At 42.1% G+C, this 57,671-nt stretch carries 40 protein-coding genes, 1 other RNA gene, 1 pseudogene and 1 riboswitch (1 of these 43 running past the window's edge); of the genes and pseudogenes, 34 read left to right on the forward strand and 8 right to left on the reverse strand.

Annotated elements, in window-relative coordinates:
* The 8 genes and pseudogenes from HMPREF9965_RS04625 to rfbB form a co-directional block, all read left to right on the forward strand.
* A partial coding sequence (locus tag HMPREF9965_RS04625) for an O-antigen ligase family protein (protein ID WP_000518810.1) occupies positions 1-870 on the forward strand: 870 nt, incomplete at its 5' end.
* Positions 871-999: 129 nt separating this feature from the next.
* On the forward strand, positions 1,000-2,157 hold the full coding sequence (locus HMPREF9965_RS04630; protein ID WP_000167409.1) for a glycosyltransferase: 1,158 nt from the start codon (positions 1,000-1,002) through the stop codon (positions 2,155-2,157).
* Positions 2,154-3,572, forward strand: coding sequence for a lipopolysaccharide biosynthesis protein (locus tag HMPREF9965_RS04635; protein WP_000091275.1), 1,419 nt, complete (start codon positions 2,154-2,156; stop codon positions 3,570-3,572). Before HMPREF9965_RS04630 ends, HMPREF9965_RS04635 begins: the two co-directional genes overlap by 4 nt.
* 25 nt (positions 3,573-3,597) lie before the next feature.
* Positions 3,598-4,836, forward strand: coding sequence for a nucleotide sugar dehydrogenase (locus HMPREF9965_RS04640; protein WP_000685094.1), 1,239 nt, complete (start codon positions 3,598-3,600; stop codon positions 4,834-4,836).
* A 43-nt stretch (positions 4,837-4,879) separates the two neighbouring features.
* Positions 4,880-5,519: pseudogene (locus HMPREF9965_RS04645) on the forward strand (UDP-galactopyranose mutase); the annotation flags it as partial.
* 27 nt (positions 5,520-5,546) lie between these two features.
* Positions 5,547-6,416 (forward strand): glucose-1-phosphate thymidylyltransferase RfbA, encoded by an 870-nt coding sequence (rfbA, locus tag HMPREF9965_RS04650; protein ID WP_000676132.1) that lies wholly within the window; start codon positions 5,547-5,549, stop codon positions 6,414-6,416.
* The gene (locus HMPREF9965_RS04655) at positions 6,417-7,013 is read left to right on the forward strand and encodes a dTDP-4-dehydrorhamnose 3,5-epimerase family protein (protein ID WP_000131448.1); all 597 of its coding nucleotides are present in this window, start codon (positions 6,417-6,419) and stop codon (positions 7,011-7,013) included.
* A 9-nt stretch (positions 7,014-7,022) separates the two neighbouring features.
* On the forward strand, positions 7,023-8,069 hold the full coding sequence (rfbB, locus tag HMPREF9965_RS04660) for a dTDP-glucose 4,6-dehydratase (RefSeq protein ID WP_000170497.1): 1,047 nt from the start codon (positions 7,023-7,025) through the stop codon (positions 8,067-8,069).
* A 61-nt stretch (positions 8,070-8,130) separates the two neighbouring features.
* Here the strand turns inward: rfbB and rfbD are convergent, their stop codons facing one another.
* On the reverse strand, positions 8,131-8,985 hold the full coding sequence (gene rfbD, locus HMPREF9965_RS04665; protein WP_000600919.1) for a dTDP-4-dehydrorhamnose reductase: 855 nt from the start codon (positions 8,983-8,985) through the stop codon (positions 8,131-8,133).
* A 245-nt stretch (positions 8,986-9,230) separates the two neighbouring features.
* On the opposite strand from rfbD, the gene HMPREF9965_RS04670 reads away from it, so the two are divergent.
* The 3 genes from HMPREF9965_RS04670 to HMPREF9965_RS04680 all read left to right on the forward strand — a co-directional run bounded on the left by HMPREF9965_RS04670 (position 9,231) and on the right by HMPREF9965_RS04680 (position 26,479).
* Positions 9,231-11,213 carry a peptide ABC transporter substrate-binding protein gene (locus HMPREF9965_RS04670; protein ID WP_000842565.1) on the forward strand — a complete coding sequence of 661 codons (1,983 nt, stop codon included), beginning with the start codon at positions 9,231-9,233 and terminating at the stop codon, positions 11,211-11,213.
* Between the two features lie 281 nt (positions 11,214-11,494).
* Entirely contained in the window at positions 11,495-17,986 is a 6,492-nt protein-coding gene (locus HMPREF9965_RS04675; protein ID WP_000361140.1) for a SpGH101 family endo-alpha-N-acetylgalactosaminidase, read from the forward strand.
* Between the two features lie 168 nt (positions 17,987-18,154).
* On the forward strand, positions 18,155-26,479 hold the full coding sequence (locus HMPREF9965_RS04680) for an SIALI-17 repeat-containing surface protein (RefSeq protein ID WP_000357564.1): 8,325 nt from the start codon (positions 18,155-18,157) through the stop codon (positions 26,477-26,479).
* 173 nt (positions 26,480-26,652) lie between these two features.
* On the opposite strand, the gene pbp1a is transcribed toward HMPREF9965_RS04680, so the two are convergent.
* Both pbp1a and recU read right to left on the reverse strand, forming a co-directional pair.
* Positions 26,653-28,800 carry a penicillin-binding protein PBP1A gene (pbp1a, locus tag HMPREF9965_RS04685; protein WP_001041844.1) on the reverse strand — a complete coding sequence of 716 codons (2,148 nt, stop codon included), beginning with the start codon at positions 28,798-28,800 and terminating at the stop codon, positions 26,653-26,655.
* Positions 28,797-29,393 carry a Holliday junction resolvase RecU gene (recU, locus tag HMPREF9965_RS04690; RefSeq protein ID WP_000248771.1) on the reverse strand — a complete coding sequence of 199 codons (597 nt, stop codon included), beginning with the start codon at positions 29,391-29,393 and terminating at the stop codon, positions 28,797-28,799. Before recU ends, pbp1a begins: the two co-directional genes overlap by 4 nt.
* 66 nt (positions 29,394-29,459) lie before the next feature.
* On the opposite strand from recU, the gene HMPREF9965_RS04695 reads away from it, so the two are divergent.
* The 17 genes from HMPREF9965_RS04695 (at position 29,460) to tig (ending at position 45,212) form a co-directional block, all read left to right on the forward strand.
* Positions 29,460-29,987, forward strand: coding sequence for a DUF1273 domain-containing protein (locus tag HMPREF9965_RS04695; protein WP_000205312.1), 528 nt, complete (start codon positions 29,460-29,462; stop codon positions 29,985-29,987).
* Positions 29,988-30,056: 69 nt separating this feature from the next.
* The gene (gene gpsB, locus HMPREF9965_RS04700) at positions 30,057-30,386 is read left to right on the forward strand and encodes a cell division regulator GpsB (RefSeq protein WP_000146526.1); all 330 of its coding nucleotides are present in this window, start codon (positions 30,057-30,059) and stop codon (positions 30,384-30,386) included.
* Positions 30,387-30,406: 20 nt separating this feature from the next.
* Positions 30,407-30,788: RNase P RNA component class B (rnpB, locus tag HMPREF9965_RS12700), an RNA gene on the forward strand.
* Positions 30,789-30,872: 84 nt separating this feature from the next.
* On the forward strand, positions 30,873-32,030 hold the full coding sequence (locus HMPREF9965_RS04705) for a THUMP domain-containing class I SAM-dependent RNA methyltransferase (RefSeq protein ID WP_000711361.1): 1,158 nt from the start codon (positions 30,873-30,875) through the stop codon (positions 32,028-32,030).
* A gap of 12 nt (positions 32,031-32,042) precedes the next feature.
* Positions 32,043-33,488: a cell division site-positioning protein MapZ gene (gene mapZ / locus HMPREF9965_RS04710; RefSeq protein ID WP_000039116.1), complete on the forward strand. Its 1,446-nt coding sequence runs from the start codon at positions 32,043-32,045 to the stop codon at positions 33,486-33,488.
* 75 nt (positions 33,489-33,563) lie between these two features.
* Positions 33,564-34,988: an NADP-dependent phosphogluconate dehydrogenase gene (gene gndA / locus HMPREF9965_RS04715; RefSeq protein ID WP_000158802.1), complete on the forward strand. Its 1,425-nt coding sequence runs from the start codon at positions 33,564-33,566 to the stop codon at positions 34,986-34,988.
* 11 nt (positions 34,989-34,999) lie between these two features.
* Positions 35,000-35,689: a response regulator transcription factor gene (locus tag HMPREF9965_RS04720; protein ID WP_000518002.1), complete on the forward strand. Its 690-nt coding sequence runs from the start codon at positions 35,000-35,002 to the stop codon at positions 35,687-35,689.
* Between the two features lie 99 nt (positions 35,690-35,788).
* A complete protein-coding gene (locus HMPREF9965_RS04725) occupies positions 35,789-36,766 on the forward strand; it encodes an N-acetylmuramoyl-L-alanine amidase family protein (RefSeq protein ID WP_000713622.1) in 978 nt (325 codons plus the stop codon).
* A 117-nt stretch (positions 36,767-36,883) separates the two neighbouring features.
* Complete coding sequence (gene mvk, locus HMPREF9965_RS04730) at positions 36,884-37,762, forward strand: mevalonate kinase (protein WP_000163301.1); 879 nt, start codon at positions 36,884-36,886, stop codon at positions 37,760-37,762.
* Positions 37,744-38,697, forward strand: coding sequence for a diphosphomevalonate decarboxylase (gene mvaD, locus HMPREF9965_RS04735; protein WP_000375366.1), 954 nt, complete (start codon positions 37,744-37,746; stop codon positions 38,695-38,697). Before mvk ends, mvaD begins: the two co-directional genes overlap by 19 nt.
* On the forward strand, positions 38,684-39,691 hold the full coding sequence (locus HMPREF9965_RS04740; RefSeq protein ID WP_000562394.1) for a phosphomevalonate kinase: 1,008 nt from the start codon (positions 38,684-38,686) through the stop codon (positions 39,689-39,691). The genes mvaD and HMPREF9965_RS04740 overlap by 14 nt, the downstream gene beginning before the upstream one ends.
* The gene (gene fni, locus HMPREF9965_RS04745) at positions 39,675-40,676 is read left to right on the forward strand and encodes a type 2 isopentenyl-diphosphate Delta-isomerase (protein ID WP_000154657.1); all 1,002 of its coding nucleotides are present in this window, start codon (positions 39,675-39,677) and stop codon (positions 40,674-40,676) included. Before HMPREF9965_RS04740 ends, fni begins: the two co-directional genes overlap by 17 nt.
* 166 nt (positions 40,677-40,842) lie before the next feature.
* Positions 40,843-41,541, forward strand: coding sequence for a cell wall-active antibiotics response protein LiaF (gene liaF, locus HMPREF9965_RS04750; protein ID WP_000714493.1), 699 nt, complete (start codon positions 40,843-40,845; stop codon positions 41,539-41,541).
* On the forward strand, positions 41,538-42,536 hold the full coding sequence (locus HMPREF9965_RS04755; RefSeq protein ID WP_000744940.1) for a sensor histidine kinase: 999 nt from the start codon (positions 41,538-41,540) through the stop codon (positions 42,534-42,536). The genes liaF and HMPREF9965_RS04755 overlap by 4 nt, the downstream gene beginning before the upstream one ends.
* A 10-nt stretch (positions 42,537-42,546) precedes the next feature.
* Positions 42,547-43,179 (forward strand): response regulator transcription factor, encoded by a 633-nt coding sequence (locus tag HMPREF9965_RS04760; RefSeq protein ID WP_000698405.1) that lies wholly within the window; start codon positions 42,547-42,549, stop codon positions 43,177-43,179.
* On the forward strand, positions 43,180-43,836 hold the full coding sequence (locus HMPREF9965_RS04765; RefSeq protein ID WP_000060523.1) for a DNA alkylation repair protein: 657 nt from the start codon (positions 43,180-43,182) through the stop codon (positions 43,834-43,836). It begins immediately after the preceding gene.
* Between the two features lie 92 nt (positions 43,837-43,928).
* On the forward strand, positions 43,929-45,212 hold the full coding sequence (gene tig / locus HMPREF9965_RS04770) for a trigger factor (RefSeq protein WP_000116501.1): 1,284 nt from the start codon (positions 43,929-43,931) through the stop codon (positions 45,210-45,212).
* A gap of 47 nt (positions 45,213-45,259) precedes the next feature.
* Here tig and HMPREF9965_RS04775 read toward each other — a convergent pair whose 3' ends face one another.
* The 3 genes from HMPREF9965_RS04775 to rnhC all read right to left on the reverse strand — a co-directional run bounded on the left by HMPREF9965_RS04775 (position 45,260) and on the right by rnhC (position 49,282).
* Positions 45,260-47,626, reverse strand: a complete 2,367-nt coding sequence (locus HMPREF9965_RS04775; protein WP_000454460.1) for an ATP-dependent RecD-like DNA helicase — start codon at positions 47,624-47,626, stop codon at positions 45,260-45,262.
* A 156-nt stretch (positions 47,627-47,782) separates the two neighbouring features.
* The gene (lepB, locus tag HMPREF9965_RS04780) at positions 47,783-48,397 is read right to left on the reverse strand and encodes a signal peptidase I (RefSeq protein ID WP_001105832.1); all 615 of its coding nucleotides are present in this window, start codon (positions 48,395-48,397) and stop codon (positions 47,783-47,785) included.
* Positions 48,398-48,400: 3 nt separating this feature from the next.
* Complete coding sequence (gene rnhC, locus HMPREF9965_RS04785) at positions 48,401-49,282, reverse strand: ribonuclease HIII (protein ID WP_000146845.1); 882 nt, start codon at positions 49,280-49,282, stop codon at positions 48,401-48,403.
* 86 nt (positions 49,283-49,368) lie between these two features.
* Here rnhC and zapA point away from each other — a divergent pair, with 86 nt between their 5' ends.
* From zapA to HMPREF9965_RS04815, 6 genes are all read left to right on the forward strand, one after another.
* Entirely contained in the window at positions 49,369-49,671 is a 303-nt protein-coding gene (zapA, locus tag HMPREF9965_RS04790) for a cell division protein ZapA (RefSeq protein ID WP_000002027.1), read from the forward strand.
* Positions 49,668-50,216 carry a CvpA family protein gene (locus HMPREF9965_RS04795; protein ID WP_000623529.1) on the forward strand — a complete coding sequence of 183 codons (549 nt, stop codon included), beginning with the start codon at positions 49,668-49,670 and terminating at the stop codon, positions 50,214-50,216. Before zapA ends, HMPREF9965_RS04795 begins: the two co-directional genes overlap by 4 nt.
* 113 nt (positions 50,217-50,329) lie before the next feature.
* Positions 50,330-52,666 (forward strand): endonuclease MutS2, encoded by a 2,337-nt coding sequence (locus HMPREF9965_RS04800; protein WP_001092916.1) that lies wholly within the window; start codon positions 50,330-50,332, stop codon positions 52,664-52,666.
* 168 nt (positions 52,667-52,834) lie between these two features.
* Positions 52,835-52,923: riboswitch (glycine riboswitch) on the forward strand.
* A gap of 90 nt (positions 52,924-53,013) precedes the next feature.
* Positions 53,014-54,336, forward strand: a complete 1,323-nt coding sequence (locus HMPREF9965_RS04805; RefSeq protein WP_000891442.1) for an alanine/glycine:cation symporter family protein — start codon at positions 53,014-53,016, stop codon at positions 54,334-54,336.
* A 130-nt stretch (positions 54,337-54,466) separates the two neighbouring features.
* Positions 54,467-55,015 (forward strand): carboxymuconolactone decarboxylase family protein, encoded by a 549-nt coding sequence (locus tag HMPREF9965_RS04810; RefSeq protein WP_000206774.1) that lies wholly within the window; start codon positions 54,467-54,469, stop codon positions 55,013-55,015.
* A 108-nt stretch (positions 55,016-55,123) separates the two neighbouring features.
* Positions 55,124-56,023: a TDT family transporter gene (locus HMPREF9965_RS04815; protein ID WP_000735937.1), complete on the forward strand. Its 900-nt coding sequence runs from the start codon at positions 55,124-55,126 to the stop codon at positions 56,021-56,023.
* 25 nt (positions 56,024-56,048) lie between these two features.
* Here the strand turns inward: HMPREF9965_RS04815 and serS are convergent, their stop codons facing one another.
* Positions 56,049-57,323: a serine--tRNA ligase gene (serS, locus tag HMPREF9965_RS04820; protein ID WP_000884209.1), complete on the reverse strand. Its 1,275-nt coding sequence runs from the start codon at positions 57,321-57,323 to the stop codon at positions 56,049-56,051.
* Between the two features lie 213 nt (positions 57,324-57,536).
* A protein-coding gene (locus HMPREF9965_RS04825; protein WP_000079372.1) for a DUF956 family protein crosses the window boundary here: on the reverse strand, positions 57,537-57,671 show its 3' end. The gene runs 237 nt beyond the window's last position; only the last 135 of its 372 coding nucleotides appear in the window; its start codon lies off the right edge, out of view; its stop codon occupies positions 57,537-57,539.

Consider the following 57,671-nt stretch of genomic DNA (forward strand, 5'->3'; position numbering starts at 1 on the left):
GCTATTTTTGGATTATATGAATATATGCAACATTTCAATCTTATGGTGAATTTTGTAAAAATAGATGCAGTTAAATGGATACAAACGATGAATTTGAATAGTTTGTATTATCCCAGTTCAATATTTCTCCACTACACCTATTTTGCATATGTTTTGTTGCTAGCTTTTATTTTGGTAATTGTTATCCCATATAAGAACCAAGTGTTAAATTTAGTTTATAAAACACTTATTGCAATTTCAATTTTTTTGACCCAATCTCGTATAGTTTGGATAGCTTTTGGGGTAATTTTAATTCTTTCGTTTATACTAAATAGACATGGGATATTGACATATAGAAAGTTGAGTGTTATAGTACTTATTTTAATTATAGTAGTCTCTCTCTGCCTATATTTTGATGTGTTTGCGTTTATTTCTAATTATATAGGTTTAAGATTTTCTTCACTTTATCGTTATGGAATGGCTGACGGTTCTCTAGGTCAACGTATTGGAACTCTTAGAAATTGGGGAAATTATTTAGACTCTGATACTATAAAGGCTATTATTGGGTCAGGATTTGGTGGTGTCAATAATTACTTGAGTACTTATTCATTTTTTAATGGCTATTCTACAGCTGATTCAACAGTGACAAGTTTCCTTATTGATACTGGAGTTATTGGCTTATTTATCTTTTTATTATCTATGTTTCAGATATTAGTAATAGTGGTAAAAGGAAAAGGAATTTTTAGAGAATTGGCGTTATATACTATTGTAGCTTCTTCTATAGTTAGTTTAACAATTGATTTTTGGGCAAATTATGTTATTCTTCATATATTTTACGTGGTTATTATCTGTGCATTTATAGGAATGAGATTGACTAAGCAAGAAAAATAAAATTGGATGGGGAAATTCAAGGTTGTATGATAATGTGCAGAAGGCATATGGAATAGTTGTTTTTTAGATTTTTAATTTATTTTTTAATAAATAATTTTCTGTTTTTATCTAAAATTAAAGAAGGACAATATGACAAAAAGTATCTTATATTTTTTATCTACATCTGATATATCATCGGGAGCTACCCGGTCATTGTTACGATTAGTTTCGATAGTTGAGGATTCAGACTTTAGGGTTATTATCATTTTACCAGAACATGGAAATGTGGAAGATGAGCTTGTAAACAAAGGAATTAAATACTATGTTGTAAAACAATATATTTGGAATTATTGGATAAAATATCTCAGTCATACTAAAAATATTTTTTACTATTTGAAATTGCCGTTAAAGTATTTATTAAACAGAATATCGCTTCACAAAATCAACAGAATTATAAAAAAAGAAAAAGTTGATATTATTCATATGAATACGTTGACTTCTTTTTTAGGAGCTCAGGCAGCAATCGAACAGAGAAAAATATTAATATGGCATATAAGGGAGTTTATGGAAGAGGACTTAGGAATTGAATTTTGTAATAGAAAAAAAGCAATTGATTTAATAAATAAATCAACATGTGTAATTTCTATATCTGATTCAATTTCTAAAAAGTTTTCCAACGAAGTTTTGGTTTATAAAAAAGTCATTCATAATGGTTTATCAATTGATGACTATTTTATAGATAAAGTCGCATTTCAGAACCAAAAGATTAACATTTTATCTTCAGGTAGAATTACGCCTGGAAAAGGGCAGGTTGATTTAGTTAGAGCGATAGCTAATCTTCCTGAGAGATATAAACAGATGTTTAAAGTTGATATTATAGGAATAGTTGAAAGCGAAGAATATTTTAAAGAAATAAAAGAAGTTATTTCAAATTATAAACTTGACGGTATTGAGTTTCATGGTTTTCAATCTGATCCAACTGATTTTTTCAGAAAATGTGATATCGTATGTGTGTGTTCCAAAAAAGAAGCTTTCGGTCGTATTACAGTTGAGGGAATGTTGTCTGGAGCGTTAGTTATTGGGACAAATTCAGGTGGTACAAAAGAGATAATTTCTACAGGAGAAACAGGATATCTGTATGAACCAGGAGATTATATGCAGCTTAGTGAAATTTTAAAAACTATAATAAACAATAGGAGTTCCATCTTGGAAATTGCTTTGAGAGGACAAGAGAAGGCTACATTACGTTTTTCAGATAAAAATAATGCCATGCAGATCATGCAACTATATAAGGAACTAGAAAATTGAGTAGAAGATATAATTACTTACTAAAAAATATTGGATTACTAACTTTAAGCAACTTTGGTTCTAAAATTTTAGTCTTTTTAATGGTTCCGTTATATACAAGCGTACTATCTACATCTGATTATGGAACATATGACTTATTTAATACGACAATCTCATTGCTAATTCCAATTATTTCAATTAATATTTCTGAAGGGGTTCTTCGATTTGCATTAGATGAAAAAAATGACAGTAGTATAGTATATTCAATTGGCTGGAATATTATAATAAAAGGTTTCTTAGTTGTAGTATTAGGAATTATTTTCAATAATATCTTTAATATATTCCCATTACTTAAAGAAAATTCCATAACTTTTTTATTACTTTATTTATCAACTATTGTTTACCAATTTCTTTCTTCATTTATTAGAGGTATAGATAAAGTTTCTATATTATCAATTGCTGCTATTCTCAATACAATTTCTATATTGGGGTTTAACATTCTATTTCTTATAATTATACCTCTAGGTTTGGCTGGATATTTTTGGTCTAATATATTGGGTTTGGTGCTACCTAGTTTATACTTGATATATAAGATATCTCAATATAACATTAAGTACACTAGCCTTCAGAATAAAAAGTTACAGCAAAGACTTGTTAGTTACAGTATTCCCTTAATCTTAAATTCATTAGGTTGGTGGATTAATAATGCAATAGATAGATACGTAGTTATTGCATTTTGTGGTGTAGCGGTGAATGGCATTTATTCAGTTGGTTATAAAATCCCATCAATTTTAAATATTTTTGCAAATATATTTAACCAAGCGTGGATATTATCATCTGTAAAGTCTTATCGTGATGAAGATAGCGAATATTTCTTTTCTCAAGTTTATAATAAGTATAACATGATTATGGTATTAATTTCCGGGCTACTAATTTCTTGTAGTAAAATACTTGCTAAGTTTCTATATATGAATGAATTTTATGATGCTTGGAAGTTTGTTCCGTTTTTACTAATTGCAAATGTTTTTGGAGCTATTTCAGGATTTGCTGGTGGAATTTTTTCCGCGGTTAAAGATTCAAAAATATATAGTCAGTCAACCTTAGTAGGAGCGATAGTGAATATTATTTTCACATTTGTTTTTGTATATTATTATGGAGCTATAGGTGCTGCTATTGCCACTATGATATCTTACTTTGTTGTTTGGATAATACGTGTTCATACAATGAGAAAATATATAAAGTTAAAAATTTTTATTAGAAGAGATGTATTTTCCTATGTATTGCTTATTTTTCAGTCAATAGTCTTATGGTTGGAAAATAGTTATGTTCTTTATCCTATACAAGTTGTGCTATTCTTACTATTAGTTATGTTATTTTATAAAGAAATAAAGAGTATTATTGGTGAATTAAAAAAGTTTCTAACACAAGAACCATAAGTACGAGTATTGAAAGGAGAAAAATGTGAAAATAGCAGTAGCAGGTACGGGATATGTTGGTCTATCCATTGCGGTTTTATTGTCTCAGCAACATCAAGTAATGGCGGTGGACATTATTCCTGAGAAGGTCGAATTAATTAATCAAAGAAAGTCACCTATTCAAGATGACTACATAGAGAAATATCTGGCAGAAAAAGAGTTAAACTTAGTTGCTACACTAAATGCAGAAGAAGCTTATCAGGATGCAGATTTTGTTGTGATTGCAGCTCCAACTAATTATGATCCGAAAAAGAATTTCTTTGATACATCTGCCGTAGAGTCTGTTATTGAAACAGTACTGAGATATAATCCTGAGGCAATCATGGTGATTAAAAGTACGGTTCCGGTGGGCTATACAGAGTCAGTACGAAAGAAATTTCAGACTGAAAATATCTTGTTTAGCCCTGAGTTTTTGCGGGAGTCGAAAGCGCTTTATGACAATTTGTATCCGAGTCGAATTATTTTAGGAACAGATAAAAATAATGAGCGCTTGGTAAGTGCTGCCGAAACTTTCGCAGGACTTCTTCAAGAAGGAGCTTTACAAGAAAATATTGATACATTGTATATGGGCTTTACAGAAGCTGAAGCAGTAAAGCTTTTTGCGAATACTTATCTTGCTCTGCGTGTTTCTTATTTTAATGAGCTGGATACTTATTCTGAGATGAAGGGGCTAGATACTCAAGCTATTATTGAAGGGGTTTGCTTAGATCCACGGATTGGTTCTCACTATAACAATCCTTCCTTCGGCTACGGCGGTTATTGTCTTCCTAAAGACACCAAGCAACTTCTTGCCAACTATGAAGATATACCAGAAGAACTTATAGGAGCCATAGTACGGAGCAATTCGACACGTAAGGACTTTATTGCTGATCAGGTTCTTAAGATGGTAGATTATTATGATTATTCAGTCCATAATATTTTCGATGAGAGAGTAGAAAAAGATATTATTATTGGCATCTATAGATTGACCATGAAGAGTAATAGCGATAATTTTCGTCAAAGCTCTATTCAAGGTATTATGAAACGTATAAAAGCTAAGGGAGTAAGAGTAGTTATTTATGAACCCACTTTAGAAAGCGGGAGTACATTTTTTGGAAGTTCCGTTATCAATGATTTAGATGAATTCAAACGACTGAGTAGTGCCATTGTTGCTAATCGCTATGATAACTCATTAGAAGATGTCAAGGAAAAAGTCTATACACGTGATATTTTTGAAAGAGATTAATTTAGTATAATAAAAATGGAAAAAATAATTGTTAGAAGCGGTCCATACTGAGAAGCAATGGGGACGCTCAGCGACAAAACTTCCTCCATTTATCATTAAACGCCTTCCAGTTCGTTTAACCTTTGATAATAATTATTTTAACGACCGTTATCAAGTGATTCCTATTGTGGATACAATGTGATTACTGAAAATATACTTAAAGACGTAGAAGTTGAGCTAGGAGTGGATTGCTTTGACTATCGTGAAGAGCTGGAAGCATCTGCTAACAAAGTTGCTTTTACAGGAATGATTGACCAGTATTTTGATTATAAGCATGGTGAGCTAGAGTATCGCAGTTTACGTTTTAAGCACGAAGTGCTTGATGAGGAAAATCACCAAGGAAATGCTGTAGTGAACTATACAGATCGTGAGATTCCTTATACTCGTATCATTGAGCATAAAAAATTTGAGTATGGTCTGCAGCCTAAGACAGTCATCACGTGTGAATATCCAGCTGACTGGAAACGTGGAGATGAACCATATTATCCAATTAATGATGAGAAAAATAATGCTATCTTTTCTAAATACCACGAAGAAGCTTCACAGAATGATAAGGTTATCTTCTGTGGACGTTTAGCAGATTATAAATATTAGTGGTGATTGAACGGATACTTAGTGTAGTAGAGGAAGAATTTAGTAATTAAAAAACAACGAAGAAAGGTTATTCCATTATGAAAGGTATTATTCTTGCAGGTGGCTCAGGTACTCGACTGTACCCTCTTACACGAGCTGCATCAAAACAGCTGATGCCGGTTTATGATAAACCCATGATTTACTATCCTTTGTCAACTTTAATGTTGGCTGGGATTAAGGACATTTTAATTATCTCAACACCACAGGATTTGCCCCGTTTTAAGGACCTGCTCTTGGATGGTTCCGAATTTGGGATTAAGCTTTCCTATGCGGAACAGCCTAGTCCAGATGGACTTGCCCAGGCCTTTCTTATCGGTGAAGAATTTATCGGTGACAATAGCGTTGCCTTGATTTTAGGCGACAATATCTACCATGGTCCTGGTTTGAGCACAATGCTTCAAAAAGCAGCTAAGAAAGAAAAAGGTGCTACTGTTTTTGGTTACCAAGTGAAGGACCCAGAGCGTTTTGGTGTAGTCGAGTTTGATGAAGACTTGAATGCCATTTCCATAGAAGAAAAACCGGAGCATCCTCGCTCCAACTATGCTGTGACAGGTCTTTATTTCTATGACAATGACGTTGTGGAGATTGCCAAACAGATCAAACCCAGTGCTCGTGGAGAGTTGGAAATCACAGATGTCAACAATGCTTATTTGAAGCGTGGGGATTTGTCTGTTGAGGTTATGGGGCGTGGTTTTGCCTGGTTGGATACAGGAACACATGAGAGCTTGTTAGAGGCCTCACAATATATCGAAACGGTTCAACGGATGCAAAATGTTCAGGTTGCCAATCTGGAAGAAATTGCTTATCGAATGGGTTATATCAGCCGTGAAGATGTACTGAAGTTGGCGCAACCTCTTAAGAAAAATGAATACGGACAGTACTTGCTCCGTTTGATTGGAGAAATCTAGATGACAGATAATTTTTTCGGAAAAATACTTGCGGTGCGTAAAATTGATACCATTCCAGGTATGTTAGAGTTTGATATTCCAGTTCATGGTGACAATCGTGGCTGGTTTAAGGAAAATTTCCAGAAGGAAAAGATGGTGCCACTTGGCTTTCCTGAAAGCTTCTTTGCTGAAGGGAAACTGCAAAATAACGTCAGCTTTTCTCGCAAAAATGTTCTTCGAGGCCTCCATGCTGAGCCTTGGGACAAGTATATCTCTGTTGCAGATAATGGGAAGGTTCTAGGATCATGGGTTGATTTGCGTGAGGGTGAAACTTTTGGGAATGTTTACCAGACAGAGATTGACGCTAGTAAGGGAATCTTTGTTCCTCGTGGCGTAGCCAATGGATTTCAAGTCCTATCTGATACAGTTTCTTATAGCTATCTGGTTAATGACTATTGGGCGCTTGAACTCAAACCTAAGTATGCCTTTGTTAACTACTCTGACCCAGAATTAGGAATTGAGTGGGAAAATCTGGAAGAAGCAGAGGTATCTGAAGCGGACAAACATCATCCCCTACTTAAGGACGTGAAGCCTTTGAAAAAAGAAGATTTGGAATAAGGAAATAATATGACTAAATATAAAAACATCATCGTGACAGGTGGGGCTGGTTTTATTGGCTCTAACTTTGTCCACTATGTTCACAATAACTTTCCAGATGTGCATGTGACAGTGCTGGACAAGCTGACTTACGCGGGTAATCGTGCCAATATTGAAGAGATTTTAGGCGATCGTGTTGAGTTAGTTGTTGGAGATATTGCTGATGCTGAGTTGGTGGACAAGCTGGCATCTGAATCTGATGCTATCGTTCACTATGCGGCAGAAAGCCACAATGATAATTCGCTCAATGATCCGAGTCCATTTATCCACACCAACTTCATCGGAACTTACACACTTTTAGAAGCGGCTCGTAAATATGACATTCGTTTCCACCATGTATCGACTGACGAAGTCTATGGTGACCTGCCTCTGCGTGAAGATTTGCCAGGTCATGGGGAAGGTCCAGGTGAGAAATTTACCGCTGAAACCAAGTACAATCCAAGCTCGCCTTACTCATCAACCAAGGCAGCTTCAGACTTGATTGTCAAAGCTTGGGTACGCTCATTTGGCGTTAAAGCGACTATTTCTAACTGTTCAAACAACTACGGACCTTACCAGCATATTGAAAAATTTATCCCACGTCAGATTACTAATATCCTGAGTGGCATTAAGCCAAAACTCTATGGTGAAGGCAAGAACGTCCGTGACTGGATTCATACTAATGACCATTCATCAGGCGTTTGGACGATTCTGACCAAGGGTCAAATCGGTGAAACTTACTTGATCGGTGCGGACGGTGAGAAGAACAATAAGGAAGTGTTGGAACTCATCCTCAAGGAGATGGGGCAACCTGCTGACGCTTATGACCATGTGACCGATCGAGTTGGTCACGACCTTCGTTATGCCATCGATGCTAGCAAGCTCCGTGATGAACTAGGATGGAAGCCAGAGTTTACCAACTTTGAAGCAGGTCTCAAAGAGACCATCAAGTGGTACACAGATAACCAAGACTGGTGGAAATCTGAAAAAGAAGCAGTAGAGGCTAACTATGCTAAAACGCAACAAGTGATTAAATAATCAGATACTAAAAAAGCAAGAGAACTCGAGGTCTCTTGCTTTTTATGTATGTAGTAAGCTTTTATTTTCTTACTTCTTGTTTATAAAACTCTTTAAGGGCATCTTGCCAGGTTGGGATGACGAAACCTGTCGCCTTGGCTTTGGATAGGCTCATGGTTGAGTTGAGGGGGCGTTTAGCTTTAGCAGGGAACTTGCTAGAGTCTACTGGCACTACTTCAACATCACTGTCCTTAAGAATCTCGACAGCAAAGTCATACCAAGTGGTGTCCTCGGCTGCGTCATTTGATAAGTGGTAGTAGCCATACTCTTTTTGATTTTCAGTCAAGTAGGTCATGAATTCGGCCAGTGTACGTGTCCAAGTTGGGCGACCGTGTTGGTCGTTGACAACGGTGAGAGTTTTATGTGTTTTGGCTAGGCTTTGCATGGTAAAGACAAAGTTTTTTCCATAATTTCCAAAAACCCAAGCAGTACGAATGATGTAATGCTGTGACGTAAGGGTTTCAACAAGTTCTTCTCCCATTCGCTTGGTACGTCCGTATTCTGTCTGTGGATCAGGTAGGTCATCGACTTCCCACTCTTGTCCGATAGGTTTCTTTCCATCAAAGACGTAGTCTGTTGAGATGTAGACGAGAGTAGCTCCGTATTTCTCAGAGGCCTTGGCTACATTTTCAGTTCCAGTTACGTTGATGGCAAAATCCAGTTCTTTCCCCTCATCTTCGGCTGCATCAACAGCAGTGTAGGCTGCACAATGATAGACTAGAGTTGGCTTAACCTCAGCAAATACTTTTTCAACCATTTCAGAATTAGTGATATCCATTTCGGCCACATCCACTGCAACATAGTCTACATTTCGTTCATCTAGCAGATAACGTAGTTCTGTGCCGAGTTGACCATTGGCACCTGTAATTAAGATCATATCTTTCTCCTTGATTGTTCTTATACTTAATTATATCAAAAATATAGAAAAATCGGTTTTTAGTGAAACCTTTTTCGGTATAAACTTTGTTAGTGATGCGCAAGAGAGACGAATAGTTATTACTTTAGAATATCCTTAAAAGTATTTTTCAGAATATACCAAACTAACACAAAAATTCTGAAAATTCTGTTGACATCTTTCTGAAAAGGTTCTATAATAGATAGAAAGTTTTAAAGGAGAAAATGATGAAAAGTTCAAAACTATTTGCTCTTGCGGGCGTGACATTATTGGCGGCGACTACTTTAGCTGCATGCTCTGGATCAGGTTCGAGCGCTAAAGGAGAGAAGACATTCTCATATATCTATGAAACAGACCCAGATAATCTCAACTACTTAACAACTGGTAAGGCTGCAACTGCTGACATTACTAGTAATGTGATTGATGGATTGCTTGAAAATGACCGCTATGGTAACTTTGTGCCATCTATGGCTGAGGATTGGTCTGTATCCAAGGATGGATTGACTTACACTTATACTATCCGTAAGGATGCAAAATGGTATACTTCTGAAGGTGAAGAATACGCGGCAGTCAAAGCTCAAGACTTTGTAACAGGACTTAAATATGCTGCTGATAAAAAATCTGATGGTCTTTATTTAGTTCAAGAATCGATCAAAGGATTGGACGCCTATGTAAAAGGGGAAATCAAAGATTTCTCACAAGTAGGAATTAAGGCTCTGGATGATCAGACAGTTCAGTACACTTTGAACAAACCAGAAAGCTTCTGGAATTCTAAGACAACGATGGGTGTAATGGCACCAGTTAATGAAGAGTTCTTAAACTCTAAAGGGGATGATTTCGCTAAAGGAACAGATCCAAGTAGCATCCTATACAATGGACCATTCTTGCTCAAATCTATCGTAGCTAAATCTTCTGTTGAGTTTGAAAAAAATCCAAACTACTGGGATAAGGACAATGTTCATCTTGATAAGGTTAAATTATCATTCTGGGATGGTCAAGATACCAACAAACCGACTGAAGCCTTCAAGGATGGAAGTTTCACTATGGCCCGTCTCTTCCCAACAAGCGCTAGCTACCCAGAGACTGAAAAAGCATTTAAAGATAATATTGTTTACACACAACAAGATTCTACTACTTATTTAGTAGGTACTAATATTGATCGCCAGTCTTATAAGTATACTTCTAAGACAACGGATGAAGAAAAAACATCAACCAAGAAAGCTCTTCTAAACAAAGATTTCCGTCAAGCTCTTGCCTTTGGTTTTGATAGAACCGCCTATGCCTCTCAAGTAAACGGTGCAAGTGGTGCGACTAAACTGCTTCGTAACTTGTTTGTCCCACCTACATTTGTTCAAGCAGATGGCAAAAACTTTGGTGAGTTGGTCAAAGAAAAATTGGTGACTTATGGAGACGAGTGGAAGGATGTAAATTTAGCTGATGCCCAAGATGGACTCTATAACGCAGATAAGGCCAAAGCAGAATTTGCCAAAGCTAAGACAGCTCTTCAAGCAGAAGGTGTGAAATTCCCAATCCACTTGGATATGCCAGTAGACCAAACAAACACGACGAAAGTCCAACGTGTTCAATCCTTCAAACAATCGCTTGAAGCTACTCTAGGGTCAGAGAACGTCGTTGTCGATATCCAACAACTTCAAAAAGATGATGTCTTGAATATCACTTACTTTGCTGAAACTGCAGCTGGAGAAGACTGGGATATCTCAGATAACGTGGGATGGTCTCCAGACTTTGCAGACCCATCTACTTACCTTGATATCATCAAGCCATCTGTCGGAGAAAATACAAAGACTTACCTAGGATTTGACTCTGGAACAAACAACGCTGCGGCTAAGCAGGTTGGTTTGGAAGATTATGAAAAGATGGTTGTGGAAGCTGGGGAAGAAACTACTGACGTTTCAAAACGTTATGAGAAATATGCTGCTGCCCAAGCTTGGTTGACAGATAGTGCATTGATCATCCCAACAACTTCTAAAACTGGTCGTCCAATGTTGTCTAAGATGGTACCATTTACGCTTCCGTTTGCATACTCTGGTAACAAGGGTACGAGCGAAGCCCTCTTGTATAAATACCTTGATGTACAAGATAAACCAGTGACAGCAGAAGAATATCAAAAAGCCCAAGAAAAATGGATGAAAGAAAAAGAAGAGTCAAATAAAAAGGCTCAAGAAGATCTTGTAAAACATGTGAAATAACTGTTGTAAAATATAAGAAAGGATTTAGTATTTCTCTTGAATGCTGAATCCTTTTTTACATTTGTAAAGAAAGATTCTAAATTTGGAGCCTATTTTCTCAGAATAGAGAAAATTTTCGTTAATTTTACTTGTTTCCTATTGCTTTCTCAGCCATTATTTGTTATATTAAAAGCGTAATTATTTTTATTTATCAGGGTTAAGCATTGCACTTTCAGAGGAAGGAGTATTTTTTAAAAAAAGAATGTAAACGCTTACTCAAAAATGAAAGGATTTAGGAGTTCATGGATAAACGATTTTTTGAAAAACGCTGTAAATTTAGTATTCGGAAATTTTCATTAGGTGTTGCTTCTGTTATGATTGGGGCTGCATTCTTTGGGACAAGTACAGTTCTTGCAGATAGCGTGCAGTCTGGCTCCACAGCGAATTTACCAGCGGATCTAGCTGCTGCTCTTGCAACAGCAAAAGAGAATGATGGGCGTGATTTTGAAGCGCCAAAGGCGGGAGAAGACCAAGGGTCTCCAGAAGTTACGGATGGACCTAAGACAGAAGAAGAACTATTAGCACTTGAAAAAGAAAAACCAGCTAGTTCAGATAAGTTACCAGAAGGCTTAGAGGGCAAATTAGATAAGGCTGAAGATAAAGGGAAAGAAGTTGACAAGGATCAATTAGCTAAGGATACTGAGAATCTCGTTCCAGAAGATGTAGCTAAAACCAAGAATGGTGAATTAAACTACGGAGCAACTGTCAAAATCAAGACACCATCAGGTGAAGGTAGTGGGATTGTCATTGGCGAAAATCTTGTTTTAACTGTTTCACATAACTTTATAAAAGACGTTCCAGATGGCAATAATCGTAAAGTCGTTGACAATGATAAGGGGGATGGGGATATCTATAGCATTTCCTATCCAGGACTACCAGATGTTAAATTTAGTAAAAAAGACATTATTCATTGGGATCGTGAAGGTTTCCTAAAAGGCTACAAGAATGATTTAGCCCTTGTGAGATTACGCACAGTTCTCGAAAATACGCCTGTTGAAGTAACCAAAAAGCCAGTAGTTAAGAAAATCGGAGATAAACTTCATGTCTTTGGTTATCCAGAAGGGGAATTGGCTCCGATTGTCAACACTACAGTTGATTTTGCAGAACCATATGGAGAAGGTGTCCAAGGAATCGGTTATCAAGGAGGAAAACCAGGTGCTAGTGGCGGTGGTATCTTTGATACAGAAGGAAAACTCGTCGGTGTTCATCAAAATGGAGTTGTTGGCCAACGTAGTGGTGGTATTCTCTTCTCACCTGCTCAATTGAAATGGATCCAAGATCACATGAAGGGAATTTCAAGTGTCAAACCAGCAGACTTGGAAGAGAAAGAAAAACCAGCTGAAGACAAACCAAAAGAGGACAAACCAGCTGCTAAACCTGAAACACCTGAAAAAGTGACAGCTGAATGGCAAACGGTAGAGAAAAAAGAACAACAGGGAACAGTCACTATCCGAGAAGAAAAAGGTGTCCGCTACAACCAACTATCCTCAACTGCACAGAACGACAATGGCGATAAACCAGCCTTGTTTGAAAAACAAGGATTGACCGTTGATGCGAATGGAAATGCGACTGTTGATCTAACCTTCAAAGATGATTCTGAAAAGGGCAAATCACGCTTTGGTGTCTTCTTGAAATTTAAAGACACCAAGAACAATGTTTTTGTTGGTTATGACAAGGACGGCTGGTTCTGGGAGTATAAATCTCCAACCGATAGCACCTGGTATAAGGGCAACCGTGTAGCAGCACCAGAATCAGGTTCTGTAAACCGTCTTTCTATCACTCTCAAGTCAGATGGTCAGCTCAATGCAACGAATAATGATGTGAAGCTCTTTGATACAGTAACTCTACCAGCTGCGGTCAATGACCATCTTAAAAATGAGAAGAAAATTCTTCTCAAGGCGGGCTCCTATGGTGATGAGCGAACAGTTGTTAGTGTTAAGACGGATAACCAAGAGGGGGTAAAAACAGAGGATACCCCTGCTGAAAAAGAAACAGGTCCTGAAGTTGATGATAGCAAGGTGACTTATGACACGATTCAGTCTAAGGTCCTCAAAGCAGTGATTGACCAAGCCTTCCCACGTATTAAAGAATACAGTTTGAACGGGCATACCTTGCCAGGACAAGTCCAACAATTCAATAAAGTCTTTATCAACAAACACGAAGTCACACCTGAAGTTACCTACAAAAAAATCAATGAGACAACAGCAGAGTACTTGATGAAGCTTCGCGATGATGCTAATCTTATCAATGCAGAAATGACGGTTCGTTTGCAAGTTGTTGATAATCAGTTGCACTTTGATGTGACCAAGATTGTCAACCACAATCAAGTTACTCCAGGTCAAAAGATTGATGACGAAAGAAAACTACTTTCTTCTATTAGTTTCCTTGGCAATGCTTTAGTATCTGTTTCAAGTGACCAAGCGGGTGCTAAGTTTGATGGGGCAACTATGTCAAACAATACCCATGTCAGCGGAGATGATCATATCGATGTAACCAATCCAATGAAAGACTTGGCCAAGGGTTACATGTATGGCTTTGTTTCTACAGATAAGCTTGCTGCTGGTGTTTGGAGCAACTCTCAAAACAGCTACGGTGGAGGTTCTTATGACTGGACTCGTTTGACAGCTTATAAAGAAACCGTTGGAAATGCCAACTATGTAGGAATCCACAGCTCTGAATGGCAATGGGAAAAAGCTTATAAGGGCATTGTTTTCCCAGAATACACGAAGGAACTTCCAAGTGCTAAGGTTGTTATCACTGAAGATGCCAACGCAGACAACAAAGTCGACTGGCAGGATGGTGCCATTGCTTATCGTAGCATCATGAACAACCCTCAAGGTTGGGAAAAAGTTAAGGATATTACAGCTTATCGTATCGCGATGAACTTTGGCTCACAAGCACAAAACCCATTCCTTATGACCTTGGATGGTATCAAGAAGATCAATCTCCATACAGATGGTCTAGGACAAGGTGTTCTCCTTAAAGGATATGGTAGCGAAGGCCATGACTCTGGTCACTTGAACTATGCTGATATTGGTAAGCGTATCGGTGGTGTTGAAGACTTTAAGACCCTAATTGAGAAGGCTAAGAAATATGGAGCTCATCTAGGTATCCACGTTAACGCTTCAGAAACTTATCCTGAGTCTAAGTACTTCAATGAAAAAATTCTTCGTAAGAATCCAGATGGAAGCTATAGCTATGGCTGGAATTGGCTAGATCAAGGTATCAACATTGATGCTGCCTATGACCTAGCCCATGGTCGTTTGGCACGTTGGGAAGATTTGAAGAAAAAACTTGGTGAAGGCCTCGACTTTATCTATGTGGACGTTTGGGGTAATGGTCAATCTGGTGACAACGGTGCTTGGGCTACCCACGTTCTTGCTAAAGAAATTAACAAACAAGGCTGGCGCTTTGCGATCGAGTGGGGACACGGTGGTGAGTACGACTCTACCTTCCATCACTGGGCAGCTGACTTGACCTATGGTGGCTACACCAATAAAGGTATCAACAGTGCCATCACGCGCTTTATCCGTAACCACCAAAAAGATGCTTGGGTAGGGGACTACAGAAGTTACGGTGGTGCAGCAGATTACCCACTTCTAGGTGGCTACAGCATGAAAGACTTTGAAGGATGGCAAGGACGGAGTGATTACAATGGCTATGTAACCAACTTGTTTGCCCATGATGTCATGACTAAGTATTTCCAACACTTCACTGTAAGCAAATGGGAAAATGGTACACCGGTGACTATGACCGATAACGGTAGCACCTATAAATGGACTCCAGAAATGAAGGTTGAGCTAGTCGATGCTGCAGGTAACAAAGTGGTTGTGACTCGTAAGTCAAATGATGTCAATAGCCCGCAATATCGCGAACGTACAGTAACGCTCAACGGACGTGTCATCCAAGATGGCTCAGCTTACTTGACTCCTTGGAACTGGGATGCAAATGGTAAGAAACTTCCTACTGATAAGGAAAAAATGTACTACTTCAATACGCAAGCTGGTGCAACAACTTGGACACTTCCAAGCGATTGGGCAAATAGCAAGGTTTACCTTTACAAGCTAACTGACCAAGGTAAGACAGAAGAGCAAGAACTAACTGTAAAAGATGGCAAGATTACCCTAGACCTTCTAGCAAATCAACCATACGTTCTCTACCGTTCAAAACAAACCAATCCTGAAATGTCATGGAGCGAAGGCATGCATATCTATGACCAAGGATTTAACAGTGGAACCTTGAAACACTGGACCATTTCTGGTGATGCTTCTAAGGCAGAAATTGTCAAATCACAAGGCGCAAATGAAATGCTTCGTATCCAAGGCAATAAGAGCAAGGTCAGCCTTACTCAGAAACTGACTGGCTTGAAACCAAATACCAAGTATGCTGTTTATGTCGGTGTTGATAACCGTAGTAATGCTAAGGCAAGTATCACAGTGAATACTGGCGAGAAAGAAGTGACTACTTATACCAATAAGTCACTCGCTCTCAACTATATCAAAGCATACGCTCATAACAATCGCCGTGACAATGCTACAGTTGACGATACAAGTTACTTCCAAAACATGTACGCCTTCTTTACAACAGGATCGGACGTATCAAATGTTACTTTGACATTGAGTCGTGAAGCTGGTGATGAAGCAACTTACTTTGATGAAATTCGTACCTTTGAAAACAATTCAAGCATGTACGGAGACAAGCATGATACAGGTCAAGGAACCTTCAAACAAGACTTTGAAAATGTTGCTCAAGGAATCTTCCCATTTGTAGTAGGTGGTGTCGAAGGTGTTGAAGATAACCGCACTCACTTGTCTGAAAAACACGATCCATATACACAGCGTGGTTGGAATGGTAAGAAAGTCGATGATGTTATCGAAGGAAATTGGTCATTGAAGACAAATGGACTAGTGAGCCGTCGTAACTTGGTTTACCAAACTATTCCACAAAACTTCCGTTTTGAAGCTGGTAAAACTTATCGTGTAACCTTTGAATACGAAGCAGGCTCTGACAATACCTATGCCTTTGTAGTCGGTAAGGGAGAATTCCAGTCAGGTCGTCGTGGTAGTCAAGCAAGCAACTTGGAAATGCATGAATTGCCAAATACTTGGACGGATTCTAAGAAAGCCAAGAAGGTAACCTTCCTTGTGACAGGTGCAGAAACAGGCGATACTTGGGTAGGTATCTACTCAACTGGAAACGCAAGCAATACTCGTGGAGATGCTGGCGGAAATGCCAACTTCCGTGGTTACAACGACTTCATGATGGATAATCTTCACATCGAGGAAATTACCCTAACAGGTAAGATGTTGACAGAAAATGCTTTGAAGAACTACTTGCCAACTGTAGCCATGACCAACTACACGAAAGAGTCTATGGATGCCTTGAAGGAGGCGGTCTTTAACCTCAGTCAGGCAGATGATGATATCAGTGTGGAAGAAGCGCGTGCAGAGATTGCCAAGATTGAGGCCTTGAAGAATGCTTTGGTTCAGAAGAAGACAGCTTTGGTAGCAGAAGACTTTGAAAGTTTGGATGCGCCAGCTCAACCAGGTGAAGGTCTTGAGAACGCCTTTGATGGTAATGTGTCTAGTCTATGGCATACATCTTGGAATGGTGGAGATGTAGGCAAGCCTGCAACCATGGTATTGAAAGAACCAACTGAAATCACAGGACTTCGTTATGTTCCACGTGGCTCAGGATCGAATGGTAACTTGCGTGATGTGAAACTGGTTGTAACAGATGAGTCTGGCAAGGAGCATACTTTCACTGCGACGGACTGGCCTGATAACAATAAGCCGAAAGATATTAACTTTGGTAAGACAATCAAGGCTAAGAAAATTGTCCTTACGGGTACCAAAACATACGGAGATGGTGGAGATAAATACCAATCTGCAGCGGAACTCATCTTTAACCGTCCACAGGTAGCAGAAACACCGCTTGACATGTCTGCTTATGAAGCGGCTTTAGCTAATGCTCAAAAATTGACAGACAAAGAAAATCAAGAGGAAGTAGCTAGTGTTCAGGCAAGCATGAAATATGCGACGGATAACCATCTCTTGACGGAAAGAATGGTGAAATACTTTGCAGATTATCTCAATCAATTAAAAGATTCTGCTCCGAAACCAGACGCTCCTACAAGTAGCAAGGGTGAAGAGCAACCTCCAGTTCTTGAAGTCCCTGAATTCAAAGGCGGCGTCAATGCAGCAGAAGCAGCTGTTCATGAAGTCCCTGAGTTCAAGGGCGGCGTTAATGCGGTTGAAGCAGCTGTACATGAAGTCCCTGAGTTCAAGGGCGGCGTCAATGCAGCAGAAGCAGCTGTTCATGAAGTCCCTGAGTTCAAGGGCGGAGTTAATGCGGTTGAAGCAGCTGTTCATGACCTACCTGAGTTCATGGGAGGAGTCAATGCAGTTGAAGCCTTGGTACACGAATTGCCAGAATACAAAGGTGGAGCCAATGGAGTTGAGCCAGCCGTACATGAAAAACCAGAGTACACAAGCCCACTAGGTACAGCAGGTGATGAACCAGCACCAACTGTTGAGAAACCAGAGTATAAGTTGACACCAGCTCCACTAGCTGATACAAAGACATCAGAAATCAAAGATACTCTGAAAAATGAAGAAAGCAAAAAGACACTCCCAGAAACAGGAGAAGACCAGTCTGATACAGCCCTCTTCCTAGCAGGAATCAGCCTAGCATTGTCAGCCGCCCTCTTTGCTATTAACAGTAAAAAAGAATAGATATTTATTCCACAACTACATTGTTTGGATAAGTGACTTGGACTTCTATGGGGGTCAGAGTCGGAAAATGAATCAAACACCTGGAGAGGACCTCTTGGTTCTCTTCTTTTTAAAAGGAGAAATGATAACGCTTACTATCGTAAGCGGATGAAAGGAAATAGGAGAAATATGGACAAACACTTTTTTGAGAAACGCTGTCATTATAGTATCCGCAAATTTGCAATTGGTGCAGCCTCAGTTATGATTGGTGCTAGTATTTTTGGGGCAAATCTAGCCCATGCTTCAGAGACAGAAGTAAAATCTAGTACAGAGGATACCATAACGCAGGTTAAACCCATGGATAAGTTACCAGATGATTTAGCAGCTGCGCTTGAAAAGGCGGATGCAGAAGCTGCAACAGAAGGAAATCAAGAGGGTAGCCAGGCAACCGAAGAAGGAACAAAACCTGAAGAGACAGGAAAAACAACATCAACAACGACTTCTTCAGTTCCAGAAACATCTGAAATTCCTAAAGAAGAAGTGCAACCAGCAGAAACAAATACTCCTGCTACTAAACCAACTAATCAAGAAGTAGAAGAACGTCCAGATCTCAATCACTTAGAGGGAACTACTGCTTCAGCAAACAACCATGAGGCTGGAACAAGCTTTACAGCTGACAAAGCAGTTGATGGTGATGATAGTACTAGATGGGCAACGGACAGAGATGTACCAAAACCAACCTTTGAACTAACCCTTCCAAAAACTACCCTCATCAAGCATGTGGAAATTGACTGGGATCGTCGTCTTCGTAATGGGCAAAATGACCCCAATATCAAATCTTGGAGTCTCTATTACGCAGGTCAAGAAGACGTGGGCGCTAATGGAGAAAAACAATGGAAACTAGCTCATACCAAGACTGGAGATCCTGTTTTAGATGAGAAAGTAGACCTAGCTGAAAGTATCAAAGCGAAGTACCTCAAACTTGAAGTCAATGATTACCAAGCTGGTACAATGGGCTGGAGAAACGTTGGAATTCAAGAAATTCGAGCTTATTCAAACGTTCCGGACCATAGTAAAGTAACGGATATCCGCCAAGTTGATCAGTTGGATGTGGCTGAAGATGGCAAGTCTCTTGTCCTACCAAGTTTGCCAGGTCAGGTTAGTCTGATCGGCAGTAACAAGCAGGGTGTGATTGACCTTCAAAATCGCATCTACCAACCTCTGACAGATCAACGTGTCAAGGTCATGGTACAACAAATCAAAGACAGTCATACCTTTACCAAAGAGTTTGAAGTAGTCATCAAGGGGCTACATCAGGACGAAGGTGTGGGTGTGAAACCAAAAGTAGCACCAGCTGTTCAACAATGGTATGGGAAAGAAGGCCAATCTTCTATCACTTCAGATACAGTTCTTGCGACGGGTGATTCAGGTTTTGATCAGGCTGCAACCTTCTACCAGTCAGACCTTGCAAGCCGTGGATTGGAACTTGCAACAGGTGACAAACAGGCTCAAAAACGAATCGAGTTTAAAAAGGTTGAAAACAAAGGTTATGGCAAGGAAGGCTACGGCATCACTATCCAAGATGATGTGATTACCATCGAAGCCGCAACGAAAACAGGAGCCTTTTACGCAACTCGTACTCTTCTTCAAATGGGAGAAACAGACCTACAAAATGGTGAAATTCGTGATTTCCCAAGTTTCAGTCATCGTGGCTTTATGCTGGATACAGGTCGTAAATTTATCCCTTATGACACCCTTGTAGACATCATGCTAAACATGGCCTATTACAAGATGAACGACTTGCAGTTGCACCTTAATGATAACTATATCTTCCTTAAGGAACACTTGGCAGGTAAGAATTTAACACCAGAAGAACAACTCAAGTATGTTCTTGAACATGCTAAGACTGGTTTCCGTTTGGAGACAGATATTGTCGGTCAGAATGGTCAAAAATTAACATCTGATGAGCATTATACTAAGGAAGAAATGCAAAATCTGATTAAATTGGCCAAGGCTCTTCATATCAACCTAGTACCTGAAATTGATACACCAGGACACGCTCTGTCATTTGTCAAGGTTCGTCCAGACCTCATGTATCAAGGAAGTCTGAGCGATTATGCAGGCAAGCACAATGTCGAACGAGTTGCCATGCTAGACTTGGATAACAAGTACGATGAAACGCTGGCTTTTGTCAAATCCGTCTATGACAAACTCCTCGATGGTCCAGATGCTCCTTTGCATGGTGTATCCACTGTTCATATCGGAACGGATGAATACTATGGCAGCAGAGAAAGTTATCGTCGCTATGTCAATGACCTTATCAAATACATTAAAGGAAAAGGCTATACCCCTCGTATCTGGGGCTCACTCAGTGCGAAACGTGGGAACACTCCTGTTGATTGGAACGGGGTAGAGGTTGATATCTGGAGTATCGGATGGCAACGACCAAATGAAGCTATTGCTCAGGGAGCTAAGATTATCAACATCACTGATGTACCAACTTACAGTGTTCCAAGTGGAAGCAATAGTCAGGCGGCTTATGGAGATTATGCAAACTATGAGCGCCAATATAATAGCTGGACACCAAATGATTTCCGAACAGGTGGGGGACCACTTTTAGAGTCATCTCATCCAGGTATTATCGGAGGAGGTCATGCGGTTTGGAACGATAATATCGATCTCCATGAGACAGGTTTGACTTCTTATGATATCTTCAAACGCTTCTTCAAGAGTATGCAGACCACTGCGGAGCGCACTTGGGGATCTGATCGTGCAGCTGCGACCTTTGCAGAACGTACCCTACCAACGAGTCCTTATGCGCCACAGTCAAATCCTGATAAAGAGATTGATCAAAGCGACTTGTTTACCATCAATCCTGAAACAGTCAAGAACTATGCAAGCAAGAAGGTGAAGACAAGCGAGCAAGGATTGGCTTTTGAGAAAGACAGCAGTATCGAAGGCTTAGCAGGTGATGTTGGTCCAAGTCACGTCTTGAAGTTTGATGTGACTGTCACTGGAGACGGGGAACAAACCCTCTCAACAAGTGGGGACAACCGTATCTATCTAGCTGATAAAGACGGCTACCTTGCCTATCAATTTGAACAGTTCCATATCCAATTCAAGAAAAAACTTGAAAAGAACAAACGCTATCAAATCTCCATCGTGACCAAACCACAATCAACGGAAGTCTATGTAGATGGTGAAAAGATCGAGCGTATCGCGGATCCTGCGCATCCACGTCTGGCTCATACAAGCTTGGTATTGCCACTTGAAAGTATCGGTGGCTTCAAGGGAATCTTGCACAGCGCTGAGTTGACTGATAAGCCTTTTGTAAATCCTCGTTTGATTGCAAATGACAAATTCACTGCTACTGCAAGTAGCCAAGAATTGCCAGGAACAGCGACTGAAGGAGCTGTTGAGAAAGCCTTTGACAATGATCCAAATACCTTCTGGCATACTAAGTGGACTGGTGACACTGCGCCATACACCCTTACTATGACCTTGAAAGAAGCAGAAAAAGTCAATGGCTTGACTTATCTCCCACGTCCAGGTGGTGGAAATGGTGTCGTTACTCGCTACGAAATCTACGCACAAAAAGATGGCCAAATGGTCAAGGTTTCAGAAGGAAACTGGGACAACAATGCCCAAGAAAAAACAGTCAACTTTGCGGCGGTACATACCAACAAGATTGAGTTGAAAGTATTGGAAGGCGTTGGTGGTTTTGCAAGTGCAGCTGAAGTTCATCTATTGAAGCCTGTCAAAGAAGAGCAAGAAACGCCTGCACCAAGTCAACCAGAAAAACCAACTACTCCTGAAAAACCAAAAGTAGACCAAACCGGTGATGGAACAGTTGAATTGGCAGATCAATTCACAGCAAGTAAACCAGCTAGCGAAGATAGCATTGCAGCTGCTAGCAAGAGCAATGACTATCTCAAGAAAGAGTACAAGGTCTTCCCAACTCCACAAAAAGTAACCTATGGCGAAGGTGTTACAGCCCTTCGTAAGCAAGTCAATCTGGTCATGGGCGATCAACTCGACATCTATACTCGCAATCGCTTGAAGAGTATCTTGCAGGATAATCAAGTATCTTATACAACTGGTAAGGCGGCAATCGCTGGCGTAACCAATATCTATCTTGGAGTGCATGGACAAGGTTCACAAGCAGAACAAAACTTGTCCAAGGTTTCAGCAGGCCTCTTTGACAAGATCGACGCCTATGCCTTGAGCATCAAGGATAACTCGATTTCCATCGTCGGAAAAGATACAGATGCAGTTTTCTATGGTTTGACAACCTTGAAACACATGCTTAAGGAAAGCCAAGTGCCAGTCCTTCGCAATGTGACAGTAGAAGATTACGCAGAGCTCAAGAATCGTGGCTTTATCGAAGGTTACTATGGAAATCCATGGTCGAATGCGGATCGTGCAGAATTGATGCGTTTTGGTGGCGATTTGAAATTGAACCAATACTTCTTTGCACCAAAAGATGATCCATACCATAACAAGAAATGGCGTGAACTCTATCCAGAAGAAAAACTAGCAGAAATTCGTGAACTTGCTCGTGTCGGAAATCAAAGTAAAACCCGCTATGTCTGGACCATCCATCCATTCATGAACAACCGCATCCGCTTTGGAAATGAAGCACACTACCAAGAAGACTTGGCAACCATTAAGGCTAAATTTACCCAGTTGATGAAAGTGGGTGTCCGCGAATTTGGTATCCTTGCAGATGATGCTCCAAGCCCAGTCGGAGGCTACAATAGCTACAACCGCTTGATGCAAGATATGACCAAGTGGTTGACAGAAATGCAGGGAACTTACAGCGGTCTTCGTAAAGAAATGATCTTTGTTCCTGGACAGTATTGGGGCAATGGACGTGAGGATGAGTTGAAATCTCTCAATGAAAATCTCCCACATTCAACATCCATGACCTTGACTGGTGGTAAGATTTGGGGCGAAGTCTCTGAAAGCTTCCTCTCAACTCTCAAGAACAATCTATCCACAGGTGGCAAGACCTATCGCCCAGTTTCACTTTGGATTAACTGGCCTGTAACAGATAACTCTAAACAACACTTGATTCTAGGTGGAGGTGAGAAATTCCTTCATCCAAATGTGGATCCAAGCTTGCTATCTGGTATCATGTTGAACCCAATGCAACAGTCTGAACCATCTAAGATTGCCCTCTTTTCAGGAGCTCAATATTCATGGAAACAGTGGAAATCAGAAGAAGAAGCTAAGAAAATCAATGATATTGCCTTCAACTTTGTAGAAAATGGTCATTTTGAAGATAGCAAGGTATCGGCAGCCTTCCGCGAACTTGGTAAGCACATGATCAACCAAAACATGGATAATCGTGTCGTCAAACTAGAAGAATCGGTAGACTTGGCTCCAAAATTGACAGACTTCATGACCAAGCTCAAAGCAGGTCAGGATGTGACTGCAGAGCGTGCAGCCTTGCGAGCTGAATTTGCCAAGATTAAAGAAGCTGTTGAACTCTATAAAGCATCAGGTGATAAAAAAATGGTTGCGCAAATCCACTATTGGTTGGATAATGCAATCGACCAAATGAATGCTCTCGATGCCTTCCTTACAGGAACTGAAGCCATGGCTACAAACGATGCAGCCAAACTTTGGGACAGCTACTATAAAGGCTTGAAGTTCTACGAACAGTCTCAAACTCATACCTTCCATTATGTAGACCATATGGAAAAAGCTGAATTGGGTGTTCAACATATTCGTCCATTTATCCTATCCCTAAAAGAAATTCTAGCGTCTGAAGTTCAAAAAGTCTTGCACCCAGATCAAATCATCAGCACCTTTATCACCAATCGAACAGGTGTAGAAGGTGGTTTGGCAGAAGTAACGGATGGCGACTTGGCAACCCATGCGATTATTAAATCACCAAATAGCATCAAGACAGGTGATTATATTGGTATGAAGTTCAACAAGCCGGTAGCGATTCAAACTTTGACTTTTGCTATGGGAACCCAGGCTAATCCACGTGATACCTTTAGTAAGGCAGAAGTACAGTATCAAGATGAAAATGACAACTGGGTAACCTTGAAAGAGCCAAGCTATGTCGGAAATGAATCCCTTCTTAAGTTTGAGAATCTCAACATCAAGGCTAAGGCAGTTCGCATGATTGCGACAGCAGATCGCGAGAACACCTGGTTTGCAGTTCAGGAAATTGCAGTCAACCGTCCAGTTGAAAAAGCTCGTAGCCAACAAGCAACGACAGTTAGTCTAAGCTCAAACTTAGTTTACAAACTAAATACCTCAGCTCGTCAAATCACTGATGGCAAGGACAATACAGAAGCCATGATGGCAAATGCTGACGGTAGCAATACAACTCCAGTAGATGCCTGGGCACAGCTTGACCTCGGTGAAGTCAAGTCAGTTACTAAAGTTCGTCTTCGCCAAGGAACGGGTGATAAACTTGCCGCAGGTGTACTTGAGTACTCTACAGATGGAACTGCATGGCAAGAGTTGGATCGCCTATCAGGAGAACAAACCAAGGAAGTGACCAGAGCTATCAATGCTCGTTACATCCGAGTACGCAATACCAAGGCCCTTGACCTTTGGTGGCGTATCCAGGACTTCTCTGTTGAGACACGTTTTGGAAGCAGTGAGTTAACGGACACCAACGTCGATGCTTTGAAGGAAACGCCGGTAGTGGATAGCTTGGGACGTTATGAACTTCAAATTCCAGCTGGAACCAAACTTCCTGCAAATAGCTATCTAGGTATGAAGCTTGACCGTATCCATCAGGTCAAGAGCATCCAGCTCCAAGGTCAGGCCAACCCTGCTCTTAGCCTAGAGTATTCTGCAAATGCGCAAGAATGGACGCCAGCTAGCCAGTTGAAAGACAGATCTGTGGCAACCCACTTGGTACGTTATGTTCGTCTGGTCAACAAAACAGATCAGGAACAAGCTGTGACAGCCACTTCTCTTCTTGTGACGACCAAAGAAGTGCAACCAACAAAATTGGAATCAACTTCAATGGGAATTCACCCAGCATACGGCAGCAATGATGTTCGTAAACTGAACAATCTAGATCAATTGTTTGATGGTGTTTACAACAACTTCGTTGAGTTTTCAGACTATGCCCATAAAGATGGGCACGTGACCTTGAAACTTGGTAGCGAACGCACTATCAAGAAGATTAGAGCCTACATCCAAGACGGAACTCAAAACTACCTTCGTGATGGTAAGATCCAAGTCAGCCAAGATGGTAAAACTTGGACAGATGTTGTGACAGTAGGAGATGGTGTGGCTAATAGCCAACACGATGATTCTCTGACAGATGGTTGGACTCATGATTCTAAGATGCCAGGAAATCGCTACATTGAAGGTGAATTGACGACACCGGTCAAAGCCAACTATCTCCGTGTCCTCTATACAGCGGATTATGATGCCCGTTTTGTAGGATTTACAGAATTGGTCATCAACGATGGTGAATTTGTTAAACCAATCAATGATCCAACAGTAGAAGGAAGTAGTGGAGAAAGCCAAGGCAACCTTTATAATAATCTTGTAGACGGCAAAGTCTTGACCAGCTATAAGTCTGAAAAAGACAAGGGAGAGTTGGTGTATCACTTGTCTGAGCCAACTAATGCCAACCACCTTCGTCTCGTTTCCAGTCTTCCTGAAGGAGCGAAAGCACGCATTCTTGCTAGAACACTCAAGGATGGTCAAGATAGCTGGACAGACCTCGGTGCCATTACATCTAGTCTCCAAACCTTCGCTATCCGAAATGGTGGCTCTCTTCTAGACGTCAAATTAGTCTGGGAAGGCGGCAAGGCTGAGTTTTATGAATTGGCGAGCTTCTATCAAGCATTAACAGAAGAATCGGTTCAATCAAGCAAGGGTGATGAAGAACCACCAATTTTGAGCAAACCGGACTTTACAGGTGGTGTGAATGCGGCTGAGGCAGCAGTGCATGAAGTACCAGAGTACACAGGTTCACTTGGCACAGCAGGAGATCAGCCAGCACCGACAGTTGAGAAACTAGAATTCACAGGTGGTGTCAATGCAGTTGAAGCCTTGGTACATGAGCTTCCAGAGTACACAGGTTCACTTAGTACAGTAGGAGATCAGCCAGCACCGATAGTTGAGAAACTAGAGTTTACAGGTGGTGTGAATGCGGCAGAAGCAGCAGTGCATGAAGTACCAGAGTACACAGGTTCACTTAGTACAGTAGGAGATCAGCCAGCACCGACAGTTGAGAAACCAGAGTTTACAGGTGGTGTGAATGCAGTTGAAGCGGCAGTTCATGAAGTGCCAGCGTACACAGGTCCGCTTGGAACAGCCGGAGACCAACCAGCACCGACAGTTGAAAAACTAGAGTACAAATTGAACTTAAGTTCACTCACTGATACTAAGACTCAAGAAGTTAAACATGATGATCAGAAGGAGCTTCCGGCAACAGGTGAAAGCAAATCTGACACAGCTCTCTTCCTAGCAGGCGTAAGTCTAGCCCTATCTGCTATCTTTATCGCGAAAGGGAAAAAGGAATAGCTTCTAATTACCTTTGCTTTTGACAAATTTTAGCATCAAGAGGAAGTGAAAAGACAGCTCCCTAACCTCTATAATAGTTAGAGAAACTATCAAAAGAGTTATGGTGCTGTTGGGATAAACTATTGTGCTATAAAGAATAAAAATCCTGAGAATTTTACTTCTCAGGATTTTACTTATTGTTGTGGTTGACTTGGTTGGTTTTGCTCAGCAGGTGCAGTGCCTGATTGTTGAGGAATCGTCTGCGTTTGACTTGTACTTGGAGTAGTTGAACTTGACTGAGAAGTCGAACTCTCAGATGTTGAGCTAGAACTTTCAGATGTCGAACTTTGTTGTGTAGATGATGAAGGGGTCCACGTATTGCGTGCTCCATTCTTAAAGACAAATTCTCCGCTTCTGTAAAGGCCTTCAGGCATGGTCCAATCCCCTGGATGGTCATCTGTTGAGAGGTAGGTCATCATCGAACGGTAGACCTTAGCAGCAACATAGAAGCCATCACCAACTATAGGAGTAAGGCGGTTCGAGTAACCAGTCCAAACGGCCATTGAATATTTACGAGTATAGCCAACGAACATTTCGTCCGGAGCTACATAACCCGTATTTTTAATGTAGTTTTCAATCTCATCATCTGTATAGTTTGACGTACCAGTTTTACCAGCTTGTGGTAGCCAAGGGAGGTAGGCTCCTCGACCAGTTCCGTATGCCAAAACGGTTTTCATCATATCTGTCATCATATAGGCTGTCGTTTCTTTCATAGCACGTGTACCAGAATCAGAGAATTCTTTTGAACTGCCATCACTAAAGATAATCTTATTGATATACATAGGTTTGCGGTAGATACCGCCATTGGCAAAAGCAGCATAAGCCGCAGCCATCTTCTCGCTGCTTGCTCCATACTTTTTGTCAGATTCGGTTGTATTACTTGAAATAGCATTAGCATAGTGTATGCTTGGATAGTCAATACCGAGTCCATTTAGAAACGTCTTGGCGCGATCAAGTCCTACTTTCTCTAGCGTTTCTACAGCCGGCACATTCCGTGATTGCTGGAGAGCATACTGGAGTGTTATGTTTCCAAAGTAACTCTTATCCCAGTTATAGACAGGGGTAGAGGTTCCGGGGTAATTATAAGGACTATCGTGAACAATCGAAGCAGTTGAGTCATAAACGCCATATTCCAAAGCAGGAGCATAGTCTGTAATAGGCTTCATGGTAGAACCCCAGTCACGGTTAGTTTCTACAGCCTGGTTTATTCCAAAGGAAACGTTACTTGATTGGTGGCGAGCACCTAATTGGGCAATGACTTTCCCGTTTGTGACATCAACGATAGTAGAGGCCACCTGTAACTCATCATCTGGATAGTTGACATACTCATCCGTATTGTAAATATCCCAGAGACGTTGTTGGACCTTAGAATCAACGTTTGTGTAGACTTCCATACCCGTAGTCAAAAGGTTGTAACCTGTTTCCTGTTCAACTTGGTCAATCACCTCTTTGAGGTAATTATCCATGTATGGAGGATAACTGTTAGCTGATTTTAGGCTTTGAAGTCCATCTGTAATCGGAGTATTAATCGCTTTTTCGTATTGTTCGGCTGTAATGTAACCTTGCCCTTTCATCTCAGAGAGGACGAGATTACGCCGTTCTTGGGCGGCTTCCGGATGCGAGTATGGATCATACTGGTTTGGAGCCTGAGGCATTCCGGCAAGGAGGGCCAATTGAGGGATGCTCAAATCTTTGAGGTCTTTGCCATAGTAACTTTGAGCTGCCGTTTGCATCCCGTAATTTCCGTTGGACATATAGACCTTGTTGATGTAGTAAGTTAGGATTTCTTGTTTGGTCGCCTTTTGTTCTAGCTGAACGGCTAGCCAAGCTTCCTGAGCCTTACGTGAAAGTGTCTGGTCAGATGTTGACGTTGAGAAGTAGGTTAATTTAATCAACTGCTGTGTCAAGGTAGAACCACCTTGAAGACCGCCCCCACCACGAAGGTTTCGTAAGGAAGCGCCTAGGATACGAATCGTATCTACTCCTCGGTGACTAAAGAAACGATGATCTTCAATAGAGACAATTGCATTGACCAGCTCCGTAGGGATTTCATTAGCCTGTGCATTGACACGGCGCTCAGAACCCAGATCAGCGATCAGTTCATTTTTGCTGTCATAGATCTTACTAGACGTTGTAGCGACTAGTTTGCTTTCGGATAGGGTCGGAGCCTTGCTTACATAGTAGAGAAAAAGGCCTCCACCTAGCATAATAGCTGCGATAAATACAGTCAAGAGGCAGATACTGACATACTTAACTATTCGCAGGAAAGTTTGTTTGTTCATCTTATTTTACCACCTAGTAAATGTTCTTTGATAACTTCGAGATAGGGAATCTGTGGAAAGGCACCAGGCTCAATCCTATATCCATTTTCTCGAATATATCCAAGTGGCATTGACTTTTGTCCCATATCTTGATGATAGAAACGAATCAAATCAATGGCCGGCAATAAGTAGGTTTCTTGCTGAGAAGAAAAGTGAAGGAGGACAAAGCAGATTCCTTGCTGGGCAAGAACTTGTTCCATATGCTGGATCTGATGGAGATGAAAATTCTTCATCGGAATCGCATGTTTTTGCCTGGTTTCCTTTGCTTCAAAGTCGATGTAGTATCCATCATAAACCCCTGAATAGTCAGTAGTTGAGGCTTGTCTAAAGTAGGCTTCAACGATCTTGGCTCGACTTCTTTGGGGATAGTCGACACGTACGATTTGGATGGGAGTCGGTTTCTTGTGAATCACTGCTAACCCATGCGACAAATAGTAGTCGTTCGTAGCGTTGATCATCTTTTCAAAAGACATTCCCCGATTTGCGAAATTTTTAGTTTGTGACGGGGGTGCTTGTCTCTTCTGTGATGAAAGTTTATGTGGATAGTTGACCATAATTCTCCTTATTGGTACAATAACATCACTCTATTATATCATAAATTTACAAAGAAAGGGTTAAAAATGACAACAGCCTTGATTTTAGGCTATTCAGCCTTCGACCTTGGTCTCTTTAATGACAAGGATATTCGCGTTGATATTATCAAAACAGCCATTCACAGAGACCTAGAACGTCTAGCAGAAGAAGGGGTGACCTGGCTTGTTTTTACAGGGACTCTGGGCTTTGAGTACTGGGTGCTGGAAGTGGCACAGGATATGAAAGCAGACTATGGCTTTCAGTTGGCAACGATTTTTGCCTTTGAAACCCATGGTAGTAACTGGAATGAGGCCAATCAAATCAAACTCAGTGAGTTCAAGCAGGTTGACTTTGTCAAATATGCCTATCCACAATATGAGCACAAGGGACAATTACGCGATTATCAGAAATTTCTGCTGGAAAATACGGATGGATGCTATCTCTTTTATGACGAAGAAAACGAAACCAAGTTACAGTATTTTTACCAGATGATGAAAAATCAAGAAGGCTATGTTACAAAAAGATTAACATTTGAGGATCTGAACGAAATAGTGGAAAATTTTTCCGAAAAATGAGGCTTTGACCTTGATTTTTGTTTGTCTTTTTTTATATAATAAGAATAGCAATCAAGAATGGAGAGAGAAATGGCAAGTATTATTTTTTCAGCAAAAGATATTTTTGAACAAGAGTTTGGACGTGAAGTTCGCGGATATAGTAAGGCAGAGGTAGACGAGTTCCTAGATGATGTGATCAAGGATTATGAGACTTACGCAGCTTTGGTCAAATCTCTTCGTCAGGAGATTGCTGATTTGAAGGAGGAATTGTCTAACAAGCCACAGGCAAGTTCTACTCAACAAAGTTCTATCGAAGTAACAAGTTCTACTCCAATGACAAATTTTGATATTTTGAAACGATTGAATCGACTTGAAAAAGAAGTATTCGGTAAGCAAATCGTAGACAATTCTGAGTTATAATTAGGTGTCTATTAGATGCAATTTTTGGATAATCGCGTGAAGAGAATCCCTTTTCATGAGGAAAGTCCATGCTAGCACAGGCTGTGATGCCTGTAGTGTTTGTGCTAGGCGAAACCATAAGCCTAGGGACGAGAGATCGTTACGGCAGTCGAAATGGCTAAGTTTTCGGATAGGTCAGAGTAGGCTTGAAAGTGCCACAGTGACGGAGTCTCTCTGGAAACGGAGAGAGTGGAACGCGGTAAACCCCTCAAGCTAGCAACCCAAATTTCGGTCGGGGCATGGAGTGCACGGAAACGAACGTAGTACTCTGACTGCTATCAGTTATAGGCTGCTAGTGGTAGACAGATGATTATCGAAGGAAGTGGTCCTAGTCACTTCTGGAACAAAACATGGCTTATAGAAAATTGCATATAGGTTGGGGCTGAGAAATCTTTCTCAACCTCATTTTTTAAAGTGTACAAAAGAAAGGTCTTACAAGACTGTAAAATGAAAAAAGAATTTAATTTAATCGCAACTGCTGCAGCGGGGCTCGAGGCTGTCGTTGGACGTGAGGTGCGAGAGTTAGGCTATGATTGCCATGTTGAAAACGGCCGTGTCCGTTTTCAAGGAGATGTGAAAACAATCATAGAGACCAATCTCTGGCTTCGTGCAGCGGATCGCATCAAGATTGTAGTTGGAAGCTTTCCTGCAAAGACTTTTGAAGAGCTTTTCCAAGGAGTTTTTGCTCTGGATTGGGAAAACTATCTCCCGCTCGGGGCACGTTTCCCTATTTCCAAGGCTAAATGCGTTAAGTCTAAACTTCACAATGAGCCTAGTGTTCAGGCTATTTCCAAGAAGGCGGTTGTGAAGAAACTGCAAAAGCACTATGCCCGTCCAGAAGGGGTTCCCTTGATGGAAACTGGTCCCGAGTTTAAGATAGAGGTGTCCATCCTTAAAGATGTGGCGACTGTCATGATTGACACGACAGGTTCTAGCCTCTTTAAGCGTGGTTATCGTACGGAAAAGGGTGGAGCTCCTATCAAAGAGAACATGGCAGCAGCCATTTTACAACTCTCTAACTGGTATCCAGACAAGCCCTTGATTGATCCGACCTGTGGTTCAGGAACTTTCTGTATCGAGGCGGCTATGATAGCTAAAAAGATGGCTCCTGGCCTCCGCCGTTCCTTTGCTTTTGAGGAATGGAACTGGGTCAGCGATCGGTTAATCCAAGAAGTTCGCACAGAGGCTGCTAAGAAAATCGATCGTGAGATAGAATTGGATATTATGGGCTGTGATATTGATGCTCGGATGGTTGAGATTGCTAAGGCCAATGCTCAAGCAGCAGGCGTGGCAGGTGATATCACTTTTAAGCAAATGCGGGTACAGGACTTGCGCTCAGACAAGATAAATGGTGTTATCATTTCCAATCCACCATATGGTGAACGTTTGTCGGATGATGCAGGAGTTACCAAGCTCTATGCTGAAATGGGACAGGTCTTTGCACCACTGAAAACCTGGAGTAAGTTTATCCTGACGAGTGATGAAGCTTTTGAAAGCAAATACGGAAGTCCAGCGGATAAAAAGCGCAAACTTTATAACGGAACCTTAAAAGTGGATTTGTATCAATACTTTGGTCAGCGTGTGAAACGCCAAGAGGTAAAGTAGAAAGGAAGACAGATGAGTAAAAAAAGACACAATCGCCATAAAAAAGAGCATCAAGAATCCAAATTTGATTTTGACGAGGCGAAAGATCTGACAGTTGGTCAAGTCATCCGTAAAAATGAAGAAGTTGAAGCTGGAGTATTGCCTGAGGACAATATCTTGGATAAATACATCAAACAGCACCGTGAGGAAATCGAGGCGGACAAGTTTGAAACACGTCAATTTAAAAAAGAAGAACTGCTAGCAACTCAGACTCAAGAAGAATTGACACAGGAAGTCTCAGAAATCACTGAAGAGTCGGCGCCAATCATAGAGGAACCCGATACAGTTTCAGAAGAAACGGTGTCAGACTCAGTGGAAACTACAAGCTCGGATGTGATTTTGCCTCCTTTGGGAGAGGAAAATCAAGACTTGGAACCGCTTGTGTTGGAAAAGCAAGAGCCGGCAGAGATTGCTGATGAGAAAGAAGAGGAAGAGACAGCTCTACTTTCACGCTCAGCTCAGGCAGAATCAGAAACAACTTCTAATTCTAAAAAGAAGCGCGTGTTTGTTATCGGTTCAGCCTTGGCTGCAGCCCTTATCTTGGCAGGTAGTTACTATATCTATCGCCAAGTAAATCGCTCTAACCAAGCTATCCAGTCTTCTCAATCATCTTCTAGTAATCAAGAAACACAAGCGACTCTACAAGAGTTTAATACTCTCTACGATGCCTTTTATACGGATGCTAATAAAACAGCCTTGAAAAATAGTCAGTTTGACAAGTTGAACCAACTCAAGACTCAACTAGATAAACTCGAAGGCAGTCGAGAGTATACCCTTGCAAAATCTAAGTATGATAGTTTAGAAACTCAAATCAAGGCTGTGCAAGAAGTGAATAATCAGTTTGAAACTCCAGCAATTACTGATGGTGTCTTGGATACCAATGCGAAGGTCAAGGCAGATGCTAAATTTACAGAAATTAAAACAGGGAATACAGAGCTAGATAAACTGTTAGATAAGGCCATTAGTCTTGGTAAGAGTCAACAAACCAGTGCTTCCAGCTCAAGTTCTAGCACGAGTCAAGCAAGCTCAAGTTCAACTACAGAGAGCAATGCAAGCAGTACGACACCTTCAACAAGCACCACGGCACCAGCTAGAGACACAAATGGTGGTTTGTCTGGCGATGGGGTTAATCTTCAAAGAAGTGCTAGTCGTGTACCCTACAACCAATCAGCTGTAGAGGATAGCAATAACCCTGCCTGGAATTTTGCTGATGGTGTTTTGGAACAAATCCTAGCAACATCACGTGCTCGTGGCTATATCACTGGCAATCAATATATCCTAGAACGGGTCAATATCGTAAACGGAAATGGTTATTACAACCTCTACAAACCAGATGGAACCTATCTCTTCACCCTCAACTGTAAGACTGGATACTTTGTCGGTAATGGAGCTGGTCATGCAGATGATTTGGATTACTAGGAGTCCGTTACAAAATTCTTTCCTTTCATAGGTAAAAATGATAAAATAAAACATATTAAACAAGAGGAGTGTCACATGACAAAAGCTAACTTTGGTGTCGTTGGTATGGCCGTAATGGGTCGTAACCTTGCCCTAAATATCGAATCTCGTGGCTATACAGTTGCCATTTACAACCGTAGTAAAGAAAAAACAGAAGACGTGATTGCTTGCCATCCAGAAAAGAACTTTGTACCTAGTTACGATGTAGAGTCTTTCGTTCAATCTATCGAAAAACCTCGTCGTATCATGCTGATGGTTCAAGCTGGACCTGGTACAGATGCAACTATCCAAGCCCTTCTTCCACACCTTGACAAGGGTGATATCTTGATAGATGGAGGAAACACTTTCTACAAAGATACCATCCGTCGTAATGAAGAACTAGCAAACTCAGGTATCAACTTTATCGGTACTGGAGTTTCTGGTGGTGAAAAAGGTGCCCTTGAAGGTCCTTCTATCATGCCTGGTGGACAAAAAGAAGCCTACGAATTGGTTGCTGATGTTCTCGAAGAAATCTCAGCCAAAGCACCTGAAGATGGCAAACCATGTGTTACTTACATCGGTCCTGATGGAGCTGGTCACTATGTGAAAATGGTTCACAACGGTATCGAGTATGGGGACATGCAATTGATCGCAGAAAGCTATGACCTCATGCAACACTTGCTTGGCCTTTCCGCAGAAGACATGGCTGAAATCTTTACTGAGTGGAACAAGGGTGAATTGGACAGCTATTTGATTGAAATCACAGCTGATATCTTGAGCCGTAAAGATGATGAAGGTCAAGATGGACCAATCGTAGATTACATTCTCGATGCTGCAGGCAACAAGGGAACTGGTAAATGGACGAGTCAATCATCACTTGACCTTGGTGTGCCATTGTCACTCATCACTGAATCCGTATTTGCCCGCTACATCTCTACATACAAAGAAGAGCGTGTACATGCTAGCAAGGTGCTTCCAAAACCAGCTGCCTTCAAATTTGAAGGTGACAAGGCTGAGTTGATCGAAAAGATTCGTCAAGCCCTTTACTTCTCAAAAATCATCTCATACGCACAAGGTTTTGCTCAATTGCGTGTGGCTTCTAAAGAAAATAACTGGAACTTGCCATTTGCGGACATCGCATCTATCTGGCGTGATGGCTGTATCATCCGTTCTCGTTTCTTGCAAAAGATCACAGATGCTTACAACCGTGATGCAGACCTCGCCAACCTTCTCTTGGATGAATACTTCTTGGATGTCACTGCCAAGTACCAACAAGCAGTTCGTGATATCGTAGCTCTTGCTGTTCAAGCTGGTGTACCAGTACCAACCTTCTCAGCAGCTATTACTTACTTTGATAGCTATCGTTCGGCAGACCTTCCAGCTAACTTGATCCAAGCACAACGTGACTACTTTGGTGCCCACACTTACCAACGTAAAGACAAAGAAGGAACCTTCCACTACTCTTGGTATGACGAAAAATAAGTAGGTCTGCCATGGGGAAACGGATTTTATTACTTGAGAAAGAACGAAATCTCGCTCATTTTCTCAGTCTGGAACTCCAAAAAGAGCAATACCGAGTTGATCTGGTCGAGGAGGGGCAAAAAGCCCTCTCCATGGCTCTCCAGACGGACTATGACTTGATTTTACTGAATGCTCATCTGGGGGATATGACGGCCCAGGATTTTGCAGAGAGGCTGAGTCGGACAAAACCTGCCTCAGTGATCATGGTCTTGGACCATCGCGAAGAATTGCAAGACCAGATTGAGACAATCCAGCGCTTCGCCGTTTCTTACATCTATAAGCCAGTGATTATTGATCAACTGGTGGCTCGTATTTCAGCGATTTTCCGAGGTCGGGACTTCATTGACCAACACTGTAGTCAGATGAAGGTTCCAACGTCTTACCGCAACCTACGTATGGATGTAGAACATCATACCGTTTATCGTGGCGAGGAGATGATTGCTCTGACGCGTCGTGAGTATGACCTTTTGGCCACTCTTATGGGAAGCAAGAAGGTTTTGACTCGTGAGCAGCTAATGGAAAGTGTTTGGAAATACGAAAGTGCGACAGAAACCAATATCGTGGATGTTTATATCCGTTATCTACGTAGCAAGCTTGATGTAAAAGGTCAAAAAAGCTACATTAAAACCGTGCGTGGTGTTGGTTACACCATGCAAGAATAGAAAAGCAGTTGCAGTTGTGTAACTGCTTTTTTTGAGCGATTTCTATATATTGACATACAGCAAAGTCTTTACTACAATCAGTTACGGAGGAAAGATCTAATGAAAAAATTTAAAATAATGATGCAAGTTTTACTAGCAGTCTTTTTCTTTGGCTTGCTAGCGACAAGTACAGTATTTGCGGATACCACAGGTGGGCAGTTTGTTGATAAGGACAATAGAAAATATTATATAAAAGATGACCATAAAGCGATCTATTGGCATAAAATAGACGGTAAAATGTACTATTTTGATGATGGAGAAATGGTAGTTGGTTGGCAATACTTAGAAATTCCTGGGACGGGTTATCGTGATGATTTATTTGATAATCGTCCAGTTTTCGAAATTGGCCTTCAATATAAATGGTACTACTTTGATCAAGATGGGGTTTTACAAGAATTTGTTGGCTGGCAACAATTAGAGGTTAAGGATTCATTAACTGTTGGTAAAAAACATGGTGAAGGCTTTGAAGGCCCAGAAGTTCTTAAATTAGCAAATTATTACTTTAATGAAGATCATTCTTTAAAAACAGGTTGGCTCTACGATCAATCTAACTGGTACTATCTAGCAAAAACAGGTCATTTAGGGAAAGACTACCTTGGTGGTGAGAGACGTGCGGGTTGGATAAACGATGATTCGACTTGGTACTATTTAGATCCAACAACTGGGATTATGCAAACAGGTTGGAAATATCTAGGTAATAAGTGGTACTACCTCCGTTCATCAGGAGCCATGGAAACTGGCTGGTATCAAGATGGTTCAACTTGGTATTATCTAGATGCTCAAAATGGAGATATGAAGACAGGCTGGGCTTATGTCGGTAACAAGTGGTACTATCTCCGTTTCTCAGGAGCTATGGCAACTGGTTGGATTAAGGATGGTTCGACTTGGTATTACCTACATGCAAATAATGGTGACATGAAGACAGGTTGGTTCCAGGTCAATGGCAAATGGTACTATGCTTATAACTCAGGCGCTTTAGCAGTTAGTACAAGAGTGGATGGCTACTACGTCAACTATAATGGCGAATGGGTTCAATAATGAAAGAGGCGATTGTGAAGGAAACAATCGCTTTTTTTGTGAAAATATAATAAAATAGATAGGAGAAAATACTACTGTATGAAATGAGACGGTCTTTCCGTCTGGTTAAAGGAAAACATGACAAAAAAAGTTGGTGTCGGTCAGGCACATAGTAAGATTATTTTAATAGGGGAGCATGCGGTCGTTTACGGTTATCCTGCCATTTCCCTGCCTCTTTTGGAGGTGGAGGTGACTTGTAAGGTAGTTCCTGCAGCGAGTCCTTGGCGTCTCTATGAGGAGGATACCTTGTCCATGGCTGTGTATGCTTCGTTAGAATATTTAGAGATTAAAGAGGCTTGCATTCGCTGTGTGATTGACTCGGCTATCCCTGAAAAACGAGGGATGGGTTCGTCTGCGGCTATCAGCATAGCGGCCATTCGTGCGGTTTTTGACTACTATCAAGCCGACCTGCCTCATGCTATATTAGAAATCTTGGTCAATCGGGCTGAGATGATTGCTCATATGAATCCGAGTGGTTTGGATGCCAAGACTTGCCTCAGTGGCCAGCCCATTCGCTTTATCAAGAATGTCGGTTTTACAGAGCTAGAGATGAACCTATCTGCCTATTTGGTGATTGCTGATACGGGCGTGTATGGTCACACTCGTGAAGCCATCCAAGTGGTTCAAAGTAAGAGTAAGGATGCTCTTCCGTTTTTGCATGCCTTGGGAGAATTGACCCAGCAAGCAGAAGATGCGATTAGACGAAAAGATGCTGAAGGATTGGGACAAATCCTCAGTCAAGCCCATTTACATTTAAAAGAAATTGGTGTCAGCAGTCCTGAAGCAGACTCTCTTGTTGAAACGGCTCTTAGCAATGGTGCTCTAGGTGCCAAGATGAGTGGGGGTGGGCTAGGAGGCTGTATTATCGCCTTGGTGGCCAATCCAGCTCAAGCACAAGAACTAGCAAAACGATTAGAAGAGAAAGGAGCTGTTCAGACATGGATCGAAAGCCTGTAACAGTACGTTCCTACGCAAATATTGCCATTATCAAATATTGGGGAAAGAAAAAAGAAAAAGAGATGGTTCCTGCTACTAGCAGTATCTCTCTGACTTTGGAAAACATGTACACAGAGACGACCTTGTCGCCTCTACCAGCCCATGCGACTGCTGATGCCTTTTATATCAATGGTCAGCTCCAAAATGAGGCGGAGCATGCTAAGATGAGCAAGATTATTGACCGCTACCGTCCAGCTGGGGAGGGTTTTGTCCGTATCGATACCCAAAACAACATGCCGACTGCGGCTGGCTTGTCATCCAGTTCTAGTGGTTTGTCCGCCTTGGTCAAGGCTTGCAATGCTTATTTCCAGCTTGGTTTGAATCGGAGCCAGTTGGCGCAGGAGGCTAAGTTTGCCTCAGGGTCGTCCTCTCGCAGTTTTTATGGACCGTTAGGTGCCTGGGATAAGGATAGCGGGGAAATCTACCCTGTAGAGACAGACTTGAAACTAGCTATGATTATGTTGGTGCTGGAGGACAAGAAAAAACCAATTTCTAGTCGTGACGGGATGAAACTCTGTGTGGAAACTTCGACGACCTTTGATGATTGGGTTCGCCAGTCTGAGAAAGATTATCAGGATATGCTGGTTTATCTCAAAGAGAATGATTTTGCTAAGGTTGGGGAATTAACGGAGAAAAATGCCCTAGCCATGCACGCTACGACCAAGACTGCTAGTCCAGCCTTTTCTTATCTAACGGATGCTTCCTATGAAGCCATGGACTTTGTTCGCCAGCTTCGTGAGCAAGGTGAAGCCTGTTACTTTACCATGGATGCCGGTCCCAATGTCAAGGTCCTCTGTCAAGAGAAAGATTTGGATCATCTATCTGAAATCTTTGGTCAACGTTACCGCCTGATTGTGTCAAAAACAAAGGATTTGAGCCAAGATGATTGCTGTTAAAACTTGCGGGAAACTCTATTGGGCAGGTGAGTATGCTATTCTAGAGCCAGGACAGTTAGCCTTGATAAAGGCCATTCCCATCTATATGAAGGCTGAGATTGCTTTTTCTGAGACCTACCGTATCTACTCAGATTTGTTTGATTTCGCAGTGGACTTGACGCCAAATCCTGACTACAGCTTGATTCAAGAAACGATTGCTTTGGTGGGAGACTTCCTTGCTGTTCGCGGTCAGACTTTGCGACCTTTTTCCTTGGAAATCCGTGGGAAAATGGAACGGGAAGGCAAAAAGTTCGGTCTGGGTTCTAGTGGTAGCGTCGTTGTCTTGGTGATCAAGGCCCTGCTGGCTCTATATGATATTACGGTTGATCCGGAACTCTTGTTCAAGCTGGCTAGCTCGGTCTTGCTCAAGCGAGGCGACAATGGTTCTATGGGAGACCTTGCCTGTATTGTGGCAGAAGATTTGGTTCTCTACAAGTCATTTGATCGAAAGAAGATAGCTGCTTGGTTGCAAGAAGAAAACTTGGCTACAGTTTTGGAGCGTGATTGGGGCTTTTCTATCTCACAAGTGCAACCAGCTCTAGAATGTGATTTCCTAGTGGGATGGACCAAGCAAGTGGCCGTATCAAGTGACATGGTCCAGCAAATCAAGCAAAACATAGACCAGAATTTTTTAAGTTCCTCAAAAGCAACGGTATCTGCTTTGGTAGAAGCCTTGGAGCAGGGGCATGCAGAAAACATCATCGAGCAGGTGGAAACAGCCAGTCAGCTCTTAGAAGGCTTGAGCCCAGATATTTACACACCTTCGCTGAGACAGTTGAAAGAAGCCAGTCAAGATTTGCTGGCTGTTGCCAAGAGTAGCGGCGCTGGTGGTGGTGACTGTGGCATTGCCTTGAGTTTTGATGAGCAATCAACTGAAACCCTAAAAAACCGTTGGGCCAATCTGGGGATTGAGCTCTTATACCAAGAAAGGATAGGACATGACGATAAATCGTAAGGATGAGCATATCCGCTATGCCCTTGAGCAAAAAAGCTCCTATAATAGCTTTGATGAGGTTGAATTAATACACTCCTCGCTACCGCTCTATGACCTAGATGAGATTGATTTGTCTACAGAATTTGCAGGGCGCAAGTGGGACTTTCCTTTTTATATCAATGCCATGACAGGTGGAAGCGATAAGGGAAGAGAAATAAATCAAAAACTAGCTCAGGTGGCAGAAACCTGTGGGATTTTGTTTGTGACGGGTTCTTATAGCGCAGCCCTCAAGGATCCAACAGACGATACTTTTTCTGTCAAATCTAGCCATCCAAATCTCCTCCTTGGAACCAATATTGGATTGGACAAGCCTGTCGAGTTTGGACTTCAGACTGTGCAAGCGATGAATCCTCTTCTCCTGCAAGTGCACGTCAATGTTATGCAGGAATTACTCATGCCGGAGGGAGAAAGGAAGTTCAGAAGCTGGCAATCGCATCTAGCAGATTATAGCAAGCAAATCCCTGTTCCTATCGTTTTAAAGGAAGTGGGCTTTGGGATGGATGTCAAGACCATCGAGAGAGCCTATGAACTGGGTGTTCGAACCTTTGACCTATCGGGTCGTGGTGGTACCAGCTTTGCCTATATCGAAAACCGTCGCAGTGGTCAGCGTGATTACCTCAATCAATGGGGGCAGTCCACTATGCAAGCCCTTCTCAATGCTCAAGACTGGAAAGATAAGGTCGATCTCTTGGTCAGCGGTGGGGTTCGTCATCCACTAGATATGATTAAGTGTCTGGTCTTTGGAGCTAAGGCTGTGGGATTGTCACGAACCGTTCTGGAATTGGTTGAAACCTACTCGGTCGAGGAAGTGATTAGCATCATCCAAGGTTGGAAAGCAGATTTACGCTTGATCATGTGTGCCCTTAACTGTGCCACTATAGCTGATCTGCAAAAAGTAGATTACATTCTATATGGAAAACTAAAAGAAGCGAATGATCAGATCTAAAGAGGTCGGGACAAGGAACCCGTCCTTTTTTGTATCTCTTTGTCAACCGTAGTGGGGTGATGGAATCTAGCTTGTACGAGCTATTTCTGTCCAACCACTTTTTTCCATCCTCAGACCGAGGTGCCTTTTTTGAATTGTGATAAAATAGAAGGGAGAGGATACAGCTATGAAAAAATTTCAAATCTTTTTATTTATTGAAGCCTGTCTTTTGACGGGAGCTCTGATTTTGATGGTATCAGAGCATTTTTCGCGTTTTCTGCTGATTCTGTTCCTCTTTTTACTCTTGCTACGCTATTATACAGGTAAAGAGGGCAACAACGTTCTCCTCCTTGTAGCGACTATTCTTTTCTTTTTTATCGTCATGCTTAATCCCTTTGTGATTTTAGCCATCTTTGTGGCAGTAATTTACAGTCTCTTTCTTCTCTATCCAATGATGAATCAAGAAAGAGAGGAGACGGATTTGGTCTTTGAGGAGGTGGTGATGGTTAAAAATGAACGCAATCCTTGGTTTGGCAATCTCCATCATTTCTCTAGTCACCAGACCTGCCAGTTTGATGATATCAATCTCTTTCGCCTCATGGGCAAGGACACCATTCATCTAGAAAGAGTCATCCTAACCAATCATGACAATGTCATTATCCTTAGAAAAATGGTCGGAACGACTAGAATTATCGTGCCCGTAGATGTGGAAATTAGTCTCAGTGTCAACTGCCTCTATGGAGATCTAACCTTCCTCCATCAACCCAAGCGAGCACTTCGTAATGAACACTATCATCAGGAAACCAGAGATTACCTCAAGAGTAACAAGAGCGTCAAAATTTTCCTAACCAGTATGGTTGGTGATGTGGAGGTAATCAGAGGATGAAAAAGCAATCGTATCTGTTAATCAGCCTGACTTCTTTCCTCTTTATCCTCTTTTTGGCTAATAGTTTACTTGATATTTTAAATCTTGATTGGACGTATTTGTTACAAGATATTGAGAAAACAGAAAAGTTAATCTTCTTAGTCTTGGTCTTTAGCCTTTCCATGAGCTTCTTTTTTGTCCTTTTTTGGCGCGTGATGGAAGAAGTTTCTCGCAGAAAAATGCAGGTCAATCTCAAGCGACTGCTAGCAGGAAAAGAGGTGGTTTCTTTTGCAGATCCAGATTTGGATGCTAGTTTCCAATCCTTGTCTGGCAAGCTCAACCTCTTGACAGAGGCTGTTCAAAAGGCTGAAAATCAAAGCCTGGTCAAGGAAGAAGCAATCATTGAGAAAGAACGGAAGCGGATTGCACGCGACTTGCATGATACGGTTAGTCAGGAGTTGTTTGCGGCCCATATGATTTTATCAGGTGTCAGCCAGCAGGCTTTGAAGCTTGATAGAGAAAAGATGCAGACCCAGTTGCAAAGTGTCGCAGCCATCCTAGAAACAGCCCAGAAAGATTTGCGGGTCTTGCTCCTACATTTGCGACCTGTTGAGTTGGAGGAGAAGAGTTTGGTTGAGGGGATTAACATCCTCTTAAAAGAGCTAGAGGACAAGAGTGATCTCAAGGTTAGTCTCAAGCAGAATGTGTCTAAATTGCCCAAGAAGATTGAAGAACATATCTTCCGCATTCTTCAGGAGTTGATCAGCAATACCCTACGCCATGCCCAGGCATCTTGTCTGGATGTCTATCTCTATCAGACGGATGTTGAATTGCAGCTGAAGGTGGTGGACAATGGGATTGGTTTCCAGTTAGGGAGTTTAGACGACTTGAGTTATGGACTGCGAAATATCAAGGAGCGGGTTGAAGATATGGCTGGAACAGTTCAACTCTTGACAGCTCCCAAGCAAGGACTAGCGGTTGATATCCGTATTCCCCTGCTAGACAAGGAATCATAAAGGAGTAGAGATGAAAATTTTACTGGTAGATGACCATGAAATGGTTCGATTGGGCTTGAAAAGCTATTTTGATCTCCAAGACGATGTGGAAGTTGTGGGCGAAGCTGCCAATGGGGCTCAAGGTATTGACTTGGCCTTGGAACTGCGCCCAGATGTCATTGTCATGGATATTGTCATGCCTGAGATGAATGGGATTGATGCAACCTTAGCCATCCTCAAAGAATGGCCTGAAGCCAAGATTTTGATTGTGACTTCATACTTGGACAATGAAAAAATCATGCCAGTCTTGAACGCTGGTGCTAGGGGGTATATGCTCAAGACTTCTAGCGCAGACGAATTGCTCCATGCTGTCCGTAAGGTGGCTGCTGGCGAGTTGGCCATTGAACAAGAGGTCAGCAAGAAGGTCGAATACCACCGCAATCATATCGAGCTTCATGAGGAATTGACTGCGCGTGAACGAGATGTGCTTCAACTCATCGCCAAGGGTTATGAAAATCAGAGGATCGCAGATGAACTCTTCATCTCTCTCAAGACGGTCAAGACCCATGTGTCCAACATTCTTGCCAAGCTTGAGGTCAGCGATCGCACCCAGGCGGCGGTCTATGCCTTTCAGCACCACTTGGTCGGACAGGAGGACTTTTAGATGAGTCTTGTAGATTTACTTGGGGAGATAGAGGCGGCAAAAGATCCGAAAAAGGCAGGCTCCATGGAAACCTATATGCGCCATCAATTTTCCTTTCTAGGCGTTGCAGGTCCTGAAAGAAATGCACTCTATAAAAAGTATTTTCCAGAAGTGAAAAAAACAAAGATGATCGATTGGGATTTTGTAGACACTTGCTGGGAAAAGGGACCTAGAGAATACCAATATGTGGCTGCCAACTATTTGAAAACCATGCAGTCTTATCTAACGAAGGACGATTTGCCTAAGCTTGAGCGCCTGGTCGTGACCAAGTCTTGGTGGGACACGGTAGATATCCTAGATCGAGTAGTAGGAAGTTTGGTGGCTAACCATCCGGAACTTGAAGAAGTGATTTTAAAATGGAGCCTATCAGACAATATCTGGCTGAGACGAGTCGCTATTGACCACCAGTTGTTAAGAAAAGAGAAAACGAATGTCCAACTGATGGAAAAGATCCTGATCAACAATCTGGACCAGACAGAATTTTTCATCAACAAAGCCATCGGCTGGGCTCTAAGAGACTACTCTAAAACCAATCCCGAATGGGTAGCACGTTTTATTGAAAAAAATAAGAAAAGAATGGCTGAACTTAGTATCAAGGAAGCAGGCAAGTACCTCTAGTACTATTGAAAAGCGTATTCATTACTTGAAAAAAGTCGCTTGTTTATGTTATAATAGACTGTATTTAAAAAATTTTAAGGAGAAATGACAGAATGTCTGTATCATTTGAAAACAAAGAAACAAACCGTGGAGTCTTGACTTTCACAATCTCTCAAGACCAAATCAAACCAGAATTGGACCGCGTATTTAACTCAGTAAAGAAAACTCTTAACGTTCCAGGTTTCCGTAAAGGTCACCTTCCACGTCCTATCTTTGATAAAAAATTTGGTGAAGAAACACTTTACCAAGATGTGTTGAACGCTCTTTTGCCAAACGCTTATGAAGCAGCTGTAAAAGAAGCTGGTCTTGAAGTAGTTGCGCAACCAAAAATTGACGTCACTTCAATGGAAAAAGGTCAAGACTGGGTTATCACTGCTGAAGTCGTGACAAAACCTGAAGTAAAATTGGGTGACTACAAAAACCTTGAGGTATCAGTAGATGTAGAAAAAGAAGTTACAGATGCTGACGTTGAAGAGCGTATCGAACGCGAACGCAACAACTTGGCTGAATTGGTTATCAAAGAAGGTGCTGCTGAAAATGGCGACACTGTTGTGATTGACTTCGTTGGTTCTATCGATGGTGTTGAATTTGACGGCGGAAAAGGTGAAAACTTCTCACTTGGACTTGGATCAGGTCAATTCATCCCTGGTTTCGAAGACCAATTGGTAGGACACTCAGCTGGCGAAACTGTTGATGTTGTTGTAACATTCCCAGAAGACTACCAAGCAGAAGACCTTGCAGGTAAAGAAGCTAAATTCGTGACAACTATCCACGAAGTAAAAGCAAAAGAAGTTCCAGCTCTTGACGATGAACTTGCAAAAGATATCGACGAAGAAGTAGAAACTCTTGACGAATTGAAAGAAAAATACCGCAAAGAATTGACTGCTGCGAAAGAAGAAGCATACAAAGATGCCCTTGAAGGCGCAGCAATCGATAAAGCTGTAGAAAACGCTGAAATCGTAGAACTTCCAGAAGAAATGATCCACGAAGAAGTTCACCGCTCAGTAAATGAATTCCTTGGAAACTTGCAACGTCAAGGTATCAATCCTGACATGTACTTCCAAATCACTGGAACTACTCAAGAAGACCTTCACAAACAATACGAAGCAGAAGCTGAGTCACGTACGAAGACTAACCTTGTTATCGAAGCAGTTGCGAAGGCTGAAGGATTTGACGCTACTGAAGAAGAAATCCAAAAAGAAATCGAACAATTGGCTGCAACTTACAACATGGAAGTGGCACAAGTACAAAACTTGCTTTCAGCTGATATGTTGAAACACGATATCGCAATCAAAAAAGCTGTTGAATTGATCACAAGCACTGCAACAGTAAAATAATCTTGAAAGAGAAAAAGCCCACCTGATTAGGTGGGCTTTTTGCTGGTCTATTTCCCAAAAATCTCTTTGAGGTCTGCATCTGTAATCCCGATCATTGCTGGGATGCTAGACCAGTTTTCCTCGGTAAGGATGTAGGATAGAGGAGAGTTCTCATGATTTGTCGTTTCGGTAGGGACTGGGCTGGTTTGGTCAGTCTTTTCTATCAGGTCCTGAAAACGCTCAATCAGATAGGTCTTGCGGGCAGTCCCGATATGCTTGACTGCATAGTCAAAGGCCTGTAATTCACCAAGAAGGATGAGCTTGCTCTTGGTCCGTGTAATGGCTGTATAGATGAGATTGCGTTCCAGCATGCGCTTGCTAGCACTGGTGATGGGCAGGATGACAACGGGAAACTCACTTCCCTGAGACTTATGGATACTCATGGCATAGGCTAGTCGAATCTTGTACCATTCGTTACGTGGGTAGATGACCTCATTGCCATCAAAATCAATGAAAATCTCGTCTTGTTTGGACTCGGTGTATTTTCCAGGAATCAGGTCTGTGATGTAGCCTAGGTCTCCGTTAAAGACATTGACTTCGGCATCGTTGACTAGGTGAATGACCTTGTCCCCTGTTCGATAGTGACACTGAGTTGCTTCAAAGCTAACTTGCCCCTTTTGCTGAGGATTGAGCAGTTCTTGCATGAGTTGGTTGATGGCATCAATACCAGCGGTACCTCGATACATAGGCGCTAGCACCTGAATATCGCGAGCCGGGATACCACTTCTGAGGGCAGCGCCAAGAATTTTCTCAATGGTAGCTGGGATATGACTACTAGCAATTTCAAAGTAGGAGCGGTCTGCTTTTTTCTGGGTGAAATCTGCTGGCAAGATGCCTTGTCGAATTTGACTAGCCAAGGTAACGATGGTTGATTCTTCGCTCTGACGGTAAATCCGTTCCAAGCGAGTTTTGGGAATCAGGGGTATCTGGAGTAGGTCAGCCAGGACTTGTCCAGGACTGACAGAAGGTAGCTGGTCGCTATCACCCACGATGAGGATTTTACTGTTAGAAGAGATGTTGGAGAAGAGTTGGTTGGCTAACCAAGTATCCACCATAGAAAACTCATCTACAATGATAAAATCAGCATCCAGATAATCTTCCAGATGGCTGGTATCATCATCACCTGTCATTCCCAAATGACGGTGTATAGTAGCGCTAGGCAAACCTGTTAATTCGTTCATACGGCGGGCTGCTCGGCCAGTTGGAGCTGCTAGAAGAATAGGTAGGTTGCTTTTTTTCCTGAGGTCAAGTCCTTCTAAGAGGGCATAGACAGCGATAATCCCATTGATAACAGTCGTCTTACCTGTACCAGGTCCACCTGTTAGGATAAAGACCTTGTTCTGGATAGCGTCACAGATAGCCTGTTTTTGGATGCTATCGTATTGGATACCTAGCTCCTGCTCGACAGTAGCGATATGCTTTTGAATGGTTTCTAAATCCTGGCTCTTCTGTTTTCCTTTTTCAAGGATACGAACCAAGTGACTGCGAATGCCTTCCTCGGCGAAAAAGAGGCTGTTATCAAAGATTTTGGTATCAATCTGCTGAACCTTGTCTTCTTTGATGAGGTAGGAGAGTTCTTGGGCAACTTGGCTAGGATCGAGTTCCACGGGACGGGAAGACTCGAGGAGAGTCAGGGTTTGTTCCAGCAAATCTCGGGCTTCCATATAGGTATCGCCTGTATCCATACAACCTTGAAAGAGACTATGGACAAGGCCAGCACGGAAGCGTTCAGGAGCTTGACTTTCGATACCTAGCTCGGCAGCCAATTGGTCAGCAATGGTAAATCCCAAGCCCTTGATATCCTCAACCAGTTGGTAGGGATAGTTTTCGACAATATCCAGCGTTTCTTCCTTGTAGAAGTCTTGAATCTGAAAGGCTAGTTTATTAGGAATGCCGTAGTTGGCAAGTTTTGCCAAGACCATCTCTGTCCCATAGTTGAGACGAAGTGTAGAGAGGAAAGCTTCACGATTTTTGGCAGAGAGTCCTGCAATGCTTTCCAGCTTTTCAGGATGCTCCAGAATTTCGTCTATGGTATTTTCACCATAGCTATCTACGATTTTTTGAGCAGTTTTGAGACCAATTCCCTTGAAATGGCTGCTGGAAAAGTATTTGACAAGCCCTTTTCGAGTCGGTTTTGCTCGCTCATAGCGGCTGATTTGCAGTTGTTCTCCGTACTTGGAGTGTTGAACGATTTGCCCCCAAAAAGTGTAGTCTTCGCCCTCAATCACGTCAGCCATAGTTCCCGTAACGATGATTTCAAAATCGTCAAAGTCCTCCGCATTGGTATCTTCGATATCTAGGAGGAGGATGCGATAAAAATTACTGGGGTTTTCAAAAATAATGCGTTCAATGGTGCCTGAAAAATAAACTTCCATAGGTTTCCTTTTTGATAGAAAAAGAGCTGGGATAGAGCTCTCAGTTAGGCTTTTCTTGGATTTGGGCTTGATACAAGATATTGCCAAGTTGCAATCTATGCAATCTAATCCTAAAAACTAACTCAAAAAGACTATCGCAGCATCTAGTTGCTGGTTTTAAAAAATTCCGATACGGTTGAGTGGCCAGAAACGGAATTTGGCTTCTCCTTTGATTTGACTGGCTTTAAAGGTTCCAACATGGCGACTGTCGCTAGAAACCAAACGGTCATCTCCAAGGAGGAGGTACTCACCCTCGGGTACGGTAAAGCTGAAGCTGGTGTTGAAATTTACATCGACAGTAAAGGCCTGGGCTTTCTGGGCTAGACTTCTAAAATAGACACCCTTATCCCCTTCAAAGCCTTTCCCCGAATAGGCGCTTTGTAGTTTATCATTTTTAAACTGTTGGAGGTAGTCTGCTAGGTAAGGTTCGTCAGTTTCTTGATTGTTGATAAAGAGCTTGTCGTTTTCGTAGCGAATGGTATCACCGGGCATGCCGATGACGCGTTTAACGATGTCTTTATTTCCATCATCTTCATGAGCAACTACAATGTCAAAGCGGTTAATAGGGAGGTGTTTGACGACAAAGAGAATCTCTCCATCAGCTAGGGTCGGATCCATAGAGTGCCCTTCCACACGGACATTGGTCCAGAGAAAGAGACGACTGAGACCAACTAGTATAATGATGAGGAACGTAAGTCCCCACTCTTTTAGAAATGTTTTAAAATAATTCATAACTTACCTTTCTAGAAGTGCTTTGGCTTTTTCAGTATTTTTAAAATGAAGCTTGGCACAGAAGTTGAGCCCTTTCATGCCATAGGCTTGAAGGATTTTGCTCGCAACCTTATCAGAAGCAGTTCCAGCGCCACTTGGCAGTTGATAGCCTAGTTTTCGTCCAAGATTTTCCAAGTTTTCGAGGAAGAGATCCCGCGCGATGATAGAGCTAACCGCAACAGCCAGGTATTTTCCCTCGGCTTTTTCTTCCAAACTAACCTTGTTTGGAAAACGGTTGGCTTCTTGCGCCAAGTATTTGTCATAGTTTTTAGGATTTGTAAAAGCATCAATCACGATTTTTTCTGGCTGGACTCCTTTTTGGAGAAGGAGAAAGATAGCCTGATTGTGAAGGGCAACTTTTACAGAAACAGCATTGTAACGCTCTCCGATAACTTCGTTGTACTTGCTCGGTGAGAGAAGGAGCGCTTGGTGCTGGATTTTTTCCTTGAGGACAGGGGCGATCTGACGAATCTTTTGATCTGTTAGGGTCTTTGAATCCCCCACGCCGAGTTTTCGCAAGAAGTCATGCTGGTCAGCTGTCACGAAGGAAGCCACGACAGCAAGCCCACCAAAGTAGGAACCATTTCCCACCTCATCAGTCCCAATCATAGGAAAATCTTGTCCACTGTTTTCTTGTCGGACTTGATAGCCAAAGAAACTGGCGTATTGCTCAGCAGCTTCGCCCTGCAGGAGGACTTTTCCAGAAGTATAGATGGAAACTGTTGCCTGAGGCAGTCGCAAAAAATAGCGAATATAAGGATTTTTACTAGGACTGAGAGCCTTCTGATACTGACTTAAAAAGCTCTGAATTTCCTGTTCATTTGGTGTGAGTGTGATACTTGCCATAGTCTCTATTGTACCACAAAAGCAGGAGAATTGGTAAAAACTGACAAAGTTAGCGAAATTTGGTATAATATCGTGAGGTGAATTTTATGGCAAATCTAAATCGATATAAGTTTACATTCGGGAAAAAAACATTGACCTTGACAACCGAGCATGACAACCTCTTTATGGAGGAAATTGCCAAGGTTGCGACTGAAAAATACCAAGCAATTAAGGAACAAATGCCTGGGGCAGATGATGAAACCATAGCGCTTCTTTTAGCCATCAATAGTCTTTCAACTCAGCTTAGTCGTGAGATTGAGTTTGACGATAAGGAGCAGGAGCTTAAAGACCTTCGAAATAAGCTAGTGGCAGTCAAGCAAGAGCAGAGCAAGATTGAGGATTCCCTATGATTTCGATCCTTCTCTTACTGGTTTTAGCTTGGGGTTTTTACATCGGCTACTGTAGAGGTCTGGTGCTGCAAGTTTATTATTTCCTCGTGGCAGTGATTTCAGCCTTTGTTGCGGGGCAGTTTTATAAATCACTGGGCGATCAACTTCACTTGATTGTCCCTTATGCCAATCCTCAGGAAGGACAGGGTACCTTTTTCTTCCCTTCAGCCCAGCTTTTTCAACTAGATAAAGTCTTTTATGCGGGTCTGGCCTACCTCTTAGTTTTCGGAATTTGTTACAGTATCGGACGTTTTATCGGTTTGTTTCTTCATTTGATTCCAGTTAAAACACTAGGTGGCAAGTGGTTCCGGGTTAGTGCGGGGGCTTTGTCGCTATTGGTAACCTTATTTGTCTTGCAAATGGCTTTGACCATTCTTGCAACTGTACCTATAGCAGCCGTTCAAAATTCACTTGAAAAAAGTATCGTAGCTAAACACATCATCCAAAGTATCCCCTTTACGACAAACTTTATCAAACAACTCTGGGTGACAAATTTAATCGGATAAAAAGGGCAGGATTTTTCCTAGCCCTTTGTTTACAGATTGGACGACTAGGGTTAGGTAAAGGTCAAAAACCTCTAGTTGCTACGATTTTGTAAACAAATACACAAGGAAAAAATATGAATACAAAAATACTAGAAACCTTAGAATTTAATAAAATCAAGGCCTTGTTTGAACCTCATCTCCTGACAGAACAAGGACTAGAGGAGTTAAAAGGCTTGGCTCCAACTGCCAAGGCGGATAAGATTAAACAAGCCTTTACAGAGATGGAGGAAATGCAAGCCCTATTTGTGGAGCAACCCCACTTTACCATCCTAGCGACACGTGAGATTTCAGCTGTCTGCAAGCGTCTGGAGATGGGGGCGGACCTCAATATTGAGGAGTTCCTGCTCCTCAAACGGGCCTTGCTTGCTAGCAGAGAGTTGCAAGGTTTTTATGCCAATCTTGAAAATGTACGCTTGGAGCAGCTGGCGAAATGGTTTGAAAAACTGCATGATTTTCCACACTTGCAAGGGAGTCTTCAATCCCTAAATGATGCAGGATTTATCGAAAATTTCGCCAGTGAAGAGCTAGCACGCATCCGTCGGAAAATCCATGATAGCGAGAGTCAGGTCCGAGATGTCTTGCAAGACTTACTTAAACAAAAAGCGCAGATGTTGACCGAAGGGATAATCGCTAGCAGAAATGGTCGTCAGGTTTTACCTGTCAAGAACACCTATCGTAACAAGATTGCAGGTGTTGTTCATGACATCTCTGCCAGCGGAAACACGGTCTATATCGAGCCACGTGAGGTCGTGAAACTGAGCGAAGAAATCGCTAGTTTGCGAGCAGACGAACGCTATGAGATGATTCGTATCCTACAGGAGCTTTCAGAACGCGTCCGCCCTCATGCAGCAGAGATTGCTAATGACGCTTGGATTATCGGCCATCTGGATCTGATTCGTGCAAAGGTGCGTTTCATTCAAGAAAGACAAGCAGTCGTTCCTCAACTTTCAGAGAATCAAGAAATTCAACTCCTTCATGTTCGCCATCCTTTGGTCAAAAATGCAGTGGCAAACGATGTACACTTTGGCAAGGAATTAACGGCCATTGTCATTACAGGTCCCAATACGGGTGGGAAGACCATCATGCTCAAAACCTTGGGCTTGACCCAACTCATGGCCCAGTCAGGCTTGCCCATTTTAGCTGATAAGGGGAGCCGTGTCGGTATTTTCGAAGAAATCTTCGCAGATATTGGGGATGAGCAGTCTATCGAGCAAAGCTTGTCTACCTTCTCGAGCCACATGACCAATATCGTAGATATTCTTGGCAAGGTCAACAAACATTCGCTCTTATTGCTAGATGAACTCGGGGCAGGTACCGATCCGCAGGAAGGAGCAGCCCTTGCTATGGCTATTCTGGAGGATCTTCGTCTTCGTCAGGTTAAGACCATGGCGACGACCCACTATCCAGAGCTCAAGGCTTATGGTATCGAGACAGCCTTTGTGCAAAATGCCAGCATGGAGTTTGATACAGCCAGCTTGCGTCCGACCTATCGCTTTATGCAGGGAGTTCCTGGCCGAAGTAATGCCTTTGAAATTGCTAAGCGCCTGGGCTTGTCAGATGTCATCGTCGGGGATGCCAGCCAGCAGGTCAACCAAGATAATGACGTCAACCGCATCATTGAACAATTGGAGGAGCAAACGCTTGAAAGCCGTAAACGCTTGGACAATATCCGTGAGGTGGAGCAAGAAAACCTCAAGATGAATCGAGCACTCAAAAAACTTTACAACGAGCTCAATCGTGAAAAGGAAACTGAGCTTAACAAGGCGCGTGAACAAGCTGCTGAGATTGTGGAACTAGCGCTAAGTGAGAGTGATCAGATTCTCAAGAACCTACACAGTAAGTCTCAACTCAAACCCCATGAAATCATTGAAGCCAAGGCTGAGCTGAAAAAATTGGCCCCTGAAAAAGTTGACTTGTCTAAAAACAAGGTCCTTCAAAAGGCCAAGAAAAAACGAGCTCCAAAGGTGGGGGATGATATCGTGGTTCTCAGTTATGGCCAACGTGGTACCTTGACCAATCAGCTCAAGGACGGCCGTTGGGAAGCCCAAGTCGGTTTGATCAAGATGACCTTGGAAGAGAAAGAATTTGACCTTGTTCAGGCCCAACAAGAAGCCCCAGTCAAGAAAAAACAAGTCAATGTTGTGAAACGTGCATCTGGTCGTGGTCCGCAAGCCAGACTGGATCTCCGAGGCAAACGGTACGAAGAAGCCATGAATGAGCTGGACGCCTTTATCGACCAAGCCCTGCTTAACAATATGGCCCAAGTTGACATCATTCACGGTATCGGTACGGGAGTCATCCGTGAGGGCGTCACCAAATACCTACAAAGAAACAAGCATGTCAAGAGTTTCGGCTATGCCCCACAGAATGCTGGAGGCAGCGGCGCCACTATTGTGACCTTTAAAGGATAGAGAGAAGAAGGAGTCAATCTTTCTGAAAAAAAGAAATGAAAACTAAAAATTTTCATAGAAAATATTGACAAAAACTAACTTTTCTTGTAAAATAATAAAAAATAAAATACCAACACCGAATGAAGTTTAATAGAAGTGGAGAAAGGTTTGTTTTCCATGACTGTAAATGGACGGAACTCTGGAGAGACCGTAAAGGCACCGAAGGGGCAAGGCAGGTAACTGCTCAAACTCTCAGGTAAAAGGACAGAGCTAGGATAGACCGCTTTTAGGCATTTATCTAAGCATTCCAGAGTACATGTATCTTGCATGTGCTCTTTCTTTTGGGGTTGAAAAGATAGGAGTAGGATATGTTAGAATTGCTTAAAGCACTTGATGCTTTCGTTTGGGGGCCTCCCCTCTTGATCTTATTGGTCGGAACGGGTATCTATTTGACCATCCGACTAGGCCTTTTGCAGGTGGCTCGTCTTCCTAAGGCCTTTCAGTTGATCTTTACCAAGGATAAGGGACATGGCGATGTGTCGAGCTTTGCCGCTTTATGTACGGCTCTAGCCGCCACCGTTGGTACAGGAAACATCATCGGGGTCGCGACAGCCATTAAGGTTGGGGGACCAGGCGCTCTCTTTTGGATGTGGATGGCTGCCTTCTTTGGGATGGCAACCAAGTATGCTGAAGGCTTGCTGGCAATCAAATACCGTAGCAAGGATGCAAATGGAGCTGTGGCTGGAGGACCCATGCATTACATCCTTTTGGGGATGGGAGAAAAGTGGCGTCCACTTGCTATCTTCTTTGCCCTAGCGGGTGTATTGGTAGCCCTTCTAGGGATTGGTACCTTTACCCAAGTCAATTCGATTACAGAATCCATTCAAAATACAGCCCAAGTTGATCCAGCTATCACGGCTCTGATTTTATCCATTTTTGTAGGGATTGCCGTCTTTGGTGGTCTCAAATCCATATCAAAAGTTTCGACAGCAGTGGTTCCATTTATGGCTATTGTCTATATTCTGGGAACTCTTACAGTTATTCTCTTTAATATCGAGAAAATCCCGGCCACACTTGCCCTCATTTTTACTTCAGCCTTTAGTCCAGCTGCTGCGGTAGGTGGTTTTGCAGGTGCCAGCATTCGGATGGCTATCCAAAATGGTGTGGCGCGAGGAGTCTTCTCTAATGAATCTGGTCTTGGTTCAGCTCCGATTGCAGCGGCTGCAGCTAAGACAAATGAACCAGTAGAGCAAGGGTTGATTTCCATGACAGGAACCTTTATTGATACCCTGATTATCTGTACTCTTACAGGTCTGACAATCTTGGTAACTGGTGTTTGGAGCGGTGATTTAAATGGGGTTGCCTTGACCCAGTCAGCCTTTTCAACAGTTTTTTCACATTTTGGTCCTGCTCTTTTGACTATTTTCCTTGTGCTCTTTGCCTTTACGACAATTCTCGGTTGGAACTATTACGGAGAGCGCTGTTTTGAGTTTCTCTTTGGAGTTCGCTTTATCTGGCTCTACCGTGTGGTCTTTGTACTCATGGTCTTGTTGGGAGGATTTATCGAGCTGGATATGGTCTGGATTATCGCAGATATCGTCAATGCCTTGATGGCTTTACCAAACTTGATTGCCCTCTTAGTCTTGTCGCCAGTCGTCATTGCTGAGACTAAAAAGTATTTTAAACACTAACCCAATCACACTTTTCGTGTGATTTTTTCATTTCATAAACATTTCCTATCAAGGCAATTGAAAATATATATTATCCAAGGGGGAAATTCTATGATAGACTAAATGACAACAAAATGAAAAGAGGTTTCTTATGACAACATTTACCATCCACACAGTAGAATCAGCACCAGCAGAAGTGAAAGAAGTTCTTGAAACAGTACAAAAAGATAACAATGGCTATATTCCCAACCTAATCGGTCTCTTGGCCAATGCCCCAACCGCGCTTGAAGCCTACCGAACTGTCGGAGCCATCAACCGTCGCAATAGCCTAACCCCAGTTGAGAGAGAAGTGGTGCAAATCACAGCCGCCGTAACCAATGGTTGTGCTTTCTGCGTCGCAGGTCACACAGCCTTTTCAATCAAACAAATCCAGATGAATGATGATCTTCTTCAAGCCCTCCGCAACCGTACTCCAATTGAGACAGATCCAAAACTAGATACTCTAGCTAAGTTTACCTTGGCGGTCATCAATACCAAGGGTCGTGTAGGAGATGAAGCCTTGGCTGAATTCTTAGAAGCTGGCTATACACAACAAAATGCCTTGGATGTGGTTCTAGGTGTTAGTCTTGCTAGCCTTTGCAACTATGCTAACAACCTAGCCAATACGCCTATTAACCCAGAATTACAACCTTATGCCTAGTTCGAATCATAAATAAAATGAAGGCTGATTCATCCAGTCTTCATTTTTCTATGCTATTTTAAAGACTTTTATGCTATACTGATAATAATATGATTAACGGAGGTTGCCATGAAAAAACTTCCCTTGGTATTTTCTGGTTGTTTGTTAGGTTTGGCAGGTGCAGGAAACTTGATTGCGGATACTTGGCCCGTTTTTTCGCATTTATTGAGTCTGACTGATTTAGTTTTGTGGATTTTCTTTCTGATTCTTCATCTTTTTAATTGGGAAGAAACCAAGCAAGAATTGACCAAGCCCCCTCTTTTATCTGGAATGGCTACCTTTCCCATGGCTGGGATGATTTTATCGACTTATGTCTTTCGTTTGTTCCCTCATCTTCCTTTGATATCACAAGGGCTCTGGTGGTTTTCCTTTCTCTTGGACCTCGCTTTAATCACTTACTTTACCATCAAATTTGCCTGTCCGGGTCGGAGGGTCAAAGCGACTCCAAGCTGGACGGTGCTCTATGTGGGGATAGCAGTAGCTGCCCTGACCTATCCTCTGGTAGGCATCGTTGAAATTGCCTATGCAACCTTGAGTTTCGGTTTTGTCTTGACCTTCTATCTTTATCCCCTTATTTATAGGGATTTAAAGAAAACTCCACTCCCAGTAGCCTTGCTTGGACAAGAAGGGATCTACTGTGCTCCTTTTTCGTTGCTCTTAGCTTCTCTAGTTCGAGTTGGAGGAGCAGGCCTACCGACTTGGCTCTTGATCGTCATGATTTTGGCATCTCAGTCCTTCTTTTTCTTTGTTTTGACTCGCCTGCCTAATATTCTAAAACAAGGCTTTCAACCAGCATTCTCAGCCCTCACTTTTCCAACCATTATCACAGCTACTTCGCTCAAGATGGCTCAGGGAATTTTGAAACTTCCTTTTCTGGATTATCTGGTGTTTGCTGAAACTGTTATATGCCTCACTATTTTATTCTTTGTATTAGGCGCTTACCTGATTTGGTTACGAAAAAAGGTCTAGCTATCTTCTAGCTAGGCCTTATTTTTTATGGTTTGATAACTTCAGCTCCACCCATGTATGGACGAAGAACTTCAGGGATGGTCACAGAACCATCTGCATTTTGGTAGTTTTCAAGAATAGCGGCTACTGTACGTCCAACTGCAAGTCCAGAACCGTTCAAAGTGTGAAGTAATTTCACCTTGCCGTCTGCTTCATCACGGTAACGGATTTGAGCACGACGGGCTTGGAAATCTTCTGTATTTGAACAGCTTGAGATTTCACGGTAGGTATTTTGTGCTGGAATCCAAACTTCCAAATCGTAAGTCTTGGCAGCTGAGAAGCCCATGTCTCCAGTAGAGAGCGCGACCACACGGTATGGAAGGTTGAGTTTTTGAAGGATGTTTTCAGCGTTGGCTGTCATTTTTTCCAATTCTTCATATGATTCTTCTGGTTTGGCAAATTTGACCATCTCAACCTTGTGGAATTGGTGCAGACGAATCAAGCCACGCGTATCACGACCAGCAGAACCAGCCTCAGAACGGAATGATGGACTCATAGCAGTAAAGTAGATTGGTAGGTCTTTCCCATCAAGGATTTCATCACGGTAGTAGTTTGTAAGAGGCACTTCAGCTGTAGGAATGAGGACATAATTAGTGTCTTTCAATTCAAAAGTATCTTCCTTGAATTTTGGATATTGACCAGTACCAAACATAGAGTCATGGTTAACCATGTAAGGTGTGATGACTTCAGTATAGCCCTCTTTTCCATGTTCATCCAACATGAAGTTGTAGATAGCACGTTCCAAACGAGCCCCAAGTCCTTTATAGAAGAGGAAGCGAGCGCCTGTTACTTTACCGCCACGTTCCCAGTCAAGGATACCAAGGTCTTCCCCAAGATCCCAGTGAGCTTTTGGTTCGAAGTCAAATTCGCGTGGAGTGCCCCAACGGCGAACTTCCACATTGTCGTCTTCATCAGCCCCAACAGGAACACTGTCAGCTGGGATGTTTGGAAGAGTAGTAGTAAATTCTGTCAATTTAGCATCGATTTCTGCCAATTCAGCATCAAGAGCTTTTATTTCAGCGGAGAGAGCTTGCATTGCAGCGATCTTGTCATCGGCATTTTCCTTGTTACGCTTAGCTTGGGCAATTTCAGCAGAAACTGTGTTACGTTCTGCCTTGAGGTTTTCGACCTTGACCAAGATATCACGACGTTTAGCGTCGATTTCTTTCATCTCGTTAAGGATAGCAGCATCTACACCACGTGTAGCCAATTTTTCAGCGACAGCATCAAAGTCTGTACGAATACGTTTAATATCTAACATAAGAACTCCTTTATGAAAAAAGCACACCTAACAAAGCGTTGGAGTGGCAGAGCCACGGTTCCATCCAACTTCACAGGTGTGCACTTGATTCTGTATTTAATTGTTGATAACGGTAGAATTTCACTTATCTCCTCTATCTGCTCGCAGCAACCGCAGACTTTCTGAAAGAAGAGGATAACCTACTTATCCGTTGCTATGATTATACTAAAGTTTCTACTTTTTTGCAAATAGATTTTTAAATTTTTGTCCAATGGTCTGGAGTAAAGTAGGAAGTTTCACAACTTTGTCATTGCCAAGTTTTTCCCGAGCGATTTTGAGGATAGTCCCAGAGTCTTTTGAGGCAAAGAG

This window comes from Streptococcus mitis bv. 2 str. SK95, assembly GCF_000222705.1.
Classification (GTDB): Bacteria; Bacillota; Bacilli; order Lactobacillales; family Streptococcaceae; genus Streptococcus; species Streptococcus mitis_AY.

Excerpts from the sequence above, each read along its gene's own strand:
- HMPREF9965_RS04630 (WP_000167409.1), top strand. The coding sequence starts at position 1,000 with ATGACAAAAAGTATCTTATATTTTTTATCTACATCTGATATATCATCG.
- rfbA (WP_000676132.1), top strand. The coding sequence starts at position 5,547 with ATGAAAGGTATTATTCTTGCAGGTGGCTCAGGTACTCGACTGTACCCT.
- HMPREF9965_RS04655 (WP_000131448.1), top strand. The coding sequence starts at position 6,417 with ATGACAGATAATTTTTTCGGAAAAATACTTGCGGTGCGTAAAATTGAT.
- rfbB (WP_000170497.1), top strand. The coding sequence starts at position 7,023 with ATGACTAAATATAAAAACATCATCGTGACAGGTGGGGCTGGTTTTATT.
- rfbD (WP_000600919.1), bottom strand. The coding sequence starts at position 8,985 with ATGATCTTAATTACAGGTGCCAATGGTCAACTCGGCACAGAACTACGT.
- HMPREF9965_RS04670 (WP_000842565.1), top strand. The coding sequence starts at position 9,231 with ATGAAAAGTTCAAAACTATTTGCTCTTGCGGGCGTGACATTATTGGCG.
- HMPREF9965_RS04675 (WP_000361140.1), top strand. The coding sequence starts at position 11,495 with ATGGATAAACGATTTTTTGAAAAACGCTGTAAATTTAGTATTCGGAAA.
- HMPREF9965_RS04680 (WP_000357564.1), top strand. The coding sequence starts at position 18,155 with ATGGACAAACACTTTTTTGAGAAACGCTGTCATTATAGTATCCGCAAA.
- pbp1a (WP_001041844.1), bottom strand. The coding sequence starts at position 28,800 with ATGAACAAACAAACTTTCCTGCGAATAGTTAAGTATGTCAGTATCTGC.
- recU (WP_000248771.1), bottom strand. The coding sequence starts at position 29,393 with ATGGTCAACTATCCACATAAACTTTCATCACAGAAGAGACAAGCACCC.
- HMPREF9965_RS04695 (WP_000205312.1), top strand. The coding sequence starts at position 29,460 with ATGACAACAGCCTTGATTTTAGGCTATTCAGCCTTCGACCTTGGTCTC.
- gpsB (WP_000146526.1), top strand. The coding sequence starts at position 30,057 with ATGGCAAGTATTATTTTTTCAGCAAAAGATATTTTTGAACAAGAGTTT.
- HMPREF9965_RS04705 (WP_000711361.1), top strand. The coding sequence starts at position 30,873 with ATGAAAAAAGAATTTAATTTAATCGCAACTGCTGCAGCGGGGCTCGAG.
- mapZ (WP_000039116.1), top strand. The coding sequence starts at position 32,043 with ATGAGTAAAAAAAGACACAATCGCCATAAAAAAGAGCATCAAGAATCC.
- gndA (WP_000158802.1), top strand. The coding sequence starts at position 33,564 with ATGACAAAAGCTAACTTTGGTGTCGTTGGTATGGCCGTAATGGGTCGT.
- HMPREF9965_RS04720 (WP_000518002.1), top strand. The coding sequence starts at position 35,000 with ATGGGGAAACGGATTTTATTACTTGAGAAAGAACGAAATCTCGCTCAT.
- HMPREF9965_RS04725 (WP_000713622.1), top strand. The coding sequence starts at position 35,789 with ATGAAAAAATTTAAAATAATGATGCAAGTTTTACTAGCAGTCTTTTTC.
- mvk (WP_000163301.1), top strand. The coding sequence starts at position 36,884 with ATGACAAAAAAAGTTGGTGTCGGTCAGGCACATAGTAAGATTATTTTA.
- mvaD (WP_000375366.1), top strand. The coding sequence starts at position 37,744 with ATGGATCGAAAGCCTGTAACAGTACGTTCCTACGCAAATATTGCCATT.
- HMPREF9965_RS04740 (WP_000562394.1), top strand. The coding sequence starts at position 38,684 with ATGATTGCTGTTAAAACTTGCGGGAAACTCTATTGGGCAGGTGAGTAT.
- fni (WP_000154657.1), top strand. The coding sequence starts at position 39,675 with ATGACGATAAATCGTAAGGATGAGCATATCCGCTATGCCCTTGAGCAA.
- liaF (WP_000714493.1), top strand. The coding sequence starts at position 40,843 with ATGAAAAAATTTCAAATCTTTTTATTTATTGAAGCCTGTCTTTTGACG.
- HMPREF9965_RS04755 (WP_000744940.1), top strand. The coding sequence starts at position 41,538 with ATGAAAAAGCAATCGTATCTGTTAATCAGCCTGACTTCTTTCCTCTTT.
- HMPREF9965_RS04760 (WP_000698405.1), top strand. The coding sequence starts at position 42,547 with ATGAAAATTTTACTGGTAGATGACCATGAAATGGTTCGATTGGGCTTG.
- HMPREF9965_RS04765 (WP_000060523.1), top strand. The coding sequence starts at position 43,180 with ATGAGTCTTGTAGATTTACTTGGGGAGATAGAGGCGGCAAAAGATCCG.
- tig (WP_000116501.1), top strand. The coding sequence starts at position 43,929 with ATGTCTGTATCATTTGAAAACAAAGAAACAAACCGTGGAGTCTTGACT.
- HMPREF9965_RS04775 (WP_000454460.1), bottom strand. The coding sequence starts at position 47,626 with ATGGAAGTTTATTTTTCAGGCACCATTGAACGCATTATTTTTGAAAAC.
- lepB (WP_001105832.1), bottom strand. The coding sequence starts at position 48,397 with ATGAATTATTTTAAAACATTTCTAAAAGAGTGGGGACTTACGTTCCTC.
- rnhC (WP_000146845.1), bottom strand. The coding sequence starts at position 49,282 with ATGGCAAGTATCACACTCACACCAAATGAACAGGAAATTCAGAGCTTT.
- zapA (WP_000002027.1), top strand. The coding sequence starts at position 49,369 with ATGGCAAATCTAAATCGATATAAGTTTACATTCGGGAAAAAAACATTG.
- HMPREF9965_RS04795 (WP_000623529.1), top strand. The coding sequence starts at position 49,668 with ATGATTTCGATCCTTCTCTTACTGGTTTTAGCTTGGGGTTTTTACATC.
- HMPREF9965_RS04800 (WP_001092916.1), top strand. The coding sequence starts at position 50,330 with ATGAATACAAAAATACTAGAAACCTTAGAATTTAATAAAATCAAGGCC.
- HMPREF9965_RS04805 (WP_000891442.1), top strand. The coding sequence starts at position 53,014 with ATGTTAGAATTGCTTAAAGCACTTGATGCTTTCGTTTGGGGGCCTCCC.
- HMPREF9965_RS04810 (WP_000206774.1), top strand. The coding sequence starts at position 54,467 with ATGACAACATTTACCATCCACACAGTAGAATCAGCACCAGCAGAAGTG.
- HMPREF9965_RS04815 (WP_000735937.1), top strand. The coding sequence starts at position 55,124 with ATGAAAAAACTTCCCTTGGTATTTTCTGGTTGTTTGTTAGGTTTGGCA.
- serS (WP_000884209.1), bottom strand. The coding sequence starts at position 57,323 with ATGTTAGATATTAAACGTATTCGTACAGACTTTGATGCTGTCGCTGAA.